At 68.0% G+C, this 49,553-nt stretch carries 46 protein-coding genes and 1 tRNA gene (1 of these 47 cut by a window edge); 18 read left to right on the top strand and 29 right to left on the bottom strand.

What is annotated here, in order from left to right; genetic code table 11:
- Window positions 1-176 precede the first annotated feature (176 nt).
- On the top strand, window positions 177-467 hold the full coding sequence (locus NS4_RS09610; RefSeq protein ID WP_063059161.1) for a hypothetical protein: 291 nt from the start codon (window positions 177-179) through the stop codon (window positions 465-467).
- A gap of 1,079 nt (window positions 468-1,546) precedes the next feature.
- On the opposite strand, the gene NS4_RS09605 is transcribed toward NS4_RS09610, so the two are convergent.
- A complete protein-coding gene (locus NS4_RS09605; protein ID WP_157105969.1) occupies window positions 1,547-2,785 on the bottom strand; it encodes a PD-(D/E)XK nuclease domain-containing protein in 1,239 nt (412 codons plus the stop codon).
- Entirely contained in the window at window positions 2,782-5,094 is a 2,313-nt protein-coding gene (locus NS4_RS09600) for an argonaute/piwi family protein (RefSeq protein ID WP_157105968.1), read from the bottom strand. Before NS4_RS09600 ends, NS4_RS09605 begins: the two co-directional genes overlap by 4 nt.
- A gap of 1,330 nt (window positions 5,095-6,424) precedes the next feature.
- Here NS4_RS09600 and NS4_RS33855 point away from each other — a divergent pair.
- Window positions 6,425-7,756: a competence protein CoiA family protein gene (locus tag NS4_RS33855; protein ID WP_084487055.1), complete on the top strand. Its 1,332-nt coding sequence runs from the start codon at window positions 6,425-6,427 to the stop codon at window positions 7,754-7,756.
- Window positions 7,757-8,125: 369 nt separating this feature from the next.
- Here NS4_RS33855 and NS4_RS32110 read toward each other — a convergent pair whose 3' ends face one another.
- The gene (locus tag NS4_RS32110; RefSeq protein WP_157105967.1) at window positions 8,126-8,272 is read right to left on the bottom strand and encodes a hypothetical protein; all 147 of its coding nucleotides are present in this window, start codon (window positions 8,270-8,272) and stop codon (window positions 8,126-8,128) included.
- 3,319 nt (window positions 8,273-11,591) lie between these two features.
- Window positions 11,592-12,122 carry a hypothetical protein gene (locus tag NS4_RS09590; RefSeq protein WP_245665211.1) on the bottom strand — a complete coding sequence of 177 codons (531 nt, stop codon included), beginning with the start codon at window positions 12,120-12,122 and terminating at the stop codon, window positions 11,592-11,594.
- Between the two features lie 202 nt (window positions 12,123-12,324).
- Here NS4_RS09590 and NS4_RS09585 point away from each other — a divergent pair, with 202 nt between their 5' ends.
- Window positions 12,325-13,413, top strand: coding sequence for a hypothetical protein (locus NS4_RS09585; RefSeq protein WP_063059157.1), 1,089 nt, complete (start codon window positions 12,325-12,327; stop codon window positions 13,411-13,413).
- A 326-nt stretch (window positions 13,414-13,739) separates the two neighbouring features.
- Here the strand turns inward: NS4_RS09585 and NS4_RS09580 are convergent, their stop codons facing one another.
- The 3 genes from NS4_RS09580 to NS4_RS09570 form a co-directional block, all read right to left on the bottom strand.
- Complete coding sequence (locus NS4_RS09580; protein ID WP_063059156.1) at window positions 13,740-14,813, bottom strand: tyrosine-type recombinase/integrase; 1,074 nt, start codon at window positions 14,811-14,813, stop codon at window positions 13,740-13,742.
- Complete coding sequence (locus NS4_RS09575; RefSeq protein ID WP_218020332.1) at window positions 14,810-15,268, bottom strand: hypothetical protein; 459 nt, start codon at window positions 15,266-15,268, stop codon at window positions 14,810-14,812. The genes NS4_RS09580 and NS4_RS09575 overlap by 4 nt, the downstream gene beginning before the upstream one ends.
- Window positions 15,269-15,377: 109 nt before the next feature.
- Window positions 15,378-15,462: transfer RNA gene (locus NS4_RS09570), tRNA-Leu, on the bottom strand.
- Between the two features lie 163 nt (window positions 15,463-15,625).
- Between NS4_RS09570 and NS4_RS09565 the strand changes: the two genes are divergently transcribed.
- Together NS4_RS09565 and NS4_RS09560 are read left to right on the top strand one after the other, a co-directional pair.
- Window positions 15,626-16,450 carry an SDR family oxidoreductase gene (locus tag NS4_RS09565; protein ID WP_063059182.1) on the top strand — a complete coding sequence of 275 codons (825 nt, stop codon included), beginning with the start codon at window positions 15,626-15,628 and terminating at the stop codon, window positions 16,448-16,450.
- A 107-nt stretch (window positions 16,451-16,557) separates the two neighbouring features.
- Window positions 16,558-17,484, top strand: coding sequence for a D-isomer specific 2-hydroxyacid dehydrogenase family protein (locus tag NS4_RS09560; protein WP_063059155.1), 927 nt, complete (start codon window positions 16,558-16,560; stop codon window positions 17,482-17,484).
- 34 nt (window positions 17,485-17,518) lie between these two features.
- Here the strand turns inward: NS4_RS09560 and NS4_RS09555 are convergent, their stop codons facing one another.
- Window positions 17,519-18,487: an Acg family FMN-binding oxidoreductase gene (locus tag NS4_RS09555; RefSeq protein WP_063059154.1), complete on the bottom strand. Its 969-nt coding sequence runs from the start codon at window positions 18,485-18,487 to the stop codon at window positions 17,519-17,521.
- Between the two features lie 496 nt (window positions 18,488-18,983).
- Here NS4_RS09555 and NS4_RS09550 point away from each other — a divergent pair, with 496 nt between their 5' ends.
- On the top strand, window positions 18,984-20,084 hold the full coding sequence (locus tag NS4_RS09550) for a DoxX family protein (RefSeq protein WP_063059181.1): 1,101 nt from the start codon (window positions 18,984-18,986) through the stop codon (window positions 20,082-20,084).
- A gap of 50 nt (window positions 20,085-20,134) precedes the next feature.
- On the opposite strand, the gene NS4_RS09545 is transcribed toward NS4_RS09550, so the two are convergent.
- From NS4_RS09545 to NS4_RS09505, 9 genes are all read right to left on the bottom strand, one after another.
- Window positions 20,135-21,451: a cryptochrome/photolyase family protein gene (locus NS4_RS09545; RefSeq protein ID WP_063059153.1), complete on the bottom strand. Its 1,317-nt coding sequence runs from the start codon at window positions 21,449-21,451 to the stop codon at window positions 20,135-20,137.
- Window positions 21,448-21,819 carry a VOC family protein gene (locus NS4_RS09540; RefSeq protein WP_063059152.1) on the bottom strand — a complete coding sequence of 124 codons (372 nt, stop codon included), beginning with the start codon at window positions 21,817-21,819 and terminating at the stop codon, window positions 21,448-21,450. Before NS4_RS09540 ends, NS4_RS09545 begins: the two co-directional genes overlap by 4 nt.
- Window positions 21,820-21,930: 111 nt before the next feature.
- Window positions 21,931-22,434, bottom strand: coding sequence for a hypothetical protein (locus tag NS4_RS09535; RefSeq protein WP_063059151.1), 504 nt, complete (start codon window positions 22,432-22,434; stop codon window positions 21,931-21,933).
- Complete coding sequence (locus tag NS4_RS09530; RefSeq protein ID WP_063059150.1) at window positions 22,428-23,069, bottom strand: hypothetical protein; 642 nt, start codon at window positions 23,067-23,069, stop codon at window positions 22,428-22,430. The genes NS4_RS09535 and NS4_RS09530 overlap by 7 nt, the downstream gene beginning before the upstream one ends.
- Entirely contained in the window at window positions 23,062-23,685 is a 624-nt protein-coding gene (locus NS4_RS09525) for a hypothetical protein (RefSeq protein ID WP_063059149.1), read from the bottom strand. The genes NS4_RS09530 and NS4_RS09525 overlap by 8 nt, the downstream gene beginning before the upstream one ends.
- A complete protein-coding gene (locus NS4_RS09520; RefSeq protein ID WP_063059180.1) occupies window positions 23,682-24,437 on the bottom strand; it encodes an ABC transporter ATP-binding protein in 756 nt (251 codons plus the stop codon). Before NS4_RS09520 ends, NS4_RS09525 begins: the two co-directional genes overlap by 4 nt.
- Window positions 24,424-25,518, bottom strand: coding sequence for a FecCD family ABC transporter permease (locus NS4_RS09515; RefSeq protein WP_063059148.1), 1,095 nt, complete (start codon window positions 25,516-25,518; stop codon window positions 24,424-24,426). Before NS4_RS09515 ends, NS4_RS09520 begins: the two co-directional genes overlap by 14 nt.
- Entirely contained in the window at window positions 25,499-26,569 is a 1,071-nt protein-coding gene (locus NS4_RS09510; RefSeq protein ID WP_169811745.1) for an ABC transporter substrate-binding protein, read from the bottom strand. The genes NS4_RS09515 and NS4_RS09510 overlap by 20 nt, the downstream gene beginning before the upstream one ends.
- A 181-nt stretch (window positions 26,570-26,750) precedes the next feature.
- Window positions 26,751-28,832, bottom strand: a complete 2,082-nt coding sequence (locus NS4_RS09505; RefSeq protein WP_084487053.1) for an MMPL family transporter — start codon at window positions 28,830-28,832, stop codon at window positions 26,751-26,753.
- A gap of 95 nt (window positions 28,833-28,927) precedes the next feature.
- Here NS4_RS09505 and NS4_RS09500 point away from each other — a divergent pair, with 95 nt between their 5' ends.
- From NS4_RS09500 to NS4_RS09490, 3 genes are all read left to right on the top strand, one after another.
- Window positions 28,928-29,440, top strand: a complete 513-nt coding sequence (locus NS4_RS09500; RefSeq protein ID WP_174552079.1) for a MarR family winged helix-turn-helix transcriptional regulator — start codon at window positions 28,928-28,930, stop codon at window positions 29,438-29,440.
- 145 nt (window positions 29,441-29,585) lie between these two features.
- The gene (locus NS4_RS09495; RefSeq protein ID WP_063059146.1) at window positions 29,586-29,912 is read left to right on the top strand and encodes a hypothetical protein; all 327 of its coding nucleotides are present in this window, start codon (window positions 29,586-29,588) and stop codon (window positions 29,910-29,912) included.
- Window positions 29,913-29,921: 9 nt separating this feature from the next.
- Window positions 29,922-30,578 (top strand): UdgX family uracil-DNA binding protein, encoded by a 657-nt coding sequence (locus tag NS4_RS09490; RefSeq protein WP_063059145.1) that lies wholly within the window; start codon window positions 29,922-29,924, stop codon window positions 30,576-30,578.
- A 15-nt stretch (window positions 30,579-30,593) separates the two neighbouring features.
- Here the strand turns inward: NS4_RS09490 and NS4_RS09485 are convergent, their stop codons facing one another.
- Window positions 30,594-32,228, bottom strand: a complete 1,635-nt coding sequence (locus NS4_RS09485; RefSeq protein ID WP_245665209.1) for a Na+/H+ antiporter — start codon at window positions 32,226-32,228, stop codon at window positions 30,594-30,596.
- A gap of 220 nt (window positions 32,229-32,448) precedes the next feature.
- Here NS4_RS09485 and NS4_RS09480 point away from each other — a divergent pair, with 220 nt between their 5' ends.
- Genes NS4_RS09480 through NS4_RS09465 form a run of 4 tightly spaced genes read left to right on the top strand, consistent with a single transcriptional unit; the run spans window position 32,449 to window position 37,205 of the window.
- Entirely contained in the window at window positions 32,449-34,299 is a 1,851-nt protein-coding gene (locus tag NS4_RS09480) for an SCO2524 family protein (protein ID WP_063059144.1), read from the top strand.
- A 10-nt stretch (window positions 34,300-34,309) separates the two neighbouring features.
- The gene (locus tag NS4_RS09475) at window positions 34,310-35,224 is read left to right on the top strand and encodes an SCO2523 family variant P-loop protein (RefSeq protein ID WP_063059143.1); all 915 of its coding nucleotides are present in this window, start codon (window positions 34,310-34,312) and stop codon (window positions 35,222-35,224) included.
- Window positions 35,225-36,226 carry an SCO2522 family protein gene (locus tag NS4_RS09470; RefSeq protein ID WP_063059142.1) on the top strand — a complete coding sequence of 334 codons (1,002 nt, stop codon included), beginning with the start codon at window positions 35,225-35,227 and terminating at the stop codon, window positions 36,224-36,226.
- A gap of 1 nt (window position 36,227) precedes the next feature.
- Window positions 36,228-37,205: an SCO2521 family protein gene (locus NS4_RS09465; RefSeq protein ID WP_063059141.1), complete on the top strand. Its 978-nt coding sequence runs from the start codon at window positions 36,228-36,230 to the stop codon at window positions 37,203-37,205.
- A 22-nt stretch (window positions 37,206-37,227) separates the two neighbouring features.
- Here the strand turns inward: NS4_RS09465 and NS4_RS09460 are convergent, their stop codons facing one another.
- Window positions 37,228-38,049, bottom strand: coding sequence for a hypothetical protein (locus NS4_RS09460; protein WP_063059140.1), 822 nt, complete (start codon window positions 38,047-38,049; stop codon window positions 37,228-37,230).
- Between the two features lie 17 nt (window positions 38,050-38,066).
- Window positions 38,067-38,528 carry a GNAT family N-acetyltransferase gene (locus tag NS4_RS09455; RefSeq protein ID WP_063059139.1) on the bottom strand — a complete coding sequence of 154 codons (462 nt, stop codon included), beginning with the start codon at window positions 38,526-38,528 and terminating at the stop codon, window positions 38,067-38,069.
- Window positions 38,529-38,770: 242 nt separating this feature from the next.
- Here NS4_RS09455 and NS4_RS09450 point away from each other — a divergent pair, with 242 nt between their 5' ends.
- The 3 genes from NS4_RS09450 to NS4_RS33630 all read left to right on the top strand — a co-directional run bounded on the left by NS4_RS09450 (window position 38,771) and on the right by NS4_RS33630 (window position 40,905).
- Window positions 38,771-39,361 carry an NADPH-dependent FMN reductase gene (locus tag NS4_RS09450; RefSeq protein ID WP_063059138.1) on the top strand — a complete coding sequence of 197 codons (591 nt, stop codon included), beginning with the start codon at window positions 38,771-38,773 and terminating at the stop codon, window positions 39,359-39,361.
- A 151-nt stretch (window positions 39,362-39,512) separates the two neighbouring features.
- Entirely contained in the window at window positions 39,513-40,157 is a 645-nt protein-coding gene (gene lexA, locus NS4_RS09445; protein ID WP_063059137.1) for a transcriptional repressor LexA, read from the top strand.
- Between the two features lie 52 nt (window positions 40,158-40,209).
- Window positions 40,210-40,905 (top strand): NUDIX hydrolase, encoded by a 696-nt coding sequence (locus NS4_RS33630; RefSeq protein ID WP_063059176.1) that lies wholly within the window; start codon window positions 40,210-40,212, stop codon window positions 40,903-40,905.
- 148 nt (window positions 40,906-41,053) lie between these two features.
- Here NS4_RS33630 and NS4_RS09435 read toward each other — a convergent pair whose 3' ends face one another.
- From NS4_RS09435 to NS4_RS09405, 7 genes are all read right to left on the bottom strand, one after another.
- Window positions 41,054-41,353 carry a hypothetical protein gene (locus NS4_RS09435; RefSeq protein ID WP_218020331.1) on the bottom strand — a complete coding sequence of 100 codons (300 nt, stop codon included), beginning with the start codon at window positions 41,351-41,353 and terminating at the stop codon, window positions 41,054-41,056.
- Between the two features lie 64 nt (window positions 41,354-41,417).
- Entirely contained in the window at window positions 41,418-42,146 is a 729-nt protein-coding gene (locus NS4_RS09430) for a hypothetical protein (RefSeq protein WP_063059136.1), read from the bottom strand.
- Window positions 42,146-42,985 (bottom strand): SDR family oxidoreductase, encoded by an 840-nt coding sequence (locus NS4_RS09425; RefSeq protein WP_063059135.1) that lies wholly within the window; start codon window positions 42,983-42,985, stop codon window positions 42,146-42,148. The genes NS4_RS09430 and NS4_RS09425 overlap by 1 nt, the downstream gene beginning before the upstream one ends.
- A 9-nt stretch (window positions 42,986-42,994) precedes the next feature.
- Window positions 42,995-44,083, bottom strand: coding sequence for an NAD-dependent epimerase/dehydratase family protein (locus tag NS4_RS09420; RefSeq protein ID WP_063059134.1), 1,089 nt, complete (start codon window positions 44,081-44,083; stop codon window positions 42,995-42,997).
- Between the two features lie 102 nt (window positions 44,084-44,185).
- The gene (locus tag NS4_RS09415; protein ID WP_063059133.1) at window positions 44,186-44,665 is read right to left on the bottom strand and encodes a hypothetical protein; all 480 of its coding nucleotides are present in this window, start codon (window positions 44,663-44,665) and stop codon (window positions 44,186-44,188) included.
- A gap of 152 nt (window positions 44,666-44,817) precedes the next feature.
- Window positions 44,818-45,333 carry a carboxymuconolactone decarboxylase family protein gene (locus tag NS4_RS09410; protein ID WP_063059132.1) on the bottom strand — a complete coding sequence of 172 codons (516 nt, stop codon included), beginning with the start codon at window positions 45,331-45,333 and terminating at the stop codon, window positions 44,818-44,820.
- Entirely contained in the window at window positions 45,330-46,409 is a 1,080-nt protein-coding gene (locus tag NS4_RS09405; RefSeq protein WP_063059131.1) for an NAD(P)H-dependent amine dehydrogenase family protein, read from the bottom strand. Before NS4_RS09405 ends, NS4_RS09410 begins: the two co-directional genes overlap by 4 nt.
- Window positions 46,410-46,512: 103 nt before the next feature.
- Between NS4_RS09405 and NS4_RS09400 the strand changes: the two genes are divergently transcribed.
- Window positions 46,513-47,082 (top strand): chorismate--pyruvate lyase family protein, encoded by a 570-nt coding sequence (locus NS4_RS09400; RefSeq protein ID WP_157105964.1) that lies wholly within the window; start codon window positions 46,513-46,515, stop codon window positions 47,080-47,082.
- Window positions 47,079-48,296, top strand: coding sequence for a flavin-dependent oxidoreductase (locus tag NS4_RS09395; RefSeq protein ID WP_063059129.1), 1,218 nt, complete (start codon window positions 47,079-47,081; stop codon window positions 48,294-48,296). Before NS4_RS09400 ends, NS4_RS09395 begins: the two co-directional genes overlap by 4 nt.
- A 33-nt stretch (window positions 48,297-48,329) precedes the next feature.
- On the opposite strand, the gene NS4_RS09390 is transcribed toward NS4_RS09395, so the two are convergent.
- Window positions 48,330-49,154 carry a YceI family protein gene (locus tag NS4_RS09390; RefSeq protein ID WP_063059128.1) on the bottom strand — a complete coding sequence of 275 codons (825 nt, stop codon included), beginning with the start codon at window positions 49,152-49,154 and terminating at the stop codon, window positions 48,330-48,332.
- Window positions 49,155-49,255: 101 nt separating this feature from the next.
- Window positions 49,256-49,553, bottom strand: the 3' portion of a protein-coding gene (locus NS4_RS09385) for an AraC family transcriptional regulator (RefSeq protein WP_063059175.1). The gene runs 479 nt beyond the window's last position; the window shows 298 of its 777 coding nt (coding positions 480-777); its start codon lies beyond the right edge, outside the window; its stop codon occupies window positions 49,256-49,258.

Below are 49,553 nucleotides of genomic sequence, written 5' to 3'. Positions count from 1 at the left end.
GCCCCGTTCGAGAATCGCGCCGAACCCACCTCTCTTACGAGACCAGTGCCGTATCCCTGCCGCCGACCAGCAGCGGGACGTTACACACCTGCCGAGCCTCGGGCACACGACGTCCGGCAGTGGGCATGGCGCACTGATCACACCACCAGGCCGCCCACAACCACCCGGGACAAGCCATGGAACCCGACCAACCAGCACAGATTCCGACGGAGTACATAACCCGCCAGTCGACCCAAATCATCGCCAACGGACACTTCGTTTACCGGGCCGACAGCATCAACACACCCGACAGCACCTTCTCTTACCCGCTCCTGCATCGGGACAACCGGATGCTGCAGTACCTGATCCACGAGGCCCAGGAGATGGAAACCGAGGAAGGACAACCGCCCTATCTCTGGCTGGCTGTACACGCCTGGTACGAAGGCGCACTACAGACACTGGCGGACCTACCCGACCTGCCACAATGACTCCCGGTCCCGGACATACACCCGGATCACGTCACACTGTTCACTGGCAGGATGACGGCAGAACCATCGTCAACACCATTTCGAGACCAAACCGGGGGGTAAACGGGGGTTGGTCGAGATAGAACAGGTCAGGCCCGGTACTAGACCGGGCCTGACCTGAAGTTTTAAGTGGAGCTAAGGGGACTCGAACCCCCTGACCCCCCACACAGCCGACCCAGACACTCTGCTGCACCGCCGAGTCGGCGCGATAGCATCCCCGACGGTTAGCCGACCAGTGTCAATTTCCCAGCAGATGGGAACTACGGACGCCCAATATCAGCAGGCCGCGACTCCTACGTCCGGTACTCACCCACGATGACCAGGCGTTTTCCAGTTGCCCATATCTTGTGTGTCCTGCCGAGGGCACGAACCTGCAACACTGTTTCCGCAGCTCCGGGGGTTTAGTTCGACCCGGATATCCCGTTCAGCGCGCAGACGAGACAGAAAGGGTACGGGTCACGCGGTTTCCCGATGCGAGCCATCGAAGGAAACGCAGAACATGGGCAACTCAGGACCAATCGACATCTCCGCGACCAGCGTGCCACTTCAACAGCGCGGCAGTAGCCTTCGCCTGGGCGGCACCGACCTGCTCGCCTTCGACGCCATCGACATAGCGGACCTCGAAAGACACCGTCAGCCCAGCGCGCATCGCATCTTCACCTCGTCGGGCAGGTATCTCGACCTGACTTCCAGGTCCCGACGTTGCCTCGTCATCACCTCTGCACCTGTCGCCGGCCGAGACTCCTCTGCCGGACTCGGGTGCCGTCGTGCCGGTGGGTTCAACCTCGTTGCTCGCAGCCACTCAAGGAATTCTCGACCAGACCATGCTCCCGTCGCGGTAGGCGCGCAGATTCCTGCTGCAGTACTCCCGAGGTCGGGCCTGATTGAGACCATCACGGATTAGAGAACGGCTTCGGTTTCAGACCAGCGTCGGTCGGCGGCTGGTTCGGGCAGATACGATTTCAACCTACTCCTGCACCAGCCCCCCTCGGGTTTTGAAGCAGCGCCGGTTTCCCTCGATGATCGGCCTCCGCCCTTCACTATCGGCCTGAACGCCGGTCGGCAGTAGGGATTATGCCCGGTCGTGACACGATGATCACGTCGACGATTCCCGGCACCTCGAGCAACGTGCGACAGGTGAGGTCGTGTTGCTCTACAGAAGACGAGTCGTCGTAGATGAAGACGATGATCTGCTTGAAACGCTCGTCCTTCAGATATGCCACCGAGTCGATCATCACCTCCTGTTCGATCTTCTTGAACTCGCCGGGCTTTCGGATGTACTTGACTTCGATCAGCAGGGCGAGACGAGACAGGCCGAAGTCGGCCCGGTAGCCGCTGCGCCCCAGCTTCGCCAGAGTGTCCTCGTCGACCACGTCGTCGAAGACCGTGCGAAGCATGATCCATAGGATGTCCTGGACTTCGCGCTCCGCGTCGATCCGCCAGCGAATCGGATCCCTCAGCGTGTCGTCGTCCCACCTCCACCTGCGCAGCGCTGCCGGGAAGCGACGGAGCACTAGACCGACCTGCGAGGCGGTGATCACCAACTGGTCGGCGCTGTCGATCGCGAGCCGCTCGCCGAAAAGGAGCCAGAGAGCCGCTTTCCGGTCGTCGACCTCGTCCGGATTGGCGCGAAGGAACGTCTGTGCTGCACGATGCTGGACGCCGCGCAACTCGCCTGTCGGCAGACCAGCGGTCCCCGTGCCGGAGGTGAGCATGAAGAACGCGGCCGCTAGCTCATGCCCGGACATGCTCGCGAATTCGGGGATCTCGACCGGCTCACGGGCGAGCTCTGCCTGAAGGTGCAGGTGGATCAGGCCAAGCCAGGGGTCGTTCGGCTTCCGGCGAGAGTCACCGAGCACCTCCCGAAGCCAGGTCAGAAAGGAGGGCAGGCGGTCTTGGAGTGCACGCCCCGCGAGGTACACGCCGATGAGAATCGGGGCGGAGTACAGGAAGGTGAGGCGGTCCCCGGGGTATGGGTCCCGCCTCGCCAGCCCTTCGACGCCGGTCACGAGGACATCGGCGAAGTCAGCGAGCAGTGCCGGCTGCGCGGTCGCCGTGTAGCCCAGCACGGCGAGCGTGTGCGGGACGTCCAGCCGGTGGGCATTCGCCTCCAGCCACCCTGATGTCTCCGGGTCGACCTTCCATTGCAGCTGGGCGATGTCGCCGAGAACGTACCGGGCGAAGAGGCCTTCTACATTGCCCGGCATGTTCACGGCGTCGATCTTGCGTCGCCACGCCGCGAGCTGTGCTCCGAAGATCGGTTCCTCGGTCTCTGTCATAGGAACCACCTGCTGAAACGCAATTTCATGTAGATCATGTCCGAGTTCCAGTTGGTCACGTGACGCAGCTTGCCCAACAGACCGGCGATGAGGTCGGAGTAGGAGATCGTGACCGGCTTGCTGGTGGGATAGGGGCGGCGCCAGGACATGGCCGTGAACTGGAAGACCTGGCTCGCGAGGTAGTCGATGTCGGTGAACGTCGACTCGCGGTGCAATTTGAGCAGGAGCGGCTTCGGAGCGCCTTGCTTGTCGCTCTTCATCTCCCGCGGCCCTTTCACCGTCACGAGCAGCTCGCGCTTGCTGATCGGCAAGGCGAACCCGCGCCGGGCGACGTGCTTCCCTTTCGTGCCCCTTCCGACCTTCACACCGTCGGAATTCTCGTCCAGGACGAGCCACGGGTGATCGTCGACAACCGTGACGAATGCGAACTCGACGCTTGCATACTCCGAGGTCAGCTCGGTGACCAGTTCCTTAACCGCCCGTGCCTCCTTGTCCTTCAACGGCTTGAAGATGTGGAAGACGAGCCGGACGAAGTCGTCGGACCGCCAGCCCTGCCGTACCTTCACATCGGCGATGCACGTCCGGAGGGCGTCCAGCAATGCCTGCGGGTACCGCTCATACGGTGTCTCTCTGGACACGTTGGACACGAGGTAACGGCCATCGTAGTTGAACACCGTGGTGATGCCGACGAACCGCTCCGTCTCACCCATCCGGCCATCGGAGACCTGTGCGCTGCCGATGCCGAAGATCAGCTCCCTGGCCATCGGCCGTCCCCGGTCGCTGATCGCGTACGGCGTGCCTCCGAGCTTCGCATAACACGCCAGCGCCATCGTGCTGAGCGGGTATGCGAGGTTACTATCGCCAATGATGTTCTCGACCTGGTACTCCTGCACCGGGATGCCCTGGCTCATGAATGTCGACTTCGACACGAGATACGGGCTGTCGTCGCCGGTCTGATGTTCTTGCACCGCACTGGTGAAGACGAACGCCAGGTTGATCTGCTCGTCGTTCGACAGCGCGGTCAGGCAGGCCTGCCGGTAGGCCGCCGCGTCCGTAGCGTCGCCGTCGAACACCGTGAAGCTGAACGTGCAGTCGGTCAGCCGGAACTTCCGCACGAACCCCTCCGCGTAGGCGTTCGACCCTCGGACGCCGTTGCGGAACCTTTCCACCAGCGTTTCCACTCTTCCCTGAAACTGGCGCGGCACCACAACGGCGATATGGGGCGCCTTGGGCGTGAACGACTCGGCGTCCAGCGGGCCCCACTTGGTCAGACCGGTTTCCGGGAACGGTGCCGTCTTGTCTCCCGACTGGTCGAACACGAACGTAGGCTCGGCCAGCGTCCGGACATGAGGATGCTGTGTGCTGGTCAGCCTCAGCGGCTTGCCCAGCTCGGCTGTCAATCCATTGCTGATGTCGAACTTGCCGAGACCGATCAGGTTGGCCGCGATCCGGTTCGTGTCGGCAATGCGCTGCTGCGCATTAGTCAGGCTCACGACCTGGGCTTCCAAGGCGTGGAAGTCCCGTTCATAGGACCGCCCGCACGCCTTCCGCAGCACCGCGTAGAAGTTGGCCGTGTTCGGCTCGATCCATGCCTCCGCCGCGTCCAGTTCCAACTCGCCATCGCGGCAACGCACCCGCAGCTTGTCCCCGTCAACGGCGACTACCTGGCCTACCAGTCGGCGTCGCGTGTGCGGGTCCTGAAACGGCCAGGTAGGTGCCAAGGGTGATTCCGCAAGCACGTACAGGCCGTTCACCTGGACGCCGCGCCGCAGGAGAACGCCAACAGGAAGGTCGATCTCATACCTCGTCTTCAGCCCGACCACGACGCCGGAAAATCCGCCTGGACCGTACCTGCGCACGTCCAGCGAGTACGCAGGGAAGACGTGCAGCCCGGGAAGCTCACGCCCCAGGGCCTTCTCCAACAGGTCGCGACCAGGCGTCCGTGAAACGAACGTCAGCGGGTTCTCCCTCCGCAACTCGTACTTCCACTTCTCGGTGAGAGTCCGCCGGAGGCTCGATTCCAGGAGGCTGGTCTGCACGACAAGATCGGGGCCAGCAGCTGTGATCGTCGTGCGCTTGCCGATGAGCTTCGCACCCGACACGAAGGGCACGCACACGACTTCCTTACCGCGGGTGACGACCACGTGGGACGTGCGGAGCTCTTCACGAATAGCGCGCAACTTGTCTGGTGTCTCGAACGGTAGCGTGCCGGCGTCAACTCGTCCGTCGAACCGAGCTGGAAGAAAGTTGAGGACCAGGAGTGGCCCTCGACCGCCGGGCACGGACGATCGTTCTCCAGAGTAATCCACCGCCCGAGGCTACGACAGCACCCCGACAGTTAGCTCGCTAGTTCGGCACGGACGACAGGGGGTCGCCTGCTCGACGGCGGACCACCCGCTCACCGGTGCGTACTGCCCTGCCCTGACCTGGGCCTCACGTACGCGGACGGCAACCGTGGCCGACGGGAGATCCCGAAGCCGTTGTTCGAGCGCATGTTCGATCCCGTCGCGCAGGGCACTCGCGAATGCGAGACCGTCGCTGCGTGCGTGGAGGTGTTCGCGGGAGATGGCGCGCTACCCGTACGCGGTGCCGCCTGAGGCACGGTGGGCTCCGTGCCTACCGGTCGGTCACCAGCAAGCGCCTTCCGGTAACGAAGGATCGCACGGCCGCCGTCTCACTCGACGTCAGACGACGGCAAGACGGACGTCGCGACCCCGCGCTACAGGTGGTATTCAGCTTCGATCATCACCGTCCCGGGAAAACCGCAGGCCGTCGCCATTCCAGGTTCGACACGCCCCGACGTGGGCACGTCGAAGGTGGGACCAGGTACCAGCCCGTACCAGCGGCCCTGCATCGTTTAGATTGAATAGGAATTCACGACGACCAGGCGTTTTCCGGTTGCCCATGTTCTGCGTGTCCTGCCGAGGGCACGGACCTGCGACCGCCACGCTACTTCCACCGCGCCCGGCCCCGGCGTGGACACAGATAACCACCGCAGCACCGGTCACCGCAGACAGAAGTAGCCGACAGAGCAAACACCAAGATCTACAACCACCGTACGCCACAGCAAGCCAGCGCTTGATCCTCTCGATCAACATCGTCTACCGTTCGATGTGATCGAACACACCGAATCGGTAAATCTGCCCCACTGAGGGATTCAAGTCCTACCCTGCGCCCGAGATCTTGACTCATCCGCCGACTTCAGCACCCCCAGCTTCGAAGAGCGGGCACCCACCAGCACCCATGGCGGCCAGCTTGGCCGGCCCGGTGATGATGGCCGCGGACGAGAGGTGGGCTTGATAAGGAGTCGATGTTGAGGTCGGCCCCACGGAGATACGTGGTCCTCGATCAGGGCTGCGATCTTCGCGGCGGTGCTGTCGGGTGGGAAGTCATCGAAGATGTTGTGCAACAGTTTTTCTCGACAGGGACTTCGTAACGCCCTACTCTGAAGCCACAGGCCGCACAGCACCTACTCAAACCTTCACACCCACTCGGCGATACATACCCATACAGATACTTCAGCCGTTCCAGGCTCTTTGAACTGAATTCAGCCGAACCCATTTTCTCGAATAGAGCGGCCCTCCGTAGCCTTCCCGCGTCTGCCGGAGGGCTCACCGTCTATTCGACAGGGGTGTCCAAGTGGGTTTCTCCGACCAGCTCACCGTCGCGCTCGATCTCTCGTGCGGGCAGTACGTCTGCGCGCCGACAGATCCCGCCGACCCGCACGTACACGACTTCAGGCGCAAAAGCCTCGCCGGTGACAGGACGCTGGTATGCGCGGCCTGTTTCACCGAGTTCGGCGACAAAGTACCCGTGGTGGTCCGCGCCCGCGTGGGCGGGCAGCGCCGACCGCACTTCGCCCATCCCCCCGGGTTCGCGCCCGTCGGCGGGCGGCATCATCCTGAGACGCTGTGGCATCTGACCAGCAAGGCAGTGCTGACCGAGTGGGCTCTCCGTCAGCCGGGTGTGATCGAAGCCGATACCGAGGCGTGGTTGCCCCACCGGGAACGCCGCGCCGATGTCCGCGTCATATTCGCCGACCGCCGGGAAGTAGCTCTCGAAGTCCAAAGGGGGCCGCTGACCGATGCGGAGTGGAGCCAAAGACTTCACGACTACCAACGCAACGGAGTCGTCGATGTCTGGTTCTGGCATCCCACCAGCCGTCCACACTGGATCGTGCTCAGCGATCCCGACAGCCATCAACAGTTGTGGACATTGGATCCCGCCCAGCGGTCCGCCTCCGTGCTGATCGGGGCACCGCACCGAACCCTATGGCCAGAACCGCCGACCAAGGATAATCCCACACACCGGGTACCGCACCTGCCGCCGTGCGTCTACGACAAGTTGCTCGCACACCCATGCCGACTCGACGACCTCACCTTGACACCGCGCGGCCTCGCGATCCCCACCCAGCTGCACCAGTCATTGACCGACGGGCTACACCACGAACCCGAACTCCTGCAAGCACGTCGACAGCATCGCCTCAACCAGCACAATTACCCCACTCCGGCAACCGAGCCGGTGTACATAAATCCCTCCCGGACCGCCAGTCCCGTCCCGAATGTGGTCGGCACTACCGGGCCCCCACCCATCACCGACCCCGAGGCACTCGCTCACTTGCGCTGGGTCCGGCTCCAGAACACGTTCGTGAAGAACGGCCATCTCCCGGCATACACTGACGCCCCTCAATTCCGGCGAACCCGCAACCTTCGGCAACCGCTCACCTGCGTCAACTGCAGCCACACACTCTCGCCAGACACCGCTCCTGGAGAAATCCCGAGCTGCTCGCCGGCGCCCCAGATCGGCAACTACCAGCCCCCAGCAACCAGGCGACCTGCCGCTCCTCTACACGATCCAGCAACACCATCGAACAGTTCGCGAGCCACGTCAGCGATCACAGGCGATCGGGCTCATATTCATCGGGTCAACCGGCAGAAAGTTCCGGACAACGACCAGCTACCCCTGTTCTGACATGTGCTCATTGCGCCGGGCGGGCGTAGGCAGCGTATGAATCGCACCCAGCACTGACACCCAGCAAACAGATCATGCCCGGTCTTAGACCGGGCCTGACCTGCTATTTCTGTGGAGCTAACGGGACTCGAACCCCTGACCCCCACACCCATTTCGGTGCGGGGCGCCCGTACCTCATGCTGGCCATCTTGTGAAGTCCGGCCGGCAGCAGTGCGATCTGGGGGTTGTGGCGATGCGCAGGAGCTCACGGCGGGTCCGGCTCGAGTTGGCGGCGGTTTTGGCCGGTAGCCGCGAGTAGTGCTGGTGTGATGCGTGCCGATCCGGCGCCTGCTGCCGAACCAGTACGCGCCGGCCCTGGCTGGAACCGGCCTACCTGGAACCGGCGTCCGGGCGGGTGGCGGCGTCCGGCTCGGGTACCGCGGTCAGGAACACCGGTTGCGGAGCATCGGCCGGTATCGAGTACGGCTCGGGTTCGGCCGGGACGTGGCTGAACAGTCCAGCATTGTCGTCGTGCATGTTCGTGCTCCGATCTTCGGTGTGCGCTGCCGGTGGAAGTCGCGGCAGGCAGTGTCGAGATGCGCGTCCCGTGGCGATCTGGCCGACCGGCGGTCCGGGCCTTTCGGGGATACCCATCCGAACCCGAGGCCGCTCCGTGCCGAACTGCCGAATGGAGCAACCAATCGCCCGAAGGCAGCGGAACTGCGGCAGTTCGAAAGAGCTCCTGTCGGGTTCGGCAGCCGATCGGCTGCTCGACGGTGTTCCTCACCACCGTAGTCCCCTCCGCCCCTGCCGCACGCCTCCCAGTCGACAATCCGGTCCGCGACCGCGTCGTCGGCGCACGCGCCGATTCACTGCACCGATCACGCCGGGCTGAAACAGAAACCTCCGTTGCGGGCTACAGACACCGAGCGCATGTCCACTTGTGAACGGCAGGTCATCCTCCGCAGACTCGCCGCAGCCGGGCATCTTACTGACGAGGCCGAGACACGCGCGGTCAGCCAGCCCACTCGATCGTCGCAATCGTCAGATCGGACACGAATCCACCATGATCAAGGCGTTTTCCCGGTTGACCTTGCTTTGCGTGTCCAACCGAGTACCGGTACCTGTGACGAACGACCGCCAAGTCACCCAGCCGGTTGGAAATCCGACCCGCCCGGACAGCATCTCCCAGGGGCGCCCCGCCTGTTGCCCGGTGCGTGGCGCTACAAATTTTCTACAAATTTCACACGGGTCAGGATGGGAAGTCAGGGGCACGAAGGAACAGCGTCGGGACCCACAAAGTGCCATCTAACTGCACAAACAGGGAAATCATGGGCAATATTGGGCGACGTCGGGGACCTGCGGAAACGCTGTGCCGACTTCATGACCGACAAAGTCTATCCCACCGTTGACCTGCACATCTTTGGCAACGGACCCTGCGCCGGTGACCGGTCATCGGCTTAAGTACCGGTCTCCCGTCCTTATCGGTCACCTCGCACGGGTGTGATCGGGTCTACCCCCAGCCGCAATACCGGCTGCACTCGCCTGTAATAGGCATGCACCGTAGCCTCGGCACGCGGGCGCGCCCGCTGTTTCCATCGTGCAACCCGACAAGCCAAGTCCGGACCTCGTGTGCAGAATCCGGCAAGGATCGTCACTCCGGCAGTCAATCCAGGCGTAGCACGCGAGGCGGTGTAATCGGCAGGCAAGCGGCAGTCATCAAAGACTCGGGCCACACCCTGCCCAGCCAGCGCTTGCAGAGTTCGGCGCGGACCCGGCTCAGCCGCGCCGACTCCGCGGGTGGGCGACCAGCAGGTAACGCGTCCGTGATCAATGTCCCGCCGCTTGTGCGCGCTAAACAGGGGCCGAGAACCCCTCACGCAGCCAGAGGATTCCTATGTGCGCCCCCGCAGAGTCGAACCCTGTACACGCCACGGCAGTACACCGACAATCAGGACATGGGCCGCCGTTCATCCCGACGCCGGTGCCCTTCCTGCTGGGCTGCACTTCCTCGCGACGCTCATCCGCGGCGCCGATACTGTTCGCCCGCGTGTGTCGCCCGCGCCTATCGGGCCCGTAAACGGCTCGGCCAGAACTACCAGCGAGTTCTCGCAGCCGAACGGAGTCCACCTCCAAAGGAACCCACCGACCTCGGCGTTTCCTGCCCCGGCTGCGGCCGGCAGATCTATCCGGGCGGGCGCCATCTCCGGATCGACGCCCGGCACTGCTCACCGACCTGCCGCCAGCGCGAGTGGCGGCAGCGGCGCCGCGAAAAAAGTTCCTGATCATGACGGTATCCGTGCCAGTGTCACGGATACCGTCATGATCAGCGCAAATACTGTCGGAGCGCGACCTCAGACTGGGCCGACCATTACCTCAAAACAGAAGGGGGAGAACCGATGTCGGCCCGCCCATGGGTTGAACGCGCGATCGTGCCCGGAGACAGCGAAAACCGTGTCGAGCTGTATGCCTACCTGCCCGACGACCCCGAGCAGGCCCGAGCCTGGCTCAAGAAAGTGCTGGGCAGGCGAGTCCCGCTCCGGCAGGTGCAACGCCACGGTGTGGCCGCCTGGAAGCTCAGCCCCAACCACCTACTGCGCCTGACCGCGGCGATGGCCTACGCGTACGGCCCCACCAAAATGAGGCTGGAGGTCCGGCACACCAGCATCTGCGACCAGAAGTGCAAGGACGCCAAGGTCACGCCGGTGTGGGAATGCGTCTGCAAATGCGCCGGCGAGTTCCACGGAGGAAAAGGACCACGCAACGGCTGGTACCCCGTCGGACGCAGCACCCTCGTCCGACACGACACGACCCGGATCGATCAGTTGATCGTCACCGACGGACAACTACCGACACCCCACAAGAAAGTCCCCCGGCCCGCAGCGGTACCCCCCATCCGACCTGCCCTTCCTGCCACACCCGCTCTACCCCGTCCTGTACCGGCTCCGGCTGCCACCACCCCGCCGCCGAAGTTCGCGCCGGCATCGGCCCCACGCACGGTGATCCCGATTAAGGAAACCTTCGGCGCCCCGGACCGGGGGATGGCCGTGGTCCGGCCTCGACCTGCCGGCCGGAGCCGACCAGTCGCTGTGACGGCCCGAAAATCGGTGGCGGGCCCCGTGGCCGCGGCGGTGCTGACATTCGTAGCTCTGGCTGGAGTAATCTGGTGGGTCACGAACCCCGAACCTCCAGCGGCAGAGCAGGTCACTCCCCACGATCCACCGCATTCTTCTCCCGCCGCGCCGGAAGACGAAACCCAGTTACCGCGGCCGCCGGTCAACCCGGAGCCCCCGGCTCCAAAACCTCAACTCCCGGCCGGATGCTTTCCTTTCCAGCTGGGGTGCTGAGGGCGGTGATCCCTGAAGCAGGCGGTCAGCAGGGCGCCAGCGGGAAGCACGCATGAGGTGGAGCAGCCGGTTTCGCGGGCACGACCACCGAAGGGGTTACCGGCGCCTCGCTGCGTTCGGGGGATGAGTCCATGTGAGTGAGACCAGCACGAGAATCCCAGCGACCAGCAGAGCCCCGAGGGCCCACAGGGTCGGCATGACCGAGGCGCTACGCGATCCGGGGTAGTACGGCGAGCGCCCACCACCGCGCCGCGGCGCGGGACGGTCAGTGAATCGGGTGTACCCCCTCACATTGGTTCCGCCCAGACGTCCCCCGCGTGCATGCCCCCGTGGCGACTCGATCCCCATAACCGAAGTATGACGTGGCGATCCGACAGCAGGTCCGGTTCGAGGAGCCCGAACCCAGCTCGCTGGCCGGTCCGCGGTCCGGCTGCTGGAGGGATAGAACTACCGCCAGCGCGTCATACAGTGCATCGTTTTCACAGGTCAGAGCATCTCGTTGCCAGTACTCAGAACGGGAGGGAGGAGCCCAGATCCTGGATGACGGTGCGGGCGATCTCGGCGCTTTCCTCGCTCGCCGCCTCGATGGCACTGGTGGCGATGGGTGAGAGCAGTCCCTTGATCATTGTCAGGCCGCGCTTGATGCGACCTTGGTTCGGCTCTTCTTCGACCACTTCGGCGAGCACGGTGTCGACGTTCGTGCGTACCTCGGCTTCGTCGTCGTCATCGAGAGGAAGCGAGGGCAGGCCGGCCAGCAGTTCGGCGAGGGTTGCCGCCAGCTGCTCGTAGCCGGGGGCAATCTGTTCGCTGCGGTTCTGGCCCTGGTTCACGGTGTTGTTGTCCCACGCGATTTGTGCGTTATCGCCGGTGACCGTGACGACTGGCCCGTGATAGTTGGTCACCGATCCGCCGGCGGGATAAACACCGTCGTACTCGGTTTCGACAGGCACGCGGATCGGGTTCTTCGCGAACTCCCGTTCGATCTCACGCGCCATGTTGCGAATGCCCTGCTTGTTGATTTTGAAGCCGCTGTTACCCACCTCTACACCCTCCTAAGCACTCAATTTCGACAGGCTCAAATCTTTCATGCACCTCCGACAGCGCCGCGGGGGGCTCCGACATCGAGAAGTCGTCTCATAACCAAGGTTTTGAGACACGTGCCTGTATCTAACCCGCGTGTTTGAAGTGGGCATGTCTACCTCAGTTGCCGCAGCTCAGACAGTCTCTGAGATCGTTCTGACTATGAATGAGCGCATGTCTGAGGCTCTCTCGCACGTCAACGACGAGGAACACTTCGGAGCCCTCCGGCTGGTGGAGGGGGTCTTCCCCTACCCTCCGGAGGGACTTGTAGTAGCTGCGGAGTGTCTCGGTCGAGCATTTGAGACGGTTGTCGGGGGGCAGCCATTGACGATCGTCTTGCCCCTTCCACCGGATCAGCTCGTTATCGGACGGGCTGGCCAGAGCCTGACAGCGCCGAACTTTCACTATCAGTACCCGCCCGATCGGGACTCCAGGCCGTCCGACTGGGGGCGCTCAACCTTCACCTCAGGGGGCAAGCTGATGAGTGCCCGCCTCGACAGGCTGGCCTACCGGTTCGAGGCCTCCGGCTCAGACCAGGAACTGGCGGCGGTTTGCCAACGGTTGGGGCAGGAGCTTGAGAAATGGTGGGACCTGGCGGCGATGTGGCTCGACATATTCACCGAGCTGGATCTACTTCGGCTCGGCCTACACAAGCCTCGCGGGCTTGGTTCCAAATTCCTCGCCTACACCTCTCGTAACAACGGTGAGGCACAGCCGCTGAGCTGGAAGACCACTACCATCGAAGCGTTTCCCAAGCCGTTTATCGTTCCCGATGTCGAGGTATTGGAGCGATGCTTTGAGCTCGCCGGGGCGGGAGCGCAGCTGCCCGGGGAGTGGCAGTACATCCGCAGAGCTCGATCTTGGTTGCAGGCAGGCCAACGCAGGCAGGCGACGATCGATGCCTGCACTGCTGCTGAGATCGCCCTGGCAAATCAAGTGCGGCGGTTACTTGATGGAACTGCCGCACAAGTTGTTCAGGAACTGCTCGACCGGTGCAACGGGATCGTCGACATAGTCAAGCTCGTTCGGGCGATCGGAGGGAAAGAAGCCACAACATCGGTCAACAGCGTTGACCAACGGTTGGCCAAAGTCAGGAATCGGGCCGCACACGCTGGCTACGAACCCCAGCACGAGGAGGCCGCGAAAGCGGTCGATGTCGCTGTGGAGATCGTCGAGCATGCCCTCCCATTGGGCTCGTTGTACAACACAGCCCGCGCCTCCAACGGGACAGCGGAATCTCCAACCGAATGAGTCATCGCACCTACCACCCACTCCGTGGGAGTGCCTCAGTGTCGTAAACCGATCCTCTTTTGAACATTCCGAGGAGGTGCAACTCCGGACCGATACTGCCCGGTCGCTGCCCTCTCCGGTGTTCAGAGATCGCGTCCGGAACGCGGGCTGTTCATGAACACGCGCACCGCCCTTTTGCGCTCAGGCGAAGGAGTCGAGCTTGCCAGTCGATCACAGGGCCCAGGCGTCCCCGCCAGCCGAGCTGGAGGGGACGCCTGGGTTGCGGAAACCGACATCTTGATGTCGAACTCACCCGGCCGTTTCGGCGACTGTCCGACGGGAATCTTTTACTCGTGCCGAGCCGGACTCCGTGAAGGCCCCCGGTGATCGGAAGCCTCGACGGCGAGTGGGTGGGGTTCACCGGTGAGGTGCGCAACGGCGAGTGCGACTTCGGTGATGGTGGCGGTGGTGTAGATGCCGGTGACTCCCCCGCCTGTTTGGCTGTGGCGGGCGAATTCCCGGGCGACGGCGGTGCCGTAGTGGCGTTCGACCCAGGTGATGGTGGTGTGGCGTAGCCAGTGGATGGAGATGCCGTGGGTGTGCACCCATGGGAGGTGTTTACCGAGGCGTTCGAAGAGGTGGTTGTAGCGGCGGCGGGTAATCGGTTTGCCGTTCCGCGCGCACAACAGCGGACCCGAGGCGGGTGCGCCGCGTTGTTCGGCGTGGCGGCACAGGGCTTGCATGAGGGTTGGTGAGATCGGTTGCCACAGCTGTGTGCCGCCCTTTTCGCGCAGCAGGATCACCGATTGCACCGGATCCAGATCCTGCGGTCGCAGGGCCAGGGCTCCGGCGCGGCGGCAGGCGGTTTCGGTGTGCAGGCGCAGGATCAGGCTGTCCAATTCGGGGTCGTTGCCGGTGGTGGCGGCAACGTGGACGAGTTGAGCCAGGAGGTCGGTGGGCAGGGCGCGGCGGTTGGAGCGGGTGCGTTTGGGTTTGGTCAGGCGTGCGGCGGGGTTGTCGCGTGGGTCGATGAGCCGGCTGTCCTCGGCCTGCCTGTACAGCTTGCGCAGCGCGTCGATGACGTGACGGACGACCTCGTTGCCGCCACGATCGGAGCGGCGGATGACCCGGGCGGCGCGGATCTGTTCACACAGCACCTGCAGGTCCGCGGCGGTGGCTGCGTCGAGTCGCCGTTCACCCCAGCCGGGTTGGGCCAGGATCTTGTTCCAGTAGGTGCAGTAGTGGTCACGGGTGCGGCCCGCGGGCATCCGGTCGATCGCGACCGGGATGAACTCGGCGAAGGTCGGTGCGAGACGCGCGGTCTCGGCCGGCGATCCGGTGCCGAGGTCGGTGACAGTGAGACCGAGGCGTTCCATCATCATCTGCACGGCGGCGATATCGGCTTGGGTACCGGTGATCATTCGGGTGCTCCTTCTGCGAAGCGGCGAGCGAGGATGTCGTCGAGGACGTCGGCGGGATAGACGACCAGCAGGGCCTGGTCGGGGTCGGCGGCCAGCAGCACACGGTCATGGATTCGGATGCCCGCGGAATGCCGGACGGCGGCGGGCAGGGAGAGGTGCCCGTACTTGGTGACGCCACGGCGGCCGTGGCCAGGGCGAGTGATCAACACCAGTCCCCCGGTGACCCGCCACGACAGCAGGTCTCCGGGATGCCAGTCGAGGGCTCCGACGATGGCTTTGTCGACGACACGGCCGTTGGTGTCGACGGGCCGGATGCTGTGCACGGCCTTCGATCGCGCGGGTTCCTCGAGGGTCGCCATCGGCAGGGCGGGACCCGATGCGAAGACGGACGGGTCGCCGATTCCGGGCCGGTCGGTGAATGAAGGAAGCAGTGGCGCCAGTGTGTCATCGGTCACAATTTTCACCCCCAACCGGGGTGAAACCGCAGGTCACGGCGGTGACGGGAAAATGGGTGTCCAGGCAGTGCACGGACACGGTTTCTGGGGCACAAATGCAGCAAAAAAGTGTCCGGAGGGGGACTTGAACCCCCACGCCCGATAAAGGGCACTAGCACCTCAAGCTAGCGCGTCTGCCATTCCGCCACCCGGACCGGTGTGCTCAGCAAGAGTATCGGATCGCGCCACCGGGGCAAAATCGCGGGTGCCACCTGGGGTTTTCCACTCCATTGTCAGCGGGTGACGAATTCCGGTCCGGTGGCTGTGGTGCGTGGGTAGATTGTGGTGCGCAGCGGAGCAGTCGGTGAGGAGCGCCAGGTGGGCCAGGATGTCGCGGTCGTTATCGGGGTCGGGGGTATGGGGCGGGCGATCGCGCGCCGGGTGGGGGGTGGTCGGCGGCTGCTGATCGCCGATTTCGACAAGGAGAATCTGGGCGCGGCGGTCGAGGTGCTGGGTGGGGAGGGGCATGAGGTGCGGGGGCAGCACGTCGATGTCTCGGATGCCGGGTCTGTGGCGGCGCTGGCCGCGACTGCCGTCGAGGCGGGGCGGGTAACGCATATCGCGCACACCGCGGGGGTGTCGCCGACCCAGGCGGTGACCAAGGCGGTGCTGGAGGTGGATCTGCTGGGGACGGCGCTGGTGCTGGATGCTTTCGAGGGTGTGGTCGCCGAGGGTGGAGCGGGGGTGGTGATCGCGAGTATGTCGGCGTATATGGCGCCGCTGCCCGACGATCAGGTCGCGGCGCTCGCGTATACACCGGCGGCGGAGTTGCTGGCGTTGCCGTTCCTGGACCACGAGGCGCATCCGGGTATCGCCTACGCGGTGGCGAAACGGGGCAATGTGGTGCGGGCGCAGGCCGCGGCGGTCGCGTGGGGGCGGCGGGGGGCGCGGCTCAATTCGATCAGTCCGGGGGTGATCTCGACGCCGATGGGGCGGCAGGAGCTGGACGGTGAGTCGGGCGCGGCGATGCGGGCGATGGTCAACGCGTCGGCGACCGGGCGGTTGGGAACGCCGGACGATATAGCGCACGCGGCGGCATTCCTGCTGGATCCGGCGTCGAGTTTCATTTCGGGGGTCGATCTGCTGGTCGACGGGGGGACCGTGGCCGGGGTGCGGGCGCTGGCCTCCGGAAACCTGTCCTAGCGGCCGGTCCGCGTCCAGCGTCTCGGTCCCGGTGCGGGGAATTGTTGACGACGCTCGCGCCGGGGATGATGATGCGGCCAGCGGCCCCGACATCCCGGAAGTGAACTGTGCCCCACACCAGAGTCCCCGCCATCCACCTGGGTCCGGAATACGACCCCGCCCTCGCCCGGGCAATCGAAGCGGGTTGCGGCCGGCTGGTGCCGTTGGAAGATGCCGAGGCAGTGGTGTGGAAGGGCGGGCCGGAATTCTTCCCCGAGCGGTTACCGGATGCGGTGCGGTGGGTGCAGTTGTCGAGTGCGGGGATCGAACGGTGGTTCGCCGCGGACCTCATCGACGACGACCGCGTCTGGACGTCGGCGGCCGGTGCCTATGCGCCGAGTGTGGCCGAGCATGCGGTGTTGCTGCTCTTGGCGGGGGTGCGGGGGCTGGGTGAACAGGCGCGTGCGACCTCATGGCGCAAGGCCGAGTTCGAGACACGGGTGGGGACGCTGCACGGGGCCACCGTCGCCATCATCGGCTGCGGGGGTATCGGCCGGGCGATGATCCCGCTGCTGCGCGCGTTCGGGGCGCAGGTGCTGGCCTCCACCCGTTCGGGGAAGCCGGTACCGGGGGCGGTCGAAACGGTGGACGCGAGCCGGAACGCCGAACTCTTCTCGCGCGCGGACCATATCGTGATCGCGGCACCGGCGACGGCCGATACCGCGCACCTGGTCGACGCCGACGCGTTGGCCCGGATGAAACCGGCGGCCTGGATCGTGAACATCGCCCGGGGGTCGCTGATCGATACCGAGGCACTGGTGCGGGCGCTGCGCGAGAAGACCATCGGGGGCGCGGCACTGGATGTCACGGATCCGGAACCGCTGCCGGACGGACATCCGCTGTGGTCGCTGCCCGATGCGGTGATCACCCCGCATCTGGCGAATCCGTCCGGCGGTCTGCCCGGTCTGCTGGCCGAGCATGTGCGAGCGAATGTGGAACGGTTCGCGGCGGGCGAACCGTTGCTGGCTCTGGTCGATATCGAACGCGGTTACTGACGGGAGCGGCGCATGTCCGCACGATCCCGATAAATCAGACTTCGAGTATCTCCTCGATCGGGCGCCGCGGGGTATCGGCCAGCGGCGCGGAACCGCGGGGACTCCAGCCGACCCGCACCATGGACTGGGGGTACGCGCAGTCGTGGAGTAGACCGGTCCGGATCTCCTGCCGTGCGTCCGGCACGCCGAGCGGTTCGGTCTGCACGCTGGTGGCCAGGCCCAGTTCGGTCGCGGTCAGCAGAAGCGCGCTCGTCGCCTCCCCTGCCCGCAGTTGGGCCCGCCGGTCGTCGCGGGTGGTGCCGACGACGAGCCATTGCGCGGCGTCCGGCTGGTTCGCCGGATCGAGCAGGGCGGGGTCGGCGAAGGTACGCACCGGGATTTCGCCGTCCGGGCGGGCCGCGGGGGCGTTGTGGGACGGCACGCCGTCGGTGAGCCGGTCACGTCCACTCCAGTGGGCGATCTCCTCCCGGTACAGCCGGTCGGTGGCGTGCGCGGCGACCGCGTGCCGCATGGGCGTCGCCAGCCGTGGTAGCAGGGTGTCGGGGACCTGCCGGACTGCGGCGCCGCGGGCCGAGACCTGGGCGGCCATGGACCGCAGATAGCGGGCCGGGATCGGCTTGGGTAGGTAGTGGCGGCGATCGGTCCGGCGCAGCAGGATGGCCGCGGCCATTTCGATCTCGGCGTCGGTGGGCGGCCGGCGGGTGGTGTGGATCGTGGCGAGGTGGTCGGGGTCGCTGGGGTCCGGGCAGTAGTCCACAGCGGAGGCCCAGCCGAGCGCGGCCAGGGCGGCGCGCATATGGTGCAGCGCGGCACCACAGCTGACGATGAGCGAACGCAGCGAGGGATCGGTGACGATCAGCTGCCGGCCGGTATCGGCGAAGAGCTGGACACCGGAGTCGGCGGACCGCCAGCGCCAGGGTTGGGTGTTGTGTACGGACGGCGCTCGGACTGCCAGGCCGAGGGCGAGATCGGTGGCCTCACGATCCGGGATCGTGGCGGACATTGTATTGCGTCCTTCCGATGACAGGCGGTGTGCGGATTTTCCGGCCCGGACAACTCGGCGGCGACGCGGAGAGCGCGACCACGGCACCGCGACCACGGCACCGCGACTTCGGCCGGCCCCGATGCCGCAGGCCTGCGGTGCGGATCCTCTGTACCCGAGAGTAGACAGTCCGCACCCCGGGCGGCACGGCACCGGCGAATTTGCCGGGCGATATCCGGGACAGCGGCGCGGCGCGGCTACGAATCGCCCACCGGGCGCAATGATTCGATGCCTTACCTGGTGAAAATTATTCGTCCGATCGAATTATATGATGCATGTCACTCGAACGGGGGGTTACCGGTTATTCGCTCGTCGCCCTCGGGCCGGTTCGGGCGGACACGTTGCGACCGGTTCTGTTTCCCGGCCCGGAAGCCGGGTAGATCGGCAGTACTCTGGCCTACTACCCCTGGTGACCAGCTGTGACAGATGCGAAACACCGAAGAAAGGGATGCACATCATGCTGCTACGCCGGTTCGCCCGCCCCCTGCTGGCGAGTGCGTTCGTCGTCAACGGAGTCGAAACACTGATGCATCCGGAATCACGGGTGAAGGAAGCTTCGACCCTGGTCCACAAGGGGAAGGAATCGCTGCCGTCCGATATCGCGGGCAACCTGCCCGCCGACCCCGGAACCCTGGTACGGGTGACCGCGGCCGTGCAGATCGCCGGGGGCGCTCTTCTGGCGCTGGGCAAGGCGCCGCGCCCGGCGGCGCTGGCGCTGGCGGCGACGGTCGTTCCGGCGACAGTGACCGAGCAGAACTTCTGGGCCGAGAACGACCCCGAGCGCCGCGCGGCCAAGCGGACGGCATTCCTCAAGGACGTGAGCCTGCTCGGGGGGTTGATGATCGCGGCGTCGGATACCGCGGGTAAGCCCTCGCTGGGTTGGCGGGGACGCCGCGCCGCCCGCCGGGCCGCCGCCACGGTTGGTGGTGCGTTGCCGGTGGGTGCGTCGGCCCGCGGCAACGGCACGGGCGAGGCCGTCCGGCAGCAACTGCACCAGGCCGCCGACCGAGGCAGGGATCTGGCGGGTTCCGCGGCCGGACGCGGGGCGGAACTGGCCGAGATCGCCCAGCAGCGTGGCCCGGTGTGGGCGGAGACCGCCAAGAAGCGGGGTGCCGACTGGGCCGATATCGCGAAGCATCGCGGTGCCGAGCTGGCCGAAACCGCGCAGACCCGCGGTCCCGAATGGGCCGCCGTGGCCAAGACCCGGGCCGCCGAGCTGGCGGACTACACCAAACACCGGGGTAGCGAACTCGCCGAGACAGCGCAGCACCGGGGACCGGAGTGGGCGGAGGCGGCCAAGAACCGGGCAGCCGAACTCGCCGACTACACCAAACACCGCAGCGGCGAACTCGCCGAAACCGCCCAGCACCGCGGTCCCGAATGGGCCGAGGCGGCCAAGAACCGGGCAGCCGAACTCGCCGACTACACCAAACACCGCAGCAGTGAACTCGGCGCCTCGGCGAAGGCACAGCGCGCCCAGCTCGCCAAGGCGAAGGCCAAGGCCGACAAAGCGAAGGCCAAGGCCAAGAAGAAGGCCGCGAAATCCAAACTCCGCTGACAACGCGGCGAATCGACGATGCCCGGGCCGCAGGTCCGGGCATCGTCGCGTTACATTCCGGGGAACTCGAGGATCGGCGGCGGATAGTCCGTGCCGAGCCGCCACGGCCGGTGGATCGCCCGGCCCTCGATATCGGCGAGTTCGGGAACCCAGCGCCGCACGTAGTCGCCGTGCGGGTCGTAGCGGTCGGCTTGGCGCAGCGGATTGAGCACTCGGTTCGGGCGGGTGTCGTTCCCGGTTCCGGCGACCCATTGCCAGTTGAGCTGATTGTTCGCCAGGTCCGCGTCGACCAGCCAGTACAGGAAGTGCCGCGCACCGGCCCGCCAGTCCACCCGTAGCGACTTGGCCAGAAAACTCGCGGTGATCAGGCGGGCGCGATTGTGCATCCAGCCCTGTGCGCGCAATTGCCGCATTCCGGCGTCGACGATCGGGATACCGGTATGTCCTTCGCGCCAGGCCTCGAGCGCCTGTTCGTCCTCGCGCCAGCGGATATCCCGCGCGCGATAGTCGGCCCATGCGGCGTCGGGCCGGGCGGCCAGCACCTGGTGGTGGAAGTCCCGCCAGGCCAGCTGCCGGACGAACGCGGCGGCGTCCTCGGAGCAATCACCGGCGCGGCGGACCACCTCACCCGGTGACAGACAGCCGAAATGCAGGTACGGGGAAAGTCGTGAAGTGGTGTCGGCAGCCAGATCGTCGCTATCGGCCGCGTAGCCGTCCAGGTGGCGGGAAAGCCAGTCCCGCAGGATCTTCCGGCCCGTGGTCTCCCCGCCGATCGACAGTTCGGGCGAGGGTGCCCCCGTTCCGAGCTCACCCGGGCCCGGGAGCAGGCCGGTGGCGACCTCCGGCAACTCGAGGCGGTGCGGCGCGCGCAGCGTCGCCCGGTGCCGGTCGCTGGTCCAGCGCCGCAGATACGGCGTGAACACGGCGAAGTGATCACTACCGGCGGGCACCAGATCTCCCGGCGGCACGACGGTCAGCGAGGCACGGTGGACCCGCAGTTCACGACCGTCGCGGGCCAGACGATCACGCAGCCGCCGTTCCCGCAGGCGACTGTAGGCGCTGACATCGGCGGCGACGTGGACGACCGGCGCGTCCGCTGTCTCCGCCACCCGCGCCACCTCTTCGGCGACGTCTCCGGCGCGGACGACGAGCCGGGCGCCCAGCGCCCGGAGTTCGTCGTCGAGTTCACGAAGGGCGGCCGCCAGGAAATGCGCGCGATTGGGTGGGCAGTAACGACCGGGCAGGATGGCCTCGTCGAGGACGAAAAGCGGGGCCACCGTCTCGGCCTCCCGGTGCGCAGCGGTGAGCACCGGGTTGTCCCGCACCCGCAGATCGCGGGTGAACAGGGCGACCGCCGCTGCGGTCACGTGGACCAGACCAGGCAGAAGGTGTGCCCGACGGGGTCGGTGTAGACCCGGAATGCCTCTTCGGCGTGAACGAATGTGGCGCCGAGCGCCAGGACTGCCGGTTCGGCGACCTCCACATCGCTCACCAGCACATCGAGATGGACCTGCTGTGAACCGGCCGGATCCGGGAACCGAGGCGGCTGATACTCCGGCGACAACTGGAACGCCAGCCGTCGGCCCTGCGGGTCGACCATGGCGACCCAGGTGTCGTCGCTTTCCGCGCGCACCACTTCCCCACCGAGCAATCCGAGATAGAACTCGGACAACTTCCACGGATCCGGGCAGTCCAGTACTACCGTCCGCAATCCCTCTACTCCGTCGGCCGCCATGGGTCGGCCCTCCTTCCGCACGTTGTACCGGTTGCGTACCCCGGCCCTCGTCGGGAAAACCGGCACGCGCTGCGCGCCGAGTGTAGGGCGGGGAGCCGGAGGGGATGCGCGTCAGCGCGTCGGCGGCGCTACCTCTTCGTAGACCTCGCCCACGGCGCCGGCGAGTAGCCGGTCGGTCATCTCCTGCTTCAATACGGTCAGCCGGGCGTTGTCCGCCGCGTCGCGGTCGCGGCGCGCGCCGAGTTCGATGAATTCGGCGGTGACGAATCCCGCGTCCCGCAACCGCAGCAGGACGCTCCGGTCGCGGTAGATGAATTCCCAGACGTAGCGGGCGAGGACGGGCCCGCGCTCGGTGGCCGCGAGTTCGGGGACGACGGTGAAACGGTCGCCCGTGACCGCGCGCAGCGCCATCTCGATCGCGTCGCGGCCGCCCGGGCCCGGGAAAGCGGTGCGGACCGTCACTTCCCGTCGTTCGACTGCGCCGAACAGTGAAACAGCGTGCTGCACAGCGCAGTACGCGTGCGCGACACCACCGGGGAACTCGGTACCGTGATACTTCATCAGATCGGCGAACGAGAGCTCGATCGGTGTCCCGGATTCCAGAACGGTCAGCATGTCTTCTCCCTCTTCCTGGTGGCCCAGTGCAGTGCCGAATAGAGCAGTTGCGTCGCTCCCGGCATGAACCCGGAGCCGTGGTGGTAGACCGGGTCCATCGTGGTGACGAGCAGCCTTCCCGCGGTGGAACTCTCGTCGATATAGAGGACGGAGCCGTCGTGGACGCCGTCCTCGGTGTGCAGGTCGACCAGGCTCACCGCGCCCGGGGGCGGTTCCAGCACACCGTGGTAGTGCCAGATCACCGCGTGGTCGGCGAAGAACTTCCAGGCAGGATGGCCGGGGGCCTGTTTCCGGAGCCGGTGGTCCTCGCCGGTGCGCCACCACCAGAACACGGTGGGCCGGGGCTCTTCCCGGACGCCGGGCAGCCACTGTCCGGCGTGGTTCTCACCGAACACGAGCACGGTCGCGCCCCGGCCGAGCCCGGCGAGGACGGTATCGGTCCAGCGTCGCAGCAGATCCGGGCGGAGGCGGTCGGCGACCACGATCACCTCGGCCGCGCCGACTGCGTCCAGGGCGCCGGTGCGCACGTGCACCGGCCGGATCCGATAGGGCGCCAGGGCGGGATCGGCGAGGGTGGCCAGCTGGGCGTGGCTGCCACCGTGCAGGAAAACGATACCGGTCTCGGGGTCAGTCATCGTTACCTTCCAGCCAGCGCAGGAGTTGCGGGTGCAGCCGCGCGGTCCCGCGGTCGGCGGTGGCGAACTGCAGCAGGTCGTTGCCGCCGTGGACCAGAACCCGGCCCGCCCCGAGTGGGTAGTCGTAGTCGATCGGTGCCCGGGTGCGGCCGATGGTGTGGACAACCCGGGCGTGCTCGGGCAGGTCCGGATAGCAACCGCGCCCGTAGAATCCGGCGACACCGATACGTTCCAGTTCCGCGAACGGGACGGGCCCGCGGGCGCCGGTGTTGTAGAGGAACGACTTCGGATCGGTGCCGGCCCACACCGGGTGTTCGGTCACCCGCGTCAACGCGAGGTCGCGCGGGTTCCGGAAGTCGAGCTTGCGCCATCTCGTGAGGCCATCGAGGAACAGTCGCTGCACATGGCCGTTCACGACGATCCGTCCGCCGCGCGCGACGAACGAATCGAGCAGTGGACGCTGCTGGGCCAGGTACTCCTGATCCACGTCGCCGGTCAGGTAGAGACCGGTGACCGCGCCGGTGCACTCCCCCGGCAGGTCGTAGACGTCGACCTCCCGGAATCCGCCGACGTACTCGCTACGGGCCGGGGCCATCACGGCTTTCAGTACCGTCACGAGATCCCCCGCCCGAAATCCGGCACGGTGAGCCGCCGGACCGCGCTGGGGGTCTCGATATCGGCGGTCACGATCGGCACGCCGTACATCTGCGAGAGCAGGGCGCCGGTGAGCAGTTCGCGGGTCGGGCCGAGGCGCTGATCGTCGGCGGCGACCATCAGCATCGACCGTTCGGCCACGTGTAGGGCGTGATCGGGATGGTGGGTGGTCATCACGACCGCCAACCCCTCGTCGGCCAGCGCGCGGAGTACGGTCAGCACCTGGGCCTGGTTGCGCAGGTCCAGGGCGGCCGCGGGTTCGTCGAGCACGATGGTGTCGCAGTCGGAGACGAGCGCCCGGGCGATGAGCACCAGCTGACGCTCGCCCCCGCTCAGCGCGGTGTAGTCGCGGTCGGCGAGGTGCGGTATGCCCACCCGGCGCAGTGCCTCCCGGGCGGCGGCGCGATCGACGGCCGTGGGCGTGCTGTAGATCTTCACCGTGCGGGCCCGGCCCATGAGGACGATATCGAGCACCGAGAACGAGAACACGACCGAATGGCTCTGCGGGACGTACCCGACCGGGCCGGAGGATTCGACCGAACCGGAGGCTGGCCGGAGGAGACCCGCCAGGCATTTGAGCATGGTGGTCTTACCGCGCGCGTTCGGTCCGAGCACGGCGAATACCTCGCCCGCGGCGGCGCGGACCGAGACATCGCGAAAGATCCACGGCCCCTTGGCCGAGTAGCGGTAACAGAGCGAACTAGCCTCGAGCATCGGCACCCCACAGGCGGGAACGGTTGCGGATCAGCAGCACCACGAAGAACGGGGCGCCGATGATGGCGGTGAGGATCCCGATCGGGATCTCGGCGGTGCTCAGTGTGCGCGAGAGGGTGTCGATCACGGTCAGATACGCGGCCCCGAGCAGCGCGCTGACCGGCAGCACCATCCGGTTGTCGGTGCCGACCATCATGCGCACCAGATGCGGGACCACCAGGCCCACCCAGCCGATCACCCCGGCGACCGAGACCGAACCCGCGGTGATCAGCGCGACGCACAGCAGCAGGAAATTGCGCAGCCGCGCGGGATTCAGGCCCAGTGCGGTGGCGTCCTCGTCGCCCATGGCGAGGATGTTCAGCCGCCAGCGCAGGGCGAGTACCACCAGGCCGGCCGCCACGACAGGGATCGCGGCGGTGAGCACCTTGGCGTAGGTCGCCGTCGCCAGCGAACCCATGAGCCAGAACACGATCGAGGGCAATTCACTGTAGGGATCGGCGATATAGGTGATGAACGAGACCATCGCCTGGAACATCGCGCCCACCACGGTGCCGCCGAGCACGATCATCAGCAACGGCGCGCCGGGTACCGCCCGGGCGGTCGCCACCACCAGCACCAGCGCCAGCACGCCGCCCAGGAAGGCACCGCCGACCAGTGCGGCGCCGCCGAAACCGGCGAGCAGGATCAGCACACCGCCGAAGGACGCACCGGAGGAAACCCCCAGCACCTGTGCGCTGGCCAGCGGATTGCGGAACACGGCCTGCATGACCGCGCCGGTGAGTGCCAGTCCGGCGCCGAGCAGGATCGACAGCAGCACCCGGGGCAGCCGCACATCGAGCACCACGGTGCGTTCCTGCGCGTACCAGGTCTGTTCCAGCGGAAAGATCTGGCCCAGCAGGATGCGCACGATTTCGTTCGGTGGCACGGTGTAGCGGCCCACCGCGAGCGCGGCGAGGGCCACCACCATCAGCAGGACCAGGAATCCCGGGATCGCGAGAAGGCGCCGGTCGAAGCGCGCGCGGCGCGGCGCCGGAGCTTCCGGCGCCGCGACCGCCGCCGGGTCAGCGGAGGAACTGGTCATAACCCGCGGCGTCCTTGTTCAGGTCCAGGCGCAGCACCTGATCGATCTCCTCGTCGGAGATGCGGTACGCGAACAAGTCGTCGAAGGCGGCCCGGATATCGTCGCGGAACTGCCCGTCGCGCGCGGCCGGGTACAGGATCCGGTGCATCCACTGCCACATCAGCGGCGATTCCGCGCTCGGCACCTGCCACCGGTAACCGCCGAGTGGGGTCTTGTAGACGCGTTTGTTCTGTACCGCGCTGACGCCGGTCAGCCTCGGATCGGCGTAGATATCGGCGGGTGTGCTCTGGTCGAATCCGCTGAGCATGATGACCTCGGGGTTCCAGGTCAGGATCTGCTCGGGACTCACCTGCCCGGACTCGGAGACGAAACCCTTGGTCACCAGATCGGCGCCCACGAGATCGAATTGGAAACCGTCGTAGCCCTTGGCGCTGGTGGTGCTGTAGGTGTCGCCGGTGCGGGACAGGATCATCGCCCGGGGCCGCGGTGTGGTCTGCGCCGCCACCTGCGCGCGCATCTCGGACTGCTCGGTGCGCTGCCAGTCGATGAGTTCCTGTCCGCGTTCGGGTTTACCCGCGATCTGCGCGAACAGGGTGATCCACTGCTCGAGATCGTCCTGGGTGCCGTATTTCAGGCCCACGACGGGGAATCCGGCCGCCTCGATCGGCGCCGTGACCTCCGAACCCCGGTCGCCCCACTGGACCACCACATCGGGGTCGAGTTGCAGCAGGGTTTCCACGTTCGGCACGAAATCGTTGCCCGCCACGACGGCCGAATCGGCCGAGCCGGGGAACATGGTGGCGAACATGCCGCCCCGGTTCGCCACCAGGGTCGACTGATTGATGCCGACGATGCGGTCGTAACCGCGGTCGACCGCGGCGAAGATCGACGGCGCCGGCATCACGGTGAACGCCACCTTGTCCGCCGGCCCGTCCAAAGTGACGGTCTCGCCCCGCTGATCGACGATGGACAGCGCGCCGGCGGCGGCCACCTCCTCGGTCTGTGCTTCCCGGGTCGAGCACCCGGCGGTCAGCGCGAAGGCTGCGATCATGCCGGCGACCATCCATCGCCGTGGCGGCAAGCTCCGCTTCTGCCGCCGTGCACGCTGCATATTCGATGCCATGCGCTCTACCGTCCTGCCTGTGAATCGTACAAACAGGATTCAGGTTAGCCTTACCTATCCAGATGCTGTGAATCGGGGGTGACTCACTTCTCGACAGGCCGTTCCGCCACTACTGCCGCCGCTCCGCGAGTTCGGCGGCGGGCGCGGGGTGCGCGTCGCCGCCGAAACCGCTGGGCCACCACACCTTCGGCCCCACCAGGGCGAACAGCGCGGGGATGACGACAGTGCGCACCAGGAAGGTATCGAGCACGATGCCGATGCCGACGATGATGCCGAGCTGGGTGAGGGTGATCAGCGGCAGCACACCGAGTACACAAAACACCGCGGCCAGTACGATTCCGGCGCTGGTGATCACCGCGCCGGTCGCCGAGACCGCGCGCACCATACCGTCGACGGTGCCGTGGCCCGGCGCCTCCTCCCGGGCCCGGGTCACCAGGAAGATGGTGTAGTCGATACCGAGCGCCACCAGGAACAGGAAGGCGAACAGCGGCACCGTCGTATCCAGCGCCGGGAAGCCGAAGAGATGCGTGCTCACCAGACTGCCCAGCCCCAGCGCTGCCAGGGCACTCAGTACGGTGACGCCGATCAGCAGGACAGCGGCGGGTAGCGCCCGCAGCAGGACGAGCAGCACCGCGAAAACCACCAGCAGGATGAGCGGAATCACCAGCAGTTGGTCGTGGCGGGCGGCGTCGCGGGTGTCGAGCGCTTTCGCGTCGCTCCCGCCCACCATCGCCTCGGCGCCGGGTATCCCGGCCAGTATGCCGCGCAATTGTCCGATCGTCGTGTAGGCCGCCTCGGATTCGGGAGCGGCCTCGAGGGTGACCATCCACCGGTCCACCCCGTCGTAACCGCCCGCGGGCACCACAGCCGAGACTCCGGGGGCGGACTCCAACGCCGGACGGACCGCCGCAGCGGCATCGTTGCGGGTGAGCACGACGGTCGGATCCGAGGCACCCGAGGGGAAATGGGCGGCAAGAGTGTCCAGCCCGTCCACCGATTCGGCCCGCACCCGAAACTGTTCGGTCTGCGACAACCCGATATCCGCGCCGGTCAAGCCCGCCGCACACACGACCAGCAGCGCGACCGCCCCGCCGGCGACCACGGTGGGCCGGGCCACCACCCGGGTGGCGATCCGATGCCACACCCCGGGCGCCGCGGTGCCGTCGGCACTCGCGTGTGGAACAAAGGGCCAGAAGATCTTCCGCCCGCACAGGGCCAGAGCGGGCGGCAGCGCCAGCAGGACGAAGACCACCGCTACCAGCAGCCCGGCGGCCGCCATCAGGCCGAGCGAACGAGTATTGGGCAGTGTCGCGAGCAGCAGCGTGCACAGGGCGAGCACCACGGTCACATTGCTGGCGAGGATCGCCGGTCCGGCGCGCCGGACGGCCCGGCGCAGCGCGGCGCGGTGGTCGCGATGCCCGTGCAGTTCGTCGCGATAGCGGGAAACGAGCAGGAGCGCGTAATTGGTGCCCGCGCCGAACACCAGGACGCTGGTGATGCCCGCGGTGGAGCCGTCGAAGGAGAGGTCGGTGACGCGGGCCAGCGCCGTGCCGATACTCGTGGCGGTCCGGTCGGCGAGACCGATCACCAGCAGCGGTACCAGCCACAGCACCGGTGAGCGGTAGGTGACGATGAGCAGTAGCGCGACCACCAGCGCGGTGACGGCCAGCAGGGTCACGTCCGCTCCGGCGAAGGAGTCGGCGATATCGGCACCGAACGCCGGGCCACCGGTGATCTGCACGGCCAGTCCGGGTGGCGTGTGTTGTGCGGCCACCTGGCGCAGCCGGTCGATCTCGGCGGCCAGGTCCGCACCGTTCAGGTCGGCGGACACCGTCGCACGCCCGAGTGCCGCCTTGCCGTCCGGCGCGACCACGAGCGCGTCCGCGGCGGCACCGGAAACCTCCTGAACGGTCTTCGTGGCGGCGGCTCGGTCGGAATCGGTCAATTCCGCGCCGTCGGTCCGGGTGACCACCAGGATCGCCGGCGCGTCCCGGCCACCGGGAAATTCCGCCACCGCGGCCTCGACCCGCGCGGCTTCGGAATCCTGCGGCAGTGAGGTCGGCGCCTGGCCCGCGTCGTCGTTTCCACCGACGCCCACGATCACCGCGCAGGCGGCGGCGAGGACGGCGATGAGCAGCACCCACGAGCGGTGTCCGGTGACCACGGCGGCGAAGCGTTCCCAAGCATTCACCCGGCAACTATTTCAAAAACTGAAATAATTGGCAAGGCTCGGCACCCCGGGGGACCTACACTCTTGCGAGCGGGATAAGGGAAAGGACGGCGCAGGTGAGAGACGAACCCTCGGCGGAGACGGACAGCGCGACCCGGGAACACGCCGAAACCGAGATCGCCACCGATATCCGCGCGCTGACCGCGGTATCCGAGCAGATCGGGCATCTGTTCGCCCATTCGCACTCCCTGCGCAGCACCGATTTCCGCGCGCTCATGCACATCGCCACCGCTGAAGCCGAGGGCCGACCGCTCACCGCCGGACACCTGCGCGAGCTCATGGGCCTGTCCCCGGCGGCGATCACCTATCTGGTCGAACGGATGATCGCCTCGGGCCATATCCACCGCGAAACCGACCCCGGCGATCGCAGACGGGTGCTGCTGCACTACTCCGACCACGGCATGTCGGTGGCCGGCGAATTCTTCCATCCACTGGGCCGGCGCACCCGCTCGGCGCTCGCCGCCCTGCCCACCGCCGATCTCGCCGCCGCCCACCGGGTGCTCGCCGCGGTCATCTCCGCCATGCGGGACCACCATGCCGCGCTGACCCGGGCACCGGGCGACCGGTAGCCCGGGCACCGACCCGCCAGAACCTCCGGCATTTTTCTGCATACTGCCGCGCAGCCGGGGTAGGACGCCCACGACCCGCGGCGACCTGCATGCTGATTGTCCTGGCTGTACGCGGGTATCCGGCCGGGCAGACAGGAGGTGTGTCATGCCGAAGGAATGGACCGACAAGCAGGAACGGCAGTACGAGCACATCAAGGACTCGGCAAAGGAGCGCGGGGCCAGTACGAAGCGGGCGAAGGAGATCGGTGCGCGCACGGTCAACAAGAACCGCGCCCAGGCCGGTCAGACGAAGACCGCCAGCCGCACCTCGACCCGTGATATGTCACCGCAGCGGCGCGGCGGACTGCGCTCGGGCACCGACAAGCCCAAGGGCCGGACCCGCGACCAGCTGTACAACGAAGCGAAGAGCCGCAATATCAAGGGCCGCTCCAAGATGACCAAGAACGAACTGGCCGAAGCCCTGGGCAAGTAGACCCGCCCGATGAGCCCCACCGCCCGCGCGGCCACGAACAACCGCCGGGCACCCAGACCGGTCGGCGCCGCCGAGTTCGTTCCCGGCGGCGCCGATCTCGGGCGGGTCCGCGCAGCGGCGGCCGACTGCCGCGGCTGCGACCTCTACCGCGACGCCACCCAGACGGTGTTCGGCGCCGGACCCGCGCACGCACCAGTGGTCATGGTCGGCGAACAGCCCGGCGACCAGGAGGATCTGCGCGGAGAACCGTTCGTGGGACCGGCCGGGCGGCTGCTGGACCGCGCGCTGGAAGAAGCCGGATTCCAGCGCGAGGAGATCTACCTCACCAACGCGGTCAAACATTTCAAGTTCACCGAACGCGGCAAACGCCGGATCCACAAACAACCCAGCCGGACCGAGGTCGTCGCATGCTCGGCCTGGCTGGCCACCGAACTGGATCTGATCGCCCCGGACCTGGTGGTCTGTCTGGGCGCGGTCGCGGCGAAGGCGGTACTGGGCCCGTCGGCCACGGTCGGCCCGCTGCGGGGCCGCACCGTCGAACGCCCGGATTTCCGGGTGACCGGCACGGTGCATCCCTCCTCGGTGCTGCGTGCCCCCGACCGCGATTCGGCATATACCGAGTTCCTGGCGGACCTCACCTACATTCACGATTCCCTACACCGGTGACCCGCGGCGCGCGGATCACCGGCCCGGGCCCAGATCGAGACGCCTGGTCACCCGGTCGACCAGGTCCGGGGGCATACCCGGTTCCCGGCGAGCGGCCTGCGCCTCCCGTCGGCCGGCCTCGGTCACCTCGGCCCGGATACGCCCGACGGCCACCCTCATCCGCGCCTCGCGCTCGGCGCGGGCGCGCGCGTCCGCGTCGGCCGCTTCCGGATCGGCCCGGGCCAGCCGGCGCCGGATACCCTCCCGCAGCCGCTCGTGGAGTTCCTCGGGTACCTGCTCGGCCTCGGCCAGTTCCTCGAGGCGGGCCAGTTCGGCCCCCACCACCCGCTCCCAGAGTTGCCGTTCGAGCCGGCGTTCGGCCAAGGTGTCGGCGCGGACACCGGTGAGCCGGACGACCAGCGGCAGCGTCGGTCCCTGCACGAGCAAGGTGAACAGGACCACCGCGAACGCCGTGAACAGGATCTCGGTCCGCCCCGGGAAATTCGCGCCCGCCTCGGTCGACAGGGGTATGGCCAGCGCCAGCGCCACCGTGGCCACCCCGCGCATACCGGTCCACCACGTCACCACCGTTTCCCGCCAGGTGTAGGGCTCGTCGGCGTCCTCGTCGTGCCACCACTTCCCGCGCAGCCACCAGGTCGTCATCAGCCAGGCGAGCCGCAGCCCCACCACGACGGCCAGCACCGCGCCCGCACCCCCGAGCAGTTGCGGCCAGCTGTTCCCGGTGGCCGCGAGCACCGCACTCAGCTCCAGACCGATGAGACCGAAGGCGAAACCGCTGATCAGCAGCTCGGTGATCTCCCAGAACGAGTTGCCGACCACGCGGTAGTCGGCATCGGCGAACTCGGTGACGGCGTCGGTCAGGTACAGCGCGCACACCAGCACCGCCAGCACCCCCGAACCGCCCCAGGACTCCGCGAAACCGTAGGCCGCGAAGGGCAGCAGCAAGCTGAGCGCGACCTGCGCGCTCGCTTCGGCCAGATAGCGGGTCAATTTGCTGCCCGCCACACCCAGTGCCAGGCCGACGGCTACGGCGACCACCGCCGACACCGCGAATTCCCCCGCCGCTCGCAGTCCCGAGAAATGCCCGGTGAGCACGGCGTCCACCGCGACCGAGTAGACGACGATCGCGGTGACATCGTTGAACAGTCCCTCGCCGCCGAGTACGACCACGAGCCGGCGCGGCAGTCCGAGGCGACCGGCCAGCGCGGTCGCCGCCACCGGATCCGGTGGGGCGACGATGGCCCCGAGCACTACCGCCGCCGCGACCGGCAGACCCGGATACCAGGCGTGGAACACCGCCGCCACCGCTGCCACGGTGGCCAGCACCAGACCGACGGCCCGCAACACGATGGGCTCCCAGCTCTCCGCGAACTGACGCCACGAGGTACGCCGGGCCGCGGCATAGAGCAGCGGGGGCAGGACCAGCGGCAGGATCAGGTGCGGGGGTATCGCGATCTGCGGCACGAACGGCAGCAGGGCGAGCACGACGCCGAACAGCGTCATCAGGACCGCCGAGGCGACACCGATCCGCCGCCCGATCGCCTCGGTGAGTACCGCGGCGAACAGGAGCACGAATGTCAGCACCAACTGGTCCATGGCATCCCAGTCTGCTGCCACCCACGCGTTACGGGCCCGCGCAATGCCGAGCACGGACCGATCCGGCCGGGAACCCGGGCCGGCGAGGCGGCGAGGCCGGTCGCGGGCCGCGCGCCGGATTTCCGGCCCGGCCGACCGGAAGCGATTGCCGCGCAGGTTATCCCGGGGCAAATGCGGAACCGGCCGAATAGTTGTCCCGGCGAACGAATTCGGGGCACACTCTAGGTGACGACGTTCGACGCGCCGATCGAACGCGGGGGCGAGGACACGGAATATGAGAATTAGGCCGCGGCAACAGCTGCTGGACCTGTGGCGGGCAGTGCTCGCCTGCTCCTACCGGGGCAACACCTGGACCTGGGGCGGTCGCGACGGCAGCAATTCGATCAGCGACGCCGAACAATTGCTGTGCCTGCTGTACCCGGCGACCGAACTCGAGGCCTTCGCCCTGGACCAGCCCGACGATATGGCGGCCGACGCCCGGCGGGCACTCGACCCCTTCGGCGAGGAGACCCGCATCGGCGGCGCCCTGGTCGGCCTGCTGGAGGACTATCTGCAGCGCTACACCGGTCCCGACGGGGACCCTGTCTTCGCGGCCGGCTCCTACCTGCGCGCGGCGGGTGATCGCCCGCTGACCGAAGAACAGCTCGCCCTGGGGATCGTCGACTCCTATTCCATGTCGCTGAGCCTGTGTATCGCGGCGTTGCGTTTCCTGCGCGGATTCCAGCGTTTCGTCGGCGGTGAGGTGCGGCGCGAGGCACGGCAGTTGAGCGAACGCATTCCGCTGGTGATCGACGCGGTCGGGATCCGGCTCACCGCCGCGATGGCGGGGCTGGTGCGCAGTTTCGTCATCCACACGCCCGAGCCGAAATCCGAGGCCGGGCAGGCCATCCTGCACATGATCAACCAGAATCACGCCCCGGCCGACGAGGTGATCCGGCGCCTGTCGGCACGGCTGGAGCGGCTGCGGGTGCAGGCGGCCAACGAGGTGCGGCTCAGCCAGACCGCCGAGGTGGACGTCGCCGACGACGAGCGACTGTTCGAATGCGGCTGGGGCTGGGGCATCGTGCGCACCGCCGAACCCATCGAGTTCGTACCCGGCGAGGTCGGCCACGCGGCCGGGCACGCCGAACCCCGTCCCTACCTGTACTTCACCGCCGTCGCCCTCGACGGCATCATCGATCTGTCCTCCCAGCGCATCCGGGAGCTGGACCTGCTGACCGACGAGCAGCGCAAACTCGCCGACGCCCTGCAGCTGCGGTTCGAACTGGCCCGCAACTACTGGTCCACGGTGGCCCGGTTCGGCGGCGGCCGCTGGCCACTGGAGGATATTCCCTGGCGCACCTCCGACGGCGAGGAATCGGACTACTTCAGTCTCACCGTCACCGCCATCCTCATCCAGGACCTGGTGTACCGGGACAGCACCGAGGACCTGGCCCGGACCGTGGCGGTTTTCGATCAGCTCGCCCGCCGGGGACGGATCACCAGCCGCCTCACCGCCGGGGACGCGGCCGCGGTCCTGCACTATCCGGGTGTCCGGCTGGGGCTGGCCGGTAGCGAGGACATCGGCGGGGGCTCCGTGCTCGAATGGTATGTCCCGGATTTCGTGACCATGATGCTCAAACGCTGCCTGCAGGCGGCGCGCCTGCGCACCGATGTCGACACTCGGGATCAGCTGATGGCGCTGGCCGAGGCGGCGATGGACCATCTCGATGGGCGCATCCAGCGCGACGGACCGGCGGCCGGTCTGTGGGACGATCCGGCGGCCCTGCTGGGCCAGGAGCTCTCGGTCCCGGCCGGCCCGTCCTGGTTCGTCACCGAACGCGTCATGGAATGCCTGGTGATCGCCTACGGCACCTTCCGCGAACCGCCGCTGGCCCCCGCGACCATGGTCGCCCGCGCCGTCGATCTGCTGAGCGAGGCCGAACATCTGCTCAACCAGGAGGAGCTCGAGGTCGAGGGTGATGATCTGACCCCGAAACAGACAGCGGTGAACCGTATCCGGCAATCGCTGGACCGGGCCCGCGGGGTGCTGCGCGAGCGTCCGGGTACCGCCTACAGTCTGGCCACCCAGGCACTGATCCAGCTCGACGAACTGGCGTACGCGCGCCAGGACGCGACGCGCTGAGGGGGCCCGGATGCTCGTATTCTCCACCTCCGACAAGGGCGGCACCGGACGATCGGTGACCAGCTGCAATATCGCGTACCGGCTGTGTATGTCGGGACGCAACGTCGCCTATGTGGATTTCGATTTCGGGTCACCGACCGCCGGGGCACTGTTCGAGATCGGCACGGTCGAACGGGGCGTCGCCGACGGTGGGGTGCACTCCTATCTGCTCGGGCAGACCGGCACGGCGGCCCGGGTCGACGTCGGTACCGCCACCGATCGGTCCGAACTCAAAAGAGTCGCCCCCCGCTCCGGGCGGCTGGTCCTGTTCCCGGGCGACGAGGGCGGCGCCGAGTTCCTCACCGCCGACGACGCGGTGGTGACCCGCTGCGCCGAACTGCTGGTGGCGCTGGAACAGGAGTTCCGGGTGGTGATCGTCGATCTGAGCGCGGGCCGGTCGGTCGCCCTGGAGATCGCCCTGCAGGCGACCGCGCTCCCTCAATTGCGCCGCCGGACGGCACGCTGGCTGATCTTCCACCGCTGGACCCGTCAGCACATCCTGGCGGCGGCCGGGCTGGTCTACGGTCCCCACGGGCTGCTGCAGACCGGCGCGGCCTGCGGGCACGATCCCGACGACCTGCTGGGTTCGACCCGCTATATCCGCACCGCCGTACCCGCCGCCAACTCCCATATCACCGCGCAGCGCGCGGCGCAGGCGGCATGGTTGCAGGAACAGGATGTCGCGCTGCGCCGGCTGGCCACCGCCAACCGGCTGGGCGCGACCGCGGTGCTGGGCGCCACGCCGATGGAACCGGTATTGCAGTGGCGGGAGCAGCTGATCCTCGACAGCGATGTCAACGCCCATATCGCCAACCACGAAACGGCGCAGGCCTATACCGAACTCGCGCGGCGCCTGATGGACGTCGCCAGCTGGGAGAGGCTCTAGATGCGGGACAGGCAGGTCTACACCGAGGCCACCGAACAGCCCTGGGTCGCCCCGGTTCCGCTCTCGCACCTGTCGATCGAGGTCGGGCACTTCTATCTCAACGACCTCCTCGGCGATCTCGAGCGGGTGAAAGAGGAGTTCCGCCGGATCGTGCCGCTGGTCGCGGCGTTCACCGAATCCGCCCGTGTCCGGTTCGGCCCGGATGTCCGGGTCAGCACCTGCTACCTGATCGACGACTACTTCCAGCCCGATACCGATCCCGCGGAGGTACTCGGCAAACTGCTCACCGCCGCCGACGCCGCCGGGATCACCATCGACTATCTGGCCCGCGAGTCGGGCTGCTGGCAGACCTCGCAGTTCATGGACGGAGTGCCGCTGGGTGAGCCCATACCGGTGGCCGAGATGGTGGCCGCGCGGATCGTCGCCGAACCGGCGCCGCCCGATACCGGACGCCGGCCGCCGACCGCGCAATCCGGGTGGCTGTGCAACGGCCGCCGGTCCTCCGAACACGAACCGGCGCAGGCCATGCGCGGACGCACCTACGAACCACCCGAGGAGTTCGGCCGCCGCGAGCATTCCATCTTCCTGGACGTCCAGTTGTGGAGCACCCAGCTCGTCGACGGCGTCACGGTGACCCGCTGGTCCTGCCCGTTCCTGGCCGCGGTCTGGCATCTGCTGCGGCTGGGCATGCTGCGGTATCACGGTGCCGCCGTGGTGGATCCGCAGCAGTGGCGCGGTGAGCCGTGGCCGCGCCGCTGGTACGAAGTGCCGCCGGTCGTACAGCTCAACCCGGACGCGGCGCCGTTCGCGGCGTATCAGACCCTGTCCATGCTGCCCAAACGCTATCTCGCCATCGAACACGCGGTACGGCTGGTACTCGACCATCTCGACCTGGACGAGGACGTGCTAGCGCAGGTCATCGCGACCGGTGCGGCCGAGGACGTCGCGGTCTCGCGCAAGATCAGCGAGCGGCTGTCCCACCTGCTACTCGACGGGTCCTGAGATGGTCGCGACCGCGCCCCTGGTCGTCCTCGGTGAGGTACGCACCTGTCTGCTACCGTCGGCCACCGCGCTGACCCGATCCGAGGCCGGGGAACTGCTGGCCCTGCTGCCCGGCTGCGGCGTGCGGTGGCGGGAGCGACCGGGCACGCTGGGCCTGTCCCCGACCACGGCGGTGGGAGTCGATTGTGATCTCCGGCTGGGCGAGCAGCCCGCCCGGATCGTCGGCACGGTGGCCACCAGTCTCGCACTCGCCGGCGGGCGGGTACTGCAGTCCTCGGCGCGCACCCGGGTGGTGCGGGCAGCCGAACGCCGCCGCCAGACCTGGTCCCACTACATCAGCCAGAAGGGGGTCACCGAGGTCGTCACCCGGATTCCGGAACGGATGGCGGCCGGGAACGTCCTGGCCGACGGTTATCTCGCCGCCGACCCGCTGCCGGGGACGGCCCCGCTGGACCTGGCGTCGATCAGTGAACGGCTGCTGGCCCGGGTCCGGGCCGATTCCCGGCTGGACCAGAACCCACCGGTGCGGGCCGGGACGACCCGGCTGCGCTGGACGGCCCGCGTCGGCGGCAGCAGCGGCCCGGCCGCGACCCTGCACCTGGACGACGACACCGTCCGCTCGGTGCGACTGATCGTGCGCGACGAAACCGATCTGGAAGCGGCGCAACGGTTCTGCGAGGATCTGGCCGCTCACGATTGGCTGCTGACGGTACTGGCCGACGCTCTCGACGAAGCCGACCGGTTCGCCCCGCACAGCCGCGAACGGATCGATATCCTCGCGCCCGCCCTCGAACACCTGGCCGGCCTGTGGATGCCGGGCGCGCATACGCCGCCGGTACTGCGCGCGCTGTGGAAGGATCTGCAGAACGATCCCGGTTTCTCCCGGCAATGGAACACGCTGGTGGGCCGGTTACGCGACAATATCGCGGTCGCTACGCTTTCGGCATTGCGGCACAAGATCTTCGACGCGGAGTGGTGACGCGCCCGCACCGTCACCCCGGCTACATCCGGAACCACTTGCGGACCAGCAGCGCGAAGAACACCGACATCGATACCGCACCGGTCCATGCCTCGACGACGAACAGTGTCCGCACGGCACCGGGCAGTTCCTGCGTATCACCGGGGCCCGGCGGATTCAGGAAGCCGGTGACGCCCATGTAGACGGTGTCGTCGACCGCCTGCCCACCCAACAGCACCGCGACCCCGGTGAACAGCAGCATCTGCAGGATCACCCAGCCCAGCAGCCACGAGGGCCGGTACCCGTGACCACACAGGACATAGGAGCCCTGTCCGGCCCAGCGCCGCAACCCCCGCGGTAGTCCACGGGTATTCGCACGCGCCAGTTGCAGGCCGCAGCGGTCCTCGGCTTCGTCGTCCTCGTTGACCCGGTACAACGCCATGGCGCGGCGGAACGCCAGGGCCGCGTGGGTGGCCAGGCCGACCTCCGACAGTTGGGCACCGATCGCCTCGTATTCCTCGGCCAGCAGCGTGTTCTGGCGGGCACTCAGTCGCAGCGGGCCGCGGAACTCGACCTCGGCGGCCATGAGCGCGGCCGGTACCGCGCTGGGAACCCGCCAGCCCTCCTCGTCGGGGCGGGGATCCCGGGCCGCGCCGTACAGGTGCGGGAAGACCAGTGTGTCGGAGTGACGGCGGCGCGCGCTGGGCGGATCGTAATCATCGAGAACGGCTTCGACGTGCACGGCGAAGGTGTCCAGTGACATCCGCTCGGGGTGCTCGTCGGCATCCAGCTCGGCGGTGTAAGCCGCTGCGTGCCTGGCGATCCGGGTGGAGACCGATGCCACGAACGGCGAGATCTCGCCCATGCGAACCAGTTTAGCGCTCAGGGATGCAGTCGGAATTCGTACAGGTCACGGGGCTCCCCCGGTCCGAAGTAGCGATCGTCGTGTTCGAGGAAATCGAAACCGGCTTGTTTGAACAGGTTTCCGGCCGGATGGTTGTCGGGCCGGACCGTGAGGTACACCGTGTCGGCCCCCAGTTCCCGGCATACGCGCAGGGTCTGGTTCAGCAGGGCGCGGCCGAAACCGGCGCCCTGGTACCGCTTGGCCACGGCGAAGGTGAACAGCAGCGCCCGGCCGGACTTCTCCAGGGTGAGCGCGTACCCGATGACCGTTCCCGCGACCTCGGCGACGAGCCATTCCGAACCGTGCAGGTCATAGAGCTGGCGCAGCATCAGGTACAGGTACGGTTCACCGAACACCTCGGCCTCGATGGCCGCGATGTCCTCGAGATCGGCAAAGCGGGCCTGCCGGTACACCGGCTGTGGCGCCTCCGCGATATCCATGTGCTCCCTCGTGCCAGGGCATACGCCGTCCGGTTCCAGACTAGAACGTCGGCTCGCCGACCGCGCCAGTGTAGAGCTCGCGCAACCGTTCCGTGATGCGCCACGTTCTATCGTCGGCATACCCGTTGCCGGAGGCCCGTCACAGGAGGCCGGTTCTCCGGCTTGACCTCAACGATAGTTGAGGATCCAGAGTGGTCGGTAGAGCGGCGGACCCGCCGCCCGGCACACCTTCTGGAGGAAAAGTGGATATCGCCGCATCCGGCACCGGTACACCCCTGCGCGTCGCGGTCGTCATCGGCAGCAGCCGGGACGGTCGCTTCGCACCCGCTGTCGGCGACTGGTTCCTGAGCAGGGCGTCGCTGCGCGCCGATCTGACACCCACCACCGTCGATATCGCGGACACCGAACTACCGCACATCTTCGGCGCGCCCGCCGCCGGCATCGCCGGGACCCGGGAGACGCTCGCCGCCGCCGACGCCTTCGTGGTGATCACGCCGGAGTACAACCACAGCTATCCCGGCACCCTGAAGAACTTCATCGATCTGCACCATGCGGAGTGGCAGGCCAAACCCGTGGGTTTCGTGAGCTACGGCGGTATCTCGGGCGGCCTGCGGGCGACCGAGCATCTGCGCGCGGTGTTCGCCGAACTGCACGCTGTCACCGTCCGCGACACCGTCAGTTTCCACAACCCCTGGGGTCAGCGAGACGATACCGGCACACTGGCACCCGACGCCGGCGCCGATACCGCCGCCACCACGCTGCTCGACCAGCTCGTCTGGTGGGGCGAGGCGCTGCGAACCGCCCGCGCGGCCCGGCCCTACGCTGCGCGCTGAGCCCACCCCCGGCAACCGGCAACCCGGCAACCCGGCAACCCGGCAACCCGGCAACCCGGCAACCCGGCAACCCGGCAACCCGGCAACCCGGCAACCCGGCAACGACGGATACCACGTAAACGGCCGTCACGCCTGGTCATACGATGTCGCGGTGACCGAATACGACCACCTCGACACCTCGACCCTGCCGGAACGTCAGCGCCGCATCCTCGCGGTGATAGGGGAATGGGTGGTGCGCCACGGTTACCCGCCGAATACCCGCCGGCTCGGCGAAGCCGTCGGGCTGCGCTCCTCGTCCTCGGTGTCGAAACATCTGAGGAGCCTGGAGGAGAAGGGTTTCCTGCGCCGCGGTGACGGGGTCTCGCGCCCCATGGACGTGCGGCTGTTCCTGAACGCCGGAACCGAGGCCGAACCCGCCCGCGACGCCGTCGCGGTCCCTGTCGTCGGCGATATCGCGGCGGGTACGCCGATCCTCGCCGACGAGCACACCGACGACGTGCTCACGCTGCCCCGGGAACTCGTGGGCCACGGGACCGTGTTCGGGTTGCGGGTACGCGGGGATTCGATGGTGGACGCGGCCATCTGCGACGGGGATATCGTGGTGGTGCGCCGCCAGCCCGACGCGCAGAACGGCGAGATCGTCGCCGCGATGCTGGACGGGGAGGCGACGGTGAAGGTCTTCCGCCGCCGCGCCGGGCATGTGTACCTGGAACCGCGCAACCCCGCCTACCGGGTGATCGACGGCGACCACGCGGTGGTGCTGGGCAAGGTCGTCTCGGTGATGCGGCGGATGTGAACGCCGCGCCCGCCGCGGAGCGGGCGCGGGCCGATGGTGCATGATCGAACATATGGGCGCAGACCCGGGACCGCGGGTCCCCCACCACCTCGATGATTTCCGCACCCTCGCACGGGCTCGGCTGGCAGTGTTCCCGCGAATCGCGGTACCCGATACCGACGGATTGCGCCGGGCCGCCGTGGTGCTGTGTGTAGTGGACACGGGCGGGTCATTGTCTGTGCTGGTCATCAAACGGGCCTATCGCGGCCGCAATGCCGGGCAGTGGGCGCTGCCCGGCGGCCGCGTCGAACCGGGCGAGACCACGCAGCAGGCCGCCTTGCGCGAACTACACGAAGAACTCGGGTTGACGACCGGCCCCGAGGACGTACTCGGCACGCTCGACGACTTCCCGGCCAGCTCCGGATTCGCCATCACTCCCGTGGTGGCGACGCTGTCCGACATCACGCGCCTGAACCCGAACGCCGACGAAGTCCATTCGGTGCACCAGGCCACCTTCGACCGGCTCGCCGCCGACGACACACCGCACTGGGTGCTACCGGACTCCGCCCGGATGCACGACGGCGCCCCGGCGGTCGACGCCCCGCCCGGTGAACCCGGCCTGCTGCAGATGCGCTTGGGCCCGAATATGACGATCCACGCCCCCACCGGCGCCATGCTCTGGCAGTTCCGCGAGGTGGTGCTGCTGGGCAGCGAACCGAAAGCGGCCCGGGTCGCGGATTTCGCTCAGCCCACCTGGACGAGGCACTGAGCTCTCGCCGGCGACGCCACTGACGAGCGGCGGACTCGGGAGTCGGCACCCGCCGGTCGGTAGCCGCCCGGTCGCCGACTACGAATTACGCAATCGCCGACCGGGCGGACACGGCCGGGCCCCCGGCACCGCCCGAGCCCCGAGCAGCTCAGGGCTGCTCGGCACCGGGCTGCGCGTCGGGCCCGGCGGCCGAACGCTGCCCCTCCGGCACGATATCGGGCTCCTCCTCTGCCAGCCGGCGCTCCATAGGTTCGCCCTCCCGCTGCTCCCGCGGCGAGGTGGCGTAGCGATCCGCGGCGGACCAGTGGTCGGGCGGGTCCATACCCTCCTCGAGCGGATCGGCGGCCAGTTCGTCTTCGTCCAGTTGTTCGCCGGTCGAGGGAATCGCGCTGCTCGCCCACTCGGCGATCTCGGCGGATTCCGTGCCGGGATCCTCGGTTTCGTTCATGGTCGCGTGTTTTCCCGGACAACGGCGCGCAAACACCCCGCCACCGATTTCCTCGAACCCACCGTCACCGGTGCGGGCCCACCTCGACCCGGCCGGTTTCCCGGTCCTCGACGCCGCGACCACGGCGACTGCCGTCGTAGGCCGATTCCCGCAACCGCTGCACCGCACGGGGTAGCAGCGCTACGTCGGCGGGGTGGTTGAGCACGGGATCGTAGAAATCGGTGCGATGCTCGCCGGGATCCGCGGCGCGCAGCGCCAGGTGCCCGACTGTCTGGCGCGCGGGCCCGTAACCGGCGACCGAGATCGTGTACCCGACCTGGTGCTCGTGCACATGCCGCGCGAGGGCCGACAGCGAGGTGCTGGCGGGTAGCCCCGGGTCCGGCTCGGCGAGCACCCAGAGTGGAGCCGAATCGTCCCACTGATAGGGCAGCAGACTGCCGAACCGGGCGCTGTCCCAGCCACGCGCGACGGTCAGCGACAACCGGGCGACCGGGCGCTGCCCCGTGGTGGCCAGCGCGAAATCCCAGGGCTTGTCGTTGATGTCGAGCACCCGGAAGGCGAGTCCGAGGATATCCGGGACGCCACCGGGAGTTCCCACCCCTTTCGAGAGTCGCCCGATGGTCGCGCGGTCGCCCTCCCCGAAAAGCCGGGTGAATTCGGGTTCGGCGCGGAACCGGCCGGAGAGCCGGACACCGCGCGGGTGGAAGAAACGGGCGTGCCGGAGATGAGCGCCGGCGTCGAACGCGCCGCGCACCAGCGCCGACACCGGAGCCAGCGTAAGTCGATCGGTCATCATGCGTCTCCCTTCGGATCACGCCAGCTCTCGTCCCCGACGAGCTGGCTGGATTGCGGCCCCATCAGCAACATGCCGCCGTCGACGACATAGGACGCTCCGGTCACATACCCCGCGGCGGGGGTTGCCAGGAAAGCCACCACGGAAGCGACTTCCTCGGCGTGGCCGGGCCGGCCCAGCGGCAGCCCCGGCCGGGGTTGTTCGCGTGGATCGGCGTCCTCCTGCCCGGTCATCGGGGTGGCGATCTCACCGGGCGCCACCGAGTTCACGGTGATGTCGTGTTCGGCCAGTTCCAGCGCCAGCACTTTGGTCAGCGCACCGAGGCCCGCCTTCGCCGCGCAGTAGGGGGCCGCCCCCACCTTGGGCGCGTGCTCGTGCACGCTGGTGATATTGATGATCCGCCCGCCACGGCCGGCCTCCGTCATGTGCCGGACGGCGCGTTGCGTACAGAGGAAGGCGCCGTCCAGGTCGACCGACAGGACATGCCGCCAGGTGTCGAAGTCCATATCCATCGCCTTCTGCGCGGAGCCGGTGCCGGCGCAGTTGACCAGCACATCCACCCCGCCCAGTTCGGCGGCCAATTCGTCCACGGCAGCGGTACTCGTGGGCAGATCGTCCAGGTCCATTCGCCGCACAGCCGCCCGCGCGCCCCGGTCACGGGCCAGTCCGGCCGTATGCGCCGCTCCGGCCTCGTCCGAGTGGTAGGTGATCCCGACATCGACGCCGCCGCCGGCCAGCGCCACCGCGATCGCCCGGCCGATCCCCGAATCGGAGCCGGTCACCACGGCCCGTAGCGGCGCGCCTATACGTTCTTTCGGTAAGGGAGCGATAGTTGCCATACCGCGCGGCTACCCTGACGGATCGCGATCACACAGCCGGTCGTCGACCGGATCGCGACCGCCGACCCCGGAGGTCACCTCGCGGTACCGACCCACTCCCCCCGCGTCGGCCGCCAGCGGCGGGGTAGCGCCACCGTGGCCGCCGCGCAGGCCTTCGAGGAACTCGCGCAGCGCATCGGTCGCGGTGACGCGCGGCTGCCAGCCGAGTTCGGTCCGGGCCCTGGTGGTGTCCATGATCGGCAACTGCATCATCGCGTCGAACAGGCCGGGGGTGGCGGGTACCAGGCGTAGATGCCAGGCGCCGGCCAGCGCGGTCCGGACCGGCCACCGGGGGACTTCGACCGTACGCACATCCAGCAGTCGCGCGATCTCGGCACGGTCGAGGACAGGTTCGGCCGCGATATTGAACGCACCCCGCGCGCCGGAGAGCACCGCCGCCGTATAGGCACGGCCCGCGTCGGCACTGTGTAGCGCCTGGAAGCGCAGTCCGCGCGGATAGGGCAACAGTGGCAGCAGTCCCGGCCGGACCAGCGGGCCGGGGACCAGCGGCCCGGCGAACAACCGGCGCTGCTGTGCGGCCGAGGCGCGCTGGAAGGTGAACGCCGGGCGCATCCGGATCAGGCGGCAGTCCGGACGCTCGTATTCGAAGAGGTCCAGCAACCGCTCCACATAGGCCTTCTCGACCGCGTAGGACGCCCCCGGCCAGCCCTCGGTCGGCCAGCTCTCGTCGACCGGCTCGTCGCCGGTCGCGGGCGAGTAGGCGGCGACCGAGGAGGCGTGTACCAGTGCGGGCACCCCGGCCGCGGCCACGGCGGCGAGCACCCGGCCGGTCCCGCCGACATTCGTCCGCCAGGTATCACGGGGGCGGCGCGTGGGCTGGAACACCCAGGCCAGGTCGACCACCGCGTCGGCACCGCGGAACAGCGACACCAGATCGGCGGAGCGAATATCGGCCGCCACCCACTCCACCCCCGGATGCGCGTGCTCCGGTTTCCGCCGGGCCACGCCCACGATCGAATCCACCGTCGGGGTACCGCTGAGCTGCTCGAGCACCGCGGTACCCACATTTCCCGTGGCCCCCGTGACGATCACCCGCATACGTTCACCTCACTGTCCGTCGGGGTGTGCGGCATACCCGTGGCGGCGGTGCCGACACAGCCGGCCGGGCAACGGTTCGGCCACCGGCGGCAGGCGGGGGGGTCAGCCCGCGAGGATCTGGGGCGAGAGCGCTTTGAGCATGGCGTTTGTCCAGCGCAGCTGGCGCAGCGTACCCGGGTGGCATTGCGCGGCGAGGTCCAGGAGTTCGGGTTCCCGGGCCGCCTGCGCGCCCTGGGCGAGCAACTCCCAGTCCACCGACACGCCCGCCGCGAGCTGATGCAGCCGGCGCAGGTCCCGCAACAGCCGCAGCCCCGGGTCCGGCGGCCGGGCGACCGTTGTGCGCAGCCGGCGCGCACGGGGAAGCCGCACCCGCGGGTGGCGCCGGCCGTGTCCCTTCGCCGCCCCGAATCGGGGTGCGAGCGCGTCCAGTTCACGGAGATGGTCCTGCGACCGGCCGGCCAGATCCCGGGCGGTGTGGTGGATCTCGTACTCGGCCCGGTGCCGGACCGCGACGGCCGCCAGTTCCCCGGCGAGTTCCCGCTCGGAGAACTGCAGTTCCTCGATGACGATATGCAGTTTCACCGGCCACCTCGGTCCTCGGCGCGGAGTTCGTACAGCCCCGGACCGTAGCGGGTACGTGCTCCCCAGGGTTCGGCGATACGGTCTCGAGTCTTCATACCCCCGCATTTACCCAGGACGCCGCGGATTCATCGCACCGGTCCCGGGCGGGGAACTCAGGCGCCGGGCCGGGCACCCGGGCCGTTCGGGGCCGAATGTCCGGGCAGCACACACACCGCGTCGAGTCCGAGGACATGGTTGAGCCGGCCGAAAGCCAGCCAGGAGCCCAGGCACATGCTCAGCTCCACGATCTCGGCCTGGCTGTAGCGCGCGGTCATCCGGGCCCAGAAATCCTCGTCGAGGTTGTGATGGTCCAGGGCGTAGCGTTCGGCGTATTCGGCGGCCAGCCGGGCCCGGTCGTCGAGCAACTCGGTGCCGCGCCAGTCGGCGACGGCGGCGTCGAAGCCCTCCTCCACCTTCCGGCCGTCGCGTTCGGTACGCCAGTCCAGGCAGAACACGCAGCCGTTGATCTGGGCGATCCGCAACCGCGCGGCCTCGAACTCGCGCAGGCCCAGTGTGGTGTGCGCGTACACCGCCATGGAGAAGTTCGAGGCGGCGAGACCGATCCCGGGCACCATCTCACCCCAGACGTAGCCGATGGGATCCTTGCCTTCGGGGATGTCGACTCTCATGAGGCGTTCCTTCCGAGCTTTCCGGCCGCCGGGCGCAGCGGGACGTCCAGGGCGTCGTAGAGGCCGGGTCCGGCGGCGACCAGCCAGTCGATCGCGCCGACCAGCCGCCCCACGGCGGTGGCGTTACCACCGGCCGCGTAGTTGCCGCCCTCGTCGGTCGCCTCGACGGTGACCTCGATACGCGGACGGCCTTCGATGATCACCCGGTGCGCACCCTCACCGTTGGGCGGGGTGGGCCATTCGGGTGCGCACGACGGGTGGATCCGGGTGATGTGCTCCACGACGATGCGGGGCGAACCGGCCACGATGCCCTGCACTTCGAAACGCATGGCCCCCTGGGTGCCGGCCTCGAACTTGCCCATGGTCGCGGTCTCGATGGTGGTTTCCAGTGGCAGCCGCTGTACGGACTCACGGATTTCGTCGAGTTCGACGCCGAGTGCCCGGGCCATCAACCGCACCTGTCCGCCCCACACCATGGTCGGGACCGTGGGCGCCACCATGGGTGGTACCTGGTCCATGGGCTGCCCCATGCCCACCAGATAGCGCACGGAATCGGGCTGGTCGTAGGTGGAGTAGTCGAAGATCTCCTGGCAGCGCACCGCCTCGACGACACTGCCCAGACCGCTGACGAGCAGCGGCAGCACATCGTTGCCCCAGCCGGGATCGATGCCCGAGACGAACAGGGCGCCCCCGCCGGATTCGATCGCGGCCAGGACCGGTTCCCGGACCTCGGGCGGTGCGCCGCGCTGGTCGTAGAGGGCGTAGAGGGCCGGGGTCACCACCACCGCGCCGCCGCCGATCGCACGGACGATATCGGCGAGGGCGTCGTCGGGCCGGATATCACCCGACGCGGCGTACACCACCGCCCCGGGCCGATCCGCCAGCACCGCGTCGACATCGGTCGTGGCGGCCACCCCCAGCGCTCGGTCGAGCCCGGCCAGTTCGCCCGCGTCCCGGCCCGCCTTAACCGGGTCGTGCACGAGGACAGCCGTGAGTTCGAGTTCGGGGTGGGCGTCGACCGCCCGTACGGCGGCGCGGCCCACATTGCCGGTCCCCCAGACGACCGTCGAGATCATCGCCGAATTCTAACAAGCGCTTGGTTGCGAGGGGGTGAATCCGGCCGCTTTCACCGGAGATAACCGCTCGGTCGTCACGTGTCCGATATCTCCGTCGCCGGGAATGCCGCACCGGCGCGCCCCCCGTATCGTTGACGCCGTGACGGAATTCCTCACGCAGACAACGGAATCCGACTTACCTTCGGTTACCCGGATGTTACTGCGCGCTGACGGATCCATGACCAGGCTGCTGGAGGCGCTGATCGGCCGCCCGCTGGCACTCGACCTCACCGATCAGCACACCACCACCGGACGGGACCTCGACCCCGCGGTCCGCACGGCCCTCGGCTGCGCCGATACCGATCCCGTGGTGGTGCGCCACTCCACCCTCACCACCACCGGCGGCGCGGCCGTTTCGTGGAACTGCGTGGCCGTGGTGGCCACCGACGACGAACTCACCGCCCTGCTCACCGACGAACGGCTACCGATCGGCCACAGCCTGGCCGGTGCCCGTCGCCACCTCGCGCGCACGGTACTGGGCGCGGGCGTCACGTCCTGGCCTGCCGCCGGAGGCCAGGAAGGCCTGCCCTGCGCGTACAAGGAGAGCGTGCTGTGCGACCACCGGTCGACCGTGGTGGCGCATCTGCACGAACGGTTCAATCCCGCCTATGTGCCGCTGGCGGCGGCCCGGTGAGCGTGCTGATCGTCGGAGCCGGCATCGGTGGGCTGACGACGGCGCTGAGCCTGCACGCGGCCGGGATCGATGTCCAGGTGATCGATCGGGTGCCACGGCTGCGCCCGCTCGGCGTCGGGATCAATCTGCTGCCGCACGCGACCGAGGTCCTCGCCGGACTCGGACTGCACGACGCGCTCGCCGCACGGGCGGTCGCCACCTCCGAACTGGTGCACTACGACCGTTTCGGCAACGAGATCTGGCGGGAGCCGCGCGGCGTGGCGGCCGGACACCCGTGGCCGCAGTATTCGGTCCACCGCGGCCGACTGCAGTCATTGCTGCTGGATGCGGTGTACGACCGGCTCGGTCCCGGCGCGGTACGGACCGGCTACCGTTTCGTCGCCGCCACCGAGGAAGACCGGCAGGTCCGCGTCACGATCGACGAGCACGGCGGTGACACCGCGATCGAACTCACCGCCGATGCGGTGATCGGCGCCGACGGGCTGCACTCCGCGGTGCGGGCGCACCTGTACCCGGACGAGGGCCCGCCACGCTGGAACGGAATCCGGATGTGGCGCGGCGTCGCCCCCGCGGCACGCTTCCTCAGCGGCACCTCGATGCTGATGGCCGGCAGCAATCACGCCGCCAAACTCGTCGCCTATCCGCTCGGCCCCGCGACACCGGGTAGCGACGCGGTCCTGGTCAACTGGGTCGCCGAGGTACGGATGCCTCAGGACATCCAGGGCGAGGCGGAGTGGACGCACACCGGCCGGCTCGACGATGTCACGCCGCACTACCGCGGCTGGCGGATCGCGGGCCTCGACGTGTCGGGGCTCCTCGCCGCGAGCGAGACGGTCCTGGAGTATCCGATGGTCGACCGGGATCCGTTGCCGCGCTGGAGTTTCGGCCGGATCACTCTGCTCGGCGACGCCGCGCACCCGATGTACCCGGTCGGCTCCAACGGCGGCTCGCAGGCGATTCTCGACGCCCGGTCGGTGGCTGTGGAGCTGGCCCGGGCCGGCGACCCGGTCGCCGGGTTGGCCGCCTACGATTCGGCGCGCCGCGACACAGCGAACTCCGTCGTCCTCGCCAACCGGGACATTCCGATGGACCGCGCCCTGCGAATGGTCGCGGAACGGGCGCCCGAGGGTTTCGACCGCATCGAGGATGTGCTGACCCCCGAGGAACTACGGGCCATCACTGACGGGTACCGGCGCACGAGCGTCGTCCGGTAGCCGGCGGATACGGCCGGCTACCGCTGCCGCCCGCTAGGCCGATGCGGGGAGCTGGTCGCCCTGCACCACCTGGATGTCGAGGTCGATCTTGACCGTGGTGCCGATCGCCGCCACTCCGGCACGTACCACCGCGTTGTAGTCGATGGCGAAATCGTCGCGCCGCAGAGTGGTCTCGGCATGGAAGGCGGCGCGAACCCCGCCCCACGGATCCGGACCGAACCCGCCGTAGGTCAGCGCGAGATCGACCGCCCTGCGCTGCCCGTGCAGGGAAAGCTCGCCCGCCATCACCCAGGTGTCGCCGCCGGTGCGGCTGAGCCCGTTGCCGGTGAAAGAGATCAGCGGGTAGTTCTCGACGTCGAGGAAGTCGGCGGAGCGCAGGTGGGTGTCGCGCATCTCGATACCGGTGTCGATGGCGGCGGCCTTGATCTCGGCGTAGCCGGAGGTCTGTTCGAACCGCTCGGCGATATCGAGCCGTCCGCTCACCTCCGCGAACCGCGCCTTGATACTGGATATGCCCAGGTGACGAGCGGTGGCGATCACCGAGGAGTGCACCGGGTCGATGGTCCAGGGGCCGGCCGGCGGGAGGGCGACGGCATCGACCACCGGGACCAGCGCCACCTCGCCCAGCGTGCCCGAACCCGACGACGAGATCTGCACCGCCCGGGCGGCGGGCTGATATCCGGCAGCGGTGAGCACCGCGGTGTGCACACCCGGACGCAGCGGTTCGGTGGACACCGCGCCGCTGTCGTCGGATACCGCGCGGCAGATCTGCCGACCGCGCATATCCGTCACGGTGAGCACCGCGTCGGATACGGGCCAGCCGTCGGCGTTGTGGATGCGGCCGGTCAAACCGGGCATGGGCATCACCTTTTCACCACTCAGAGTTGATTAGCACAAGCAACTAGTTGCCGAAGCCGAATATACCCACGTCATCTCCCCGGCGACACCGGCGGTGGCCTTCACCGCTCGAGGACCGACAGTTGGCCGCCGATCCGGACGAAAGCCGTGGGCGTGAGTCCGAACATCGCCCGGAAAGTATCGCTGAAATGCGACGGCGAGGCGAACCCGGCGTCCGCGGCCGCTCGGGTCAGATCGTGCCCCGCCGCGTGGGAACGCGCGATGTGCACCATCCGCGCCCATTGGACGTAGCGCCGGAAGCTGGTCCCGGTCTGCCCGGCGAAGGTGCGCAGGAAATAAGAGGTCGACAGCCCGACGGCACGGGCACAGTCCGCGGCGCGATAGGGACGGGCGGGATCG

Source organism: Nocardia sienata NBRC 100364 (genome assembly GCF_001613205.1).
Lineage (GTDB): Bacteria > Actinomycetota > Actinomycetes > Mycobacteriales > Mycobacteriaceae > Nocardia > Nocardia sienata.
Note: the sequence above shows the minus strand (reverse complement) of the source record. Positions and strands in the feature narration are given on the sequence as shown.

Coding starts and splice junctions, on each gene's coding strand:
- NS4_RS09610 (WP_063059161.1), top strand. CDS start 177: ATGGAACCCGACCAACCAGCACAGATTCCGACGGAGTACATAACCCGC.
- NS4_RS09605 (WP_157105969.1), bottom strand. CDS start 2,785: ATGACAGAGACCGAGGAACCGATCTTCGGAGCACAGCTCGCGGCGTGG.
- NS4_RS32110 (WP_157105967.1), bottom strand. CDS start 8,272: ATGCACGACGACAATGCTGGACTGTTCAGCCACGTCCCGGCCGAACCC.
- NS4_RS09585 (WP_063059157.1), top strand. CDS start 12,325: ATGAATGAGCGCATGTCTGAGGCTCTCTCGCACGTCAACGACGAGGAA.
- NS4_RS09580 (WP_063059156.1), bottom strand. CDS start 14,813: ATGATCACCGGTACCCAAGCCGATATCGCCGCCGTGCAGATGATGATG.
- NS4_RS09555 (WP_063059154.1), bottom strand. CDS start 18,487: ATGTCCGCCACGATCCCGGATCGTGAGGCCACCGATCTCGCCCTCGGC.
- NS4_RS09550 (WP_063059181.1), top strand. CDS start 18,984: ATGCTGCTACGCCGGTTCGCCCGCCCCCTGCTGGCGAGTGCGTTCGTC.
- NS4_RS09540 (WP_063059152.1), bottom strand. CDS start 21,819: ATGGCGGCCGACGGAGTAGAGGGATTGCGGACGGTAGTACTGGACTGC.
- NS4_RS09535 (WP_063059151.1), bottom strand. CDS start 22,434: ATGCTGACCGTTCTGGAATCCGGGACACCGATCGAGCTCTCGTTCGCC.
- NS4_RS09530 (WP_063059150.1), bottom strand. CDS start 23,069: ATGACTGACCCCGAGACCGGTATCGTTTTCCTGCACGGTGGCAGCCAC.
- NS4_RS09520 (WP_063059180.1), bottom strand. CDS start 24,437: ATGCTCGAGGCTAGTTCGCTCTGTTACCGCTACTCGGCCAAGGGGCCG.
- NS4_RS09515 (WP_063059148.1), bottom strand. CDS start 25,518: ATGACCAGTTCCTCCGCTGACCCGGCGGCGGTCGCGGCGCCGGAAGCT.
- NS4_RS09510 (WP_169811745.1), bottom strand. CDS start 26,569: ATGATCGCAGCCTTCGCGCTGACCGCCGGGTGCTCGACCCGGGAAGCA.
- NS4_RS09495 (WP_063059146.1), top strand. CDS start 29,586: ATGCCGAAGGAATGGACCGACAAGCAGGAACGGCAGTACGAGCACATC.
- NS4_RS09490 (WP_063059145.1), top strand. CDS start 29,922: ATGAGCCCCACCGCCCGCGCGGCCACGAACAACCGCCGGGCACCCAGA.
- NS4_RS09480 (WP_063059144.1), top strand. CDS start 32,449: ATGAGAATTAGGCCGCGGCAACAGCTGCTGGACCTGTGGCGGGCAGTG.
- NS4_RS09475 (WP_063059143.1), top strand. CDS start 34,310: ATGCTCGTATTCTCCACCTCCGACAAGGGCGGCACCGGACGATCGGTG.
- NS4_RS09470 (WP_063059142.1), top strand. CDS start 35,225: ATGCGGGACAGGCAGGTCTACACCGAGGCCACCGAACAGCCCTGGGTC.
- NS4_RS09465 (WP_063059141.1), top strand. CDS start 36,228: ATGGTCGCGACCGCGCCCCTGGTCGTCCTCGGTGAGGTACGCACCTGT.
- NS4_RS09460 (WP_063059140.1), bottom strand. CDS start 38,049: ATGGGCGAGATCTCGCCGTTCGTGGCATCGGTCTCCACCCGGATCGCC.
- NS4_RS09455 (WP_063059139.1), bottom strand. CDS start 38,528: ATGGATATCGCGGAGGCGCCACAGCCGGTGTACCGGCAGGCCCGCTTT.
- NS4_RS33630 (WP_063059176.1), top strand. CDS start 40,210: ATGGGCGCAGACCCGGGACCGCGGGTCCCCCACCACCTCGATGATTTC.
- NS4_RS09435 (WP_218020331.1), bottom strand. CDS start 41,353: ATGAACGAAACCGAGGATCCCGGCACGGAATCCGCCGAGATCGCCGAG.
- NS4_RS09430 (WP_063059136.1), bottom strand. CDS start 42,146: ATGACCGATCGACTTACGCTGGCTCCGGTGTCGGCGCTGGTGCGCGGC.
- NS4_RS09425 (WP_063059135.1), bottom strand. CDS start 42,985: ATGGCAACTATCGCTCCCTTACCGAAAGAACGTATAGGCGCGCCGCTA.
- NS4_RS09420 (WP_063059134.1), bottom strand. CDS start 44,083: ATGCGGGTGATCGTCACGGGGGCCACGGGAAATGTGGGTACCGCGGTG.
- NS4_RS09410 (WP_063059132.1), bottom strand. CDS start 45,333: ATGAGAGTCGACATCCCCGAAGGCAAGGATCCCATCGGCTACGTCTGG.
- NS4_RS09405 (WP_063059131.1), bottom strand. CDS start 46,409: ATGATCTCGACGGTCGTCTGGGGGACCGGCAATGTGGGCCGCGCCGCC.
- NS4_RS09400 (WP_157105964.1), top strand. CDS start 46,513: ATGCCGCACCGGCGCGCCCCCCGTATCGTTGACGCCGTGACGGAATTC.
- NS4_RS09390 (WP_063059128.1), bottom strand. CDS start 49,154: ATGCCCGGTTTGACCGGCCGCATCCACAACGCCGACGGCTGGCCCGTA.